Consider the following 57671-nt stretch of genomic DNA (forward strand, 5'->3'; position numbering starts at 1 on the left):
CGGCGGGACCAGCGAGGAACGGCCCGGTGTGCACGTCTACCTGCCCGACGGCGCCGGCGCCACCCTCGAGGAGGACGCCCGCGTCAAGCTGTACATGCTCGAGCCCAAGAGCCTGAGCCAGATCCTGCCGTACTTCCACAACCTGGGCCTCGAGGTCCTGGACGAACGCCCGTTCGAGATCGAGACGGCCGGCCACCGCGACTTCTTCCTCTACGACCTTGGCCTGAAGTACCCCGCCGGCGTGGACCCGCTGGGCACCGGCGCCCTGCTCGGCGAATCCTTCGGCGCAGCCGTCTCCGGCGCGGTGGAATCGGACAGCTTCGACCGGCTGGTGCTGCGTGAAGGCATGGCCTGGCGCCAGGTGGTGGTGCTGCGCGCCTACGCCAAGTACATGCGCCAGATGGGCAACACCAACTCCTTCGAATTCATGGCGGACACCCTGCTGGCCAATCCGGATGTGACCCGCGGGCTGACCGCCCTCTTCGCTGCCCGCTTCGACCCCGCACTGCCGGCCGGCGAACGCGAGGACCGCCAGAACAGCGTCCGCGCCAGCCTGGACACCGCCATCGAGCAGGTCGCCACGCTTGACGCCGACCGGGTGCTGCGCACCTTCAAGAACCTCATCCAGGCCACGCTCCGGACCAACTTTTACCAGAACAAGACGCACGTCAGCTTCAAGCTGGACCCCTCCGGCATTGACGGCCTGCCCTTCCCGCGGCCGATGTTCGAGATCTGGGTCTACTCGCCCCGGGTCGAGGGCGTGCACCTGCGCTTCGGTAAGGTGGCCCGCGGCGGCCTGCGCTGGTCCGACCGGCGCGAGGACTTCCGCACCGAAATCCTCGGCCTGGTCAAGGCGCAGACGGTCAAGAACGCCGTGATCGTGCCCACCGGCGCCAAGGGCGGCTTCTACGCCAAACAGCTCCCGGACCCCGCGGCGGACCGCGGCGCCTGGATGGCCGAGGGCGTGGAGAGCTACAAGACGTTCATCCGCGGCCTGCTGGACATCACCGACAACCTCGTCACCACCCCGGAGGGCGAGACCCTGGTGCCGCCCGCCGACGTCGTCCGGCACGACGACGACGATTCCTACCTCGTCGTCGCGGCAGACAAGGGGACGGCCTCGTTCTCCGACATCGCCAACGGCCTCGCCGCCGAATACGGCTTCTGGCTCGGGGATGCGTTCGCCTCCGGCGGCTCCGTGGGCTATGACCACAAGGCCATGGGCATCACCGCCCGCGGCGCGTGGGAATCGGTCAAACGCCACTTCAGCGAGCTGGACCTGGACACGCAGGCGGAGCCGTTCACCGTCGTCGGCGTCGGCGACATGTCCGGGGACGTCTTCGGCAACGGCATGCTGCTCTCCAAGCACATCCGGCTGCTCGCGGCCTTCGACCACCGCCACATCTTCCTCGATCCGAACCCGGACGAGGCCGCGTCCTTCACGGAGCGGCAGCGGCTCTTCGACCTGCCCCGCTCCTCCTGGGACGACTACGACAAGTCGCTGATCAGCGAGGGCGGCGGCGTGTTCGCCCGCCAGGCCAAGTCCATCCCGGTGTCCACGCAAGTCCGGGCCGCGCTCGGGCTGCCGGACGGCACCACCCAGCTCAGCCCGCCGGAGCTGCTCCGCGCGATCCTGCTCGCCCCGGCCGACCTGCTCTACAACGGCGGCATCGGCACCTACGTCAAGGCCTCCACCGAGACCAACGCCGAGGTGGGCGACAAGGCCAACGACGCCATCCGCGTCGACGGCCGCGAACTGCGGGTGAAGGTGGTCGGCGAGGGCGGAAACCTCGGCATGACCCAGCGCGGGCGCATCGAGGCCGCGCTGCAGGGCGTCATCCTCAACACCGACGCCATCGACAACTCCGCCGGCGTGGACTGCTCCGACCACGAGGTCAACATCAAGATCTTCGTGGACCGCATGGTGGCCGCCGGCAAACTCGATCCGGCCGAACGGGCGGGCTTCCTCTCCTCGATGACCGAGGAAGTCGGACGCCTGGTGCTCGAGGACAACATCGACCAGAACATCCTGCTGCTCAACGACCGGATGCGGGTTTCCGAATGGAGCCCCAGCTACGAGCGGCTGATGGACTGGCTGGAGAAATCCGCCGACCTCAAGCGCGAACTCGAGGCCCTGCCCACCACCGAGACGCTGCGTGAGCGGCTCGAACAGGGCCAGGGGCTGACCTCCCCGGAGCTTTCCGTGCTGGCCGCCTACGCCAAGATCGAACTGGCTTCGGCGCTGCGCGACAGCAATCTCGCGGAGGACCCGTGGTTCCGCGAGACCCTCCGCGCCTACTTCCCGAAGCAGCTGCGGGAGCGCTTCGACGCCGAACTGGACAGCCACCCGCTGCGCCGGGAGATTATCGCGACCGTCGTTGCGAACGACATGATCAACATGGGCGGGATCACGTTCGCGTTCCGGGCCATGGAGGAGACCTCGGCCACCGAGGCCGCCGTTGCCAAGGCGTTTGTGGCTCTCCGCGAGGTGTACGAACTCGACATCATGGTCGCCGAGCTCAACGAGCTGCCGGCGTCGTTCCCGACCGAGCACTGGAGCACGGTCCACCTGGACATCCGCCGGCTCCTGGACCGTGCCGTGCGGTGGATCCTCAGCCAGGGCAACGCCGCGCGCCCGATCGCCGAGATCGTGGCCGAATTCAAGCCGCTGATGGACCCGATGCGGGCGCGGCTGCTGGACTACCTGCGCGGCGATGACCGCGAGCGGGTGGCGCAGTGGCTGGAAAAGGCCCGGAGCTGGGAACTGCCCGAGGACCTGGCACACCGCTGGGCGGAGCTGTTCGAGAGCTTCGTGCTCCTGGACATCGCCAAGATCGTGCACGTCAGCCCCGAGCCGGTGGAAAACATAGCGCACGTCTACTACACGGTCTTCAACCGCTTCCACGCCGATTCGCTGCTCGAGCGCATCACCAAGCTGCCGAGGAAGGACCGCTGGCAGGCCCTCGCCCGCGCGGCCCTGCGCGATGACCTGTACTCCACCGTCTCGGACATGACGACGGCGGTGCTGGAGGCAACGCCGTCGGACCTGCCGGCGGAGGACCGCCTGGTGGTCTGGGAGAGCCAGAATGTGGAGCAGCTGGGGCGTGCCAAGAGCATGTTCGACGAGGTGAACGCGCTCGAGGCCGATGACATGGCCTCACTCTCGGTAGCATTGAGGCTCTTGAGGTCAATCGTCCGACGCTAGGGCCTGCCGGCCCCCGCGTCGCAAATGGAGGTGCTGTGGCAATCTTTACGGACCCTATCAGGGAGCATGCTGATTTCGGGCCGGGGGATGCCGAGTGGCTGCATCTGCTCGTGGGGGACTGGCAGATGGTCGCCGACCTCGCGTTTGCCGACCTCGCCCTGTGGTTCCCGCACCCGGAACTCGGCTATGTGGCACTGGCGCACGTCCGCCCCTCCACCACGCACACGGTGTTCCACGCCGACTTCGTGGGCGAGGGGATCCGCTCGGACCTGAAGCGCCTCGTCGACAAGGCGTGGGAGAGCCGCACGATCGAACGCTCCAACGAAACCAACTGGAGCAGCGACACGGCCATGCGGGTCGAGGCCGTGCCGATGGTGCGCAACGGCCGGACCCTGGCGATCGTGACCTCGCACATGGACCTCTCCAGCTCCCGGATGCCGTCCCGGCTGGAACTGACCTACCGGCAGTGCGCCTACGACCTGCTGCGGATGGGCACGCTCGGCCTCTGGCCGGACTTCGCCTCGCCCACCGGATCGCGCCGCGGCGCGCCGCGCGTCGGGGACGGCCTGATCCGGCTCGACGCCGAAGGCATCGTGCAATACGCGAGCCCCAACGGTGTATCCGCGTTCCGCCGGCTCGGCGACGGCGAGTCCCTTGAGGGCCGGTCACTGGCCGAGGTCACCGCCGGACTGCTGCGGGACCGGCGGATGGTGGACGAGACCCTGCCGCTCGTAGTCACCGGCCGGATGCCCTGGCGCAGCGAGATCGAGTCCCGCGGGGTGAGCCTGTCCCTGCGGGCGATCCCGCTGCGCGACGAACAACAGCGCTTCGGGGCGCTTGTGCTGTGCCGCGACGTCTCGGAACTTCGCCGCCGCGAGATGGAACTTGTCACCAAGGACGCCACCATCCGCGAGATCCACCACCGGGTCAAGAACAACCTGCAGACCGTCGCCGCGCTGTTGCGCATGCAGTCCCGCCGGATGGTCAGCGACGAGGCCAAGCAGGGGCTCGAACAGGCCATGCGCAGGGTCGCCACCATTGCCCTGGTCCACGAAACCCTTTCGCAGGGCCTGACCCAGAGCGTCGACTTCGACGAACTCATCGGACGCCAGTTCCGCCTGTCCGCCGAGGTCGCCTCGCCCTCGCAGCAGGTGAAGACCCAGCGGTCCGGGCTGTTCGGGGAACTCCCGAGCGACTTCGCCACACCGCTGGCCCTGGTGATCAACGAACTCGTGACGAACGCCGTCGAACACGGGCTCGAAGGCAGGGCCGGAACCGTCTGGCTGCTCGCCGACCGTTCCGAAAGCGAGGACGGGGACGAACTGCTGACCGTCACCGTCGCGGACGACGGCGTCGGACTCCCGGCCGGGTCCTACACGGAAGGCCTGGGACTGCAGATCGTGCGGACCCTCGTCACCAGCGAACTCGGCGGAAGCATCCAGTGGAAACCCCGGGACGGCGGCGGCACCGCAGTGCAGGTGGTCCTGAGCCTCGCCCCGCGCTAGGGCCGGACGGAGCAACCGCGCCCACGGCCGCGCTTAACGCACGATGGCCCCGGACCGCTGGGTCCGGGGCCATCGCGCGCCGGTCGACCGGCGAAAAATCAGGAGGCGCGGCGGGCGCGGGCCGCGCGCCGCTTCAGGGCACGGCGTTCGTCCTCGCTCATGCCGCCCCAGACGCCGGCGTCCTGGCCGGACTCGAGGGCCCACTGGAGACAGGTGTCCACCACGGGGCAGCGCCGGCAGACGCTCTTGGCTTCCTCGATCTGCAGGAGGGCAGGGCCGGTGTTTCCGACGGGGAAGAACAGCTCCGGGTCCTTGTCAAGGCACGCTGCGCGGTTACGCCAATCCATGCTGATCAGTAACTCCATTCCTGGGAATTCGTTAAATGCCCCTTGTGAAATTATTCACTTGAGGCCTCATAAGAAAAGGGCCCTGTGGGCCCCCTCGGTCATCTGGATTAAGCGTGTCATGTTAACGCTGTGTAAACAAGGGGTATTTGCGGTACAAATGCCGCCAAATCGTGAGCGATGCATCACATTGACTGGCGGAGCCCCCACTTCTGTTCGACTATGTCCGGTAGTGTGCCAGTGTGTCAAGACCCCCTGAGAACCCCGCCGATCCCGCCGAGAACCAGGCCGAGAACCAGGCCGGCGGACCCGTGCCCGGCCCGGTGGCCAGGCCCGCCGGAATCACCGTCATCGCGGTCGTCGCCGCCCTGGAGGCCACAGCGCTGCTGGTGGCCGCCGGCTGGTACGGATTCCAGCTGCTGACCGGGGCGCCCGTGCTGTCCTTTTGGGGTGCGGTCTTTACCCTGGGCCTGCTCCTTGCTTTTTCGGCCTGGCTGTTCGCCGTGGGCCATTTCCTGTTCCGCGGGTACCGCTGGCCGCGCGCCGGAGCCCTCGTGGCCCAGCTGTTTATGCTCACCATCGGCTTTCCCACCCTGACCGGAGGCTACCCCCTCGCAGGTCTGGCGATGCTGCTGCCGGCCGCCGTCGCGATCGTGCTTCTGTTCGACAAGCGCGTCATCGCTTTCGCGTCCAGGGCAGGCGGGGCGCCACCGGCCCTGTAGGCAGGCCAGCGCCCGGACGCCTGCACGGGGACTGCATGGCGGCGGTTCCAGGCGGCTGGTCACGGCGGCTGCCGCGGATTTACCGCCAATTGCACGGCAGCGGCCCGTCCTCCCGTGATCACCACACCGCGCCCGGCTGGCGGGTGGAGCTCCGGTTCGAAGCGGACTCCGAAGAGGTCCCCGTCCATCGGGCTCCGGGGGCAGAGCAGGATCCCGCTGCCGTGGCTCCGGGCCTGGAACGCCAGCGGTACACGCTGCTGCGGAGCCGGGCCGAATCCGGCCGTGAAGACCACCGTCCAGCCCCGGCCGTTGAGCTCGAGCAGCACGGCATTCATCTCCGGGCCGCCCAGGTCCGCGTCATCGGCGAGGATGATGGCGGCCCGGTCGAGCCCGCCGGCGTCGGCCAGGGCCTGGACGCCGGGCCAGTAGCCCTCCCGCCCGGCTTCGGCCGCGGGCTGCAGCCAGATCCGGGACGGGTTCAGCTGTGGCAGGGCGTGCAGCAGGGAGCTCTTGCCCGACCCGGGGCCGCCGAGGACGGCGACCACGCTGCCGGGCGGGACCGGCACGCCTGCGGGCTGCAGCTCGTCGCCGCCCACCCCGATCCAGAGCCGCGCCCCCGCGTTCGGGGCCGGGGCTGGACCCAGCCGGGACAGGACTTCGTCCACGGTCACCACGGCCGGAAGCGCCTCCACGCGGAACGGCCTGCTCCGCACGTTGCGCTCCTGCCTGCCGCTGAGGGGCTGCGCAGCGCCCGGCTTGTCCGCGGGCTGCCGGTACAGCTGGGCCGCCCGGGGCACCTCCCCGGCGGGGCTGCCGGGCCGTCCGCCGTCGTCGACGAATTCCCCGGAGACGACCACGCGGCCGGGGGCGGCGGGCAGCCGCGGAAGCCGCGGCCAGGCCAGCCTGCCCTCCTCCGTCGAACCGGACGGAAAGTAGATCCGGTTGGGGATCGCCGCGAAGAACCGTGCGGTCACCAGCTCGCGCTCGCCGGAAAGGATCACGGTGATGTCTGCCTTGGGACCGTCCCGGACGAGGTCCGCCGCCACGTCCTCGGCCCACGCCAGCGGACCGGAGCGGAACGTTGAAACCCACGACCCCCAGTTGTGCAGCACCAGCACCAGCGGGGGAGACTTCCGGTCGCGCGCAGTAAGCCGCGCGGTCATGTCCTGCGCGACGCGTGACAGCACCCGGGCCGCCCGTCGGGGCTCCTGCGGGCCGGCCCAGGCGCCCACCCGGGGGGAGCCGGCCGCGCCGGCGAGGGCACCGTCGCCGTCGAGCAGGTAGAGATGCGATTCGGCCTCGGAAAACAGCAACTGCTCCAGGGCCATCAGCAGAACTTCGGCGCTCCCGCCGTGCACCCCGCCCTGCGTGCCCCCTACCAGGGCAAGGTGGCCGTGGAGGTCCGGGCTCCAGCTGAATCGGCGGACCTCTTGCTGTTCCGGCAGGTCCACCAGGCCCAGCAGCACCGCGCGGCCGGTACTCTTTCCGGCGCCGGTGTCCGGGCCTGCATGGGAGCGTGCAGCGGGGCGGGGGAGCGCCGGGGCCGGTGGAAGCGGCTCCGCAACGGGCCTGTGCGCCGGGGTGCCGCCCTGGACCCGCCACAACGTCGCCAACTGTGCAGCGAAATTCTTCGCCCCGTCCGACGGCGCCGCCCCTGGGCCGGGCGGCTCCGAAGGACCGGCCGGCGGCTGCCCGGGCAATGTCAACGCCTCCGGCATCACGTCGAGCAGCGCCTCAGCCGGGTGCGCGGCCACGGTGCCGCCCGACGGCGAGGACGATGGCGGGCCGAGCGTGGCTGTCTGGAACTCCTCAGCCGGGCCGCCGCCGCGGACCAGGTAGGCGCGGCCCGGACGCCCGATCGGGATGGCGGCGGCAAGCCCGGACTTGATGATGTCCGCTGATTCGAGTTCGGACTGGACCCGCAACACAACGCAACTGGTGACATTGGCCCGGATATCCGCGGTCAGCGCCCCCTGCGGCCGCTGGGTCGCCATGACCAGGTGGATGCCGAGGGAGCGGCCGATCACCGCGATGCGCATCAGTTCCGCCAGCGCCGCCGGGGCGTCCTCCACCAGCATCCGGAATTCGTCGATGACCAGGACCAGGCGGGGGAGCGCCGGGAACCCAGGGGCGGGCGCGGGGTAGGACGAAAGGTCGGGGACGCCGGCTGCTGCCAGCAGTTCCTCGCGGCGGCGGACCTCGGCCCGAAGCGAGGCCAGTGTCCGGTCCACCTCGTAGCCGTCCAGGTCGGTGAGGAGCCCGACACAGTGCGGCAGCCCGGTCAAGGGCTGCAGGCCGGAGCCGCCCTTGAAGTCCACAAACAGCAGGTTGATCCGGTCCGGCGGGTAGCACGCGGCGAGCGATGCCACGAGGGTGCGCAGGAACTCCGACTTGCCTGCCCCGGTTGTTCCCGCCACCAGCAGATGCGGCCCGTCTGCCAGCAGGTCGATCTGCAGGGTCCCCGGCGCTCCGCGGCCGACCGGGACGGGCAACCCAGGAGACCGGCCTGGAGGATTGCGGTCCGCAGCCCAGCGGCGCGCCACCTGGGCCTCGGACAGCCCCAGGATCTCCTCCAGCGAACAGGACAACGGCACGGAGGACGGCTCCGGCGCCGTGCTGGGCACACCCCCGAGGTGCCGGCAGAAACGGTCAAAGACCCGCTCCGGCACCAGGTCGGGCACAAACTCGGTCTGGTTACTCCCACGCGTGAGGCGGCCGCTGCCCCCGCCAAGGGCGACAGCCTGGCCCGGGCGGGGATCGTCGGCGGCCTCGGAACAAACAATCACCTGCCAGCCCAGCCGCTGCGCCTCGGCCGCCACCGCGTCCGCGTCCGGAGCCCCGGGTGCGGCCCTGGGCAGCAGGATCAGCACGCCCCGCTCGCAGCCCGGCCCGGGACCGGCCGCGACCCGCGCGGCGGTGACCTCCGCACTGGAGGAGAGTGAAACCCGCGGCAGGAAGCGGGCGGCGAGCGGGAGCGACGGGGCCGGGCCATGAACGTGGACCCGGGTGCGGAAGGCGCGGGGATAGCCGCCGAGCTGCATAAGGATGTAACGGACCAGCCCGGCGACAGCCGGAGCCGGCCCGGACAGGCGGGCGGGCGCCGAGGGGTCCAGGACCAGCGGCAGGGAAGCGGCCGGCGGGGCGCGGAAACCGGGCCGGGCCGGTTCAAGCCGGATGTTCGCGCTCAGCCCGGCCAGCCCGAGCCGGAGCCACACCGGACCGGTCTCGGCGCCAGCGGATCCGCCCGCTCCGGCTTCGGCCCCCGCCAGACCCACGCCGGCCGCGCCGAGCACCAGTTCGGCTGCCGACGGCGCGGCCCGCCGTCGTCGATCACTGTCCCGGACGACTGCGGCAGCCACGTCGGCCTCCAGCTCGCGGCGTTGCCGTCGGCCGGCCACAACCGGCAGCAGGACCGGAACGGCCGAGACGGCGGTGAACGCCAGGAACATCCACATCCCGGTGGCAATGGCAAGGGCGACTCCCGCCGCGAGGGGCACGAGGGCCGCCAGCAGCAGGAGCGCCCGCGGTCCGACGAAGCCGGGGGCCGGAACGCTCAGCGGCTCCGTGGTGTCCTCGCCGGCGCCCGCGAGTCCTGGCGCGCCCGGACCCCCGCCCGCCAACCCCGGCCCGGAGGGCCCCGGCAACCCGGGCCCGGCGCCGCGGAAGAGGACGGCCAGCGTCGAGTTCCCGCAGCCGATGACACTGTCGGTGGACACCGGTGCGGAGTGCACCTTCCGGCCGCCGATCCGGGTCCCGTTGGCGCTGCCCAGGTCAGTCACGGTGATCCCCGCGTCCGTGACGTCCAGCCGCGCGTGATCCCGGGACAGGTCGGCGTCCGGGATCGCCACTTCCGTTCCGCTCCGGCCGATCCGGTAGCGGCCGCGGCGCAGCGGCAGTACGGTCCCGGCGCCTGGCCCGCTCAGGACGGCGAGCAGCAGCGGCGCACCCGGCTGGCCCCGGGACCGGCTGCGGGGCGGTCCGGCCAGGCAGCCGTCAACGAGCACGGCCCCGTTCACCAGCGGGGCGGTGCCGGCCGTGAGGGAAGCCAGTGGGCGTCCCGCCACGCTCAGCCGGTCCGTGCCGAACCTTTCGGACATCGCGTCCTGGAGGACGGCACCGGGACAGCCGGAGGGAGCCGCGACGGACAGCTCCACCGGCTCCGCCACGGCCGAGCCCGGCTGCCCGACCAGGGTGCAGTGCAGCAGCATCGCCGGATCCTTTCTCGCGGGCGATGCAGTCAACCGTAGGCCGCGCAAGCCGGCCCCGGCCTGCGGGAATCCCTCCATGTGGACAACTTCGGCGGCCCTGCCCAGCGTGCTGAGACGGCCCCCGATTCGCCGGATCACACCCTCTCTCGGGTAGGCTGGATCAGCAGACAATGCACGACGTTGGGCTGCCCACATTCGAACCAGGAGATTTTGTGACCGCTGACCTTGTCATCGTAGGGTCGGGCTTTTTCGGCCTGACAATCGCAGAGCAGGCCGCCACAGAGCTGGGCTTGAAGGTCGTCGTCATCGACCGCCGCCACCACATCGGCGGGAATGCCTACAGCGAAAAGGACGAACAGACCGGCATTGAAGTGCACCGTTACGGCGCGCACCTTTTCCACACCTCGAACGACCGCGTGTGGGAGTACGTCAACCGCTTCACGACGTTCACCAACTACGTGCACAAGGTTTACGGCGTCCACAAGGGCGAGGTCTACTCCCTGCCCATCAACCTGGCCACCATCAACCAGTTCTTCCGCGCAAACCTGACCCCCGGCCAGGCCCAGGACCTCATCAAGGAACAGGCCGGCGAACTGGCGGGCACCGACCCGCAGAACCTCAACGACAAGGGCATCCAGCTCATCGGCCGGCCGCTCTACGAGGCGTTCATCAAGCACTACACCGGCAAGCAGTGGCAGACGGATCCTAAGGACCTGCCCGCCGGCATCATCTCCCGGCTCCCGGTGCGCTACAACTACGACAACCGCTACTTCAACGACAAGTACGAGGGTCTGCCGACCAACGGCTACACCGCGTGGATCGAGAAGATGGCCGAGCACCCGAACATCGAGGTCCGGCTGAACACCGACTTCTTCGACGAGTCGCACGAGTACAGCAAGAACAAGGTCGTCGGCACCATCCCCGTTGTCTACACCGGACCGGTGGACCGCTACTTCGACTACGCCGAAGGTGACCTCTCCTGGCGCACCATCGACTTCGAGGAAGAAGTGCTCGACGTCGGAGATTTCCAGGGCACCTCCGTGGTCAACTACAACGACGACGACGTCGCCTACACGCGCATCATCGAGCCGCGCCACTTCCACCCCGAGCGCGACTACCAGACCGAGAAGACCGTCATCATGCGCGAGTTCTCCCGCGCAGCCGAGAAGGGCGACGAGCCCTACTACCCGATCAACACCCCCGCGGACCGCGAACGCCTGCTCAAGTACCGTGACCTGGCGGCGGCCGAAAAGGACGTCCTGTTCGGCGGACGCCTGGGCACGTACAAGTACCTGGACATGCACATGGCCATCGGGTCGGCACTGACCATGTTCGACAACCAGATCCGGCCACATTTCGAAGGCGGGGCCGAAATTGAAAGCGGAGGAGTCGACGCGTGAGCGGAGAATTGCTGGCTGCGCCGGATAAGGGCGGCGGGCTGTTTGATGTATTCCGGCACCGTGACCTGCTGCGACTGATCGTCCGCAAAGAGCTCAAGGTTCGGTACCGCAGTTCAGTGCTTGGCCTGCTGTGGTCCTACGTCAAACCGGGGGTACAATTCGTTGTTTTCTATTTCGCCCTAGGGGTTTTCCTGGGGCTGAACAAACAACCGAATTTTGTTGTCTACATGTTTTCTGGAATCATCCTCATTAACTTCTTTTCTGAGGCGTTCGGCCAGGCAACGCGATCCGTCGTCGCTAACGGTGCGCTGGTTAAGAAGATCTATTTGCCGCGAGAACTTTTTCCCGTGTCGTCGATATGGGTTGCAATAGTTCATTTCCTACCGCAGTTGTTGATCTTGCTGGTGGCCTGCTTCTTCTTCGGCTGGAGTCCTTCTTTTGTTCAACTGGCGGGTGCGGTGGCCGCTTTCGTCATGGTGATCATGCTGTCGCTCGGCTTGGGACTTCTCTTCGCCGCAGCCAATGTCATGTTCCGAGACTCGGAGAACATCGTGGATCTCATGCTCATGATGGCAACATGGCTGTCCCCGGTGCTTTACCCGTGGTACTTGGTGAAGGAGACGCTGGGCGAAACGTTTTACTTCTTCTATCAGCTGAATCCCATGACGATCGCGGTCGAGATTTTCCATGCCGCTTTCTGGGCGCCCACGGCGGCGGTTCAAGCTGCGCCGGAAGGGGCGAGGCTTCCAGAGCATCTGCTTTCGCTGTGGCTTCCAATTGGTTTGTTGATTTCTCTGGTCATCTTGATTTTGGGACAAACCGTATTTCGACGCCTTGAGGGCAGATTTGCGCAGGAGTTGTGATGGGTAAAGAGGCAATAATTGTTGAAAACGTCTCAAAGCGATTCAACCTCCGCCATACACGCTCCCTGAAAGAGACCGTCGTCTGGCTGTTCAAGGGGCGCCGTGGAGATCTCTCGTCCACGTTCATGGCTTTGAACGGCGTCGACCTGAGCGTCAACGCCGGCGAGTCGGTGGCGTTGCTCGGCTTCAACGGCTCGGGAAAGTCCACCCTGCTGAAACTGATCTCGGGCGTCATGAGTTCGGACACCGGCAGCATTCGCACCCGCGGCAAGGTTGCCGGGCTGATCGAGGTCGGTGCAGGATTCCATCCGGATCTGACGGGGCGAGAAAACGTCTACCTCAACGGCGTGATCCTGGGGATGACGGAGCAGGAAACAACTGAACGCTTTGACGAGATCGTTGAGTTCTCGGAAATCGGCAAATTTATCGACACTGAGGTGAAGTTCTACTCCTCCGGCATGTTCCTGCGTCTAGCATTTTCAGTCGCAGTGCATACCAAGCCTGATGTCTTCCTGATCGACGAAATTCTATCGGTCGGAGACGAACCATTTCAGAAGAAGTGCCTTGCGCGCATCCAGGAACTTCGCGAGTCAGGGTGCACGCTCGTTGTCGTCAGCCACGACCTCGACATGGTGAGCAAGGTCTGCGACCGGGGAATAGTACTTCGCCAGGGTTCCAAGATCGCTGACGGTCCAATCATCGAAGCTGTCCGTCTACTGCGGGAAAACTAAGGGAGCCACTAAACAGATGGATACGATAACACCGAAAGAACCCATGAATAGGGCCCGTATGTTGTTCGAGATCGTCGACGGCGGGGGCAGCGGCCTGGCTGACGGCGAGGGCGTTCTGTCCCAGCGTGAAGTCGGGTTGCTTATCGGAGCCTTAAATTACCACTCGCTGGTCCAACCGGGGCGTGAGTTCAAGGCAGTTGTCCTGCGCGCGCCCGAGGGCGAGTTCCCAAGCCTGACCGGTGAGGCCTGCCACTTCCTGGAGTGGAAGGCCGACAGGACGGCAGTCTGCTCCGTTGCTGTTCGCAGTACCGTGGCAGCCGACGTTCCTGGAAAGGCTACCGTTGTTCCACTCGTTATCGACTTGGGCGGAGAACGATCTGAGGGGGGTACGAGCTTCTATGATCGTGCGGGGCTGAAGGGCAAGGTCTTCAAGCATGCAAGGTTCGGGGCTCCGGTTGTCTTCGACGCCTTGCGGCAGCAACTCACGGATGTCTACGAAAAGCGGGTGGTCCCTAAACGCCTGGCGCAGCCAATAGCCGCGCCCCGCGTGATGGCGGCCGCCACCGAGGCACCGGACCCGGCGCGGCCGCAGGCCATCATTTTCGGGCTGCACTGGCTCGAAATGGGCGGCGCGGAGCGGTGGGCGCTGGAGTCTATTGCCTTGGCCAAAGAGGCGGGATTCCTGCCTATCGTGCTGACCGACAAGGACTCCTCCCATCCGTGGATTGGGCGGCCGGAACTCGCTGGGGCCCTGGTGCTGCCGCTGACCTTCCCGCTCCCGCCGGGCGAGGAAGCGGATCTGCTACTGGCTCTGCTATCGGAGTTTTCCATCCGCGGAATTCACGTACATCATAACGGGTGGCTCTACCACCGCCTCGCTTGGTTCAAAGCCATGGACCCGTCCATCCGGGTTGTTGATACCCTGCACATTCTCGAATGGCGTACCGGAGGTTTCGTCGAAGTCTCGGTCAAGCTCTCCAACGTGATCGACGTCCACCACGTCATCTCCCCGCAGCTCCGCGATTACCTGACACTCCGGCGGGATGTGCCGAAGAGCCGTGTTGCTCTGGCGCCCCTGTACGGGCTGTCGGACGAATCCTTGACGCCTGCCGGCGATGCTGGACCTGGCCGGCCGTTTACCATCTCGTTCATCGGGCGACTGAGCCAGCAGAAGCGCCCCTACCTCTTCCTGCGGTACGCAGCCGCCCTTAAGAAGGCCGCGGGGAACAACGTCAAGTTCATCGTGCACGGAGACGGTGCCCTTTCGGATGAGACGGCCAGCCTCGTCGGACGTTACGGGCTCGATGGCAGCGTTGAACTCCGCCGCCCGCCGCGGCCAGTGGACGACACGTTGGCTGACTCGGACCTCCTGGTGATCTCCTCGGACAACGAGGGGCTGACCCTGACGACTTTCGAGGCGACGGCCATGAACGTCGCGGTGCTGTCCACCGATGTCGGCTCCCAGGCATCGCTCGTCTCGGGTAAAGCGCTGCTGCCCCGCCAGCCGTTCGCGTTTGTCGCCGAAGCCGTAAGGCTGACACAGTCTGTGATGTCGTCGGAAGTGCTCCGCAAGGAAATCATCGCCGAGCAGCAGGAAAAGATCACGGCCTTGAAGGAACTCCCCGATGCTCGCGGGTGGACCAAGGCTCTCTATGAAGGATGGAAAGCATGACCGACAAAGTCGCGGCAGTCGTCGTCACTTACAACAGGGTGGACAAGCTCGGACGGGTGCTGGACTCGATCCTGGCGCAGTCTCGTGGCGTCGACCAGCTGATCGTGATCGACAACGCCAGCACCGATTCAACGCAGCAGCTGCTGGCCGTCTACCAAGACGACCCCCGAGTAGAGGTCGTCCGTCTGGAGAACAACACCGGCGGCGCCGGAGGCTTTGCGGCCGGTATGGAGCGTGCCTACGAGCGCGGTGCGGACTGGGTCTGGATCATGGACGACGACTGCTACACGGGGGAAACGGCCCTCGAGAACCTCTTGGCCGGCCACGCCTCGGCCGAGAACGAGCTGGGCCGGCCGGTCCCTTACAGCTGCTCCCTGGTGCGCTACACCGACGGCTCGATTTGCGAGATGAACAATCCTGGTACGGCGTGGGACTGGGGCCGGCTCATCGCCAAGGGGCAGAATACGGTGGTCATCACCAACTGCTCGTTCGTATCCGTTCTGATCCCGCGCCGGTCGATCGCCAAGTACGGCCTGCCGTTGGTGGAATACTTCATTTGGTTTGACGACATGGAATATACCCTCCGCATCAGTGCCGAAGGTCCTGGGGTCCAGGTCTTGGACAGCATCGTCACCCACGATATGCCGGACAACCGCGGCGTGAACTTCGGTGACCTGAACCGCAGTAATGCGTGGAAGTTCTATTACGGCGCCCGCAACGAGTCCTCCTACCGCTGGCATCACGACAACAAGCTCGACTGGCTCAGGTTTGTAGTGAGCACCTATGTCTGGATGCGCCGCGGCCGTGTGGGGCGCCGGCTCCAGCTCGGGGTGTCCAAGCGAATCCTCGAAGGCATCAAGTTCAACCCTGCGCCGAAGCATGTCCGCAGCGTCCTCTGAACTTTTTGACTGAAATAGCGGCCGTACCAGCTCCGAACATCGGAGGCAGGTACGGCCGCTATGTGGTTGACTTTGACGTGGGATCAGCGCGGGGGATACAGGGACAGCGCTTCCGTGCGTTTCCGGGTGGCCAGGTTGAGGGCCATGGCTGCAAAGCCTGCGTCACCGGTCGGTTCCGGGAGCGCGCCGTCGGCCCTTGCCGACGCATACGTCCAACCGGTCCCCAGATCCAGGAGAGACTGGTGCTTGACGTCATAGTAGTCATCCATAATTCCGATGGCCACGCCGGTTGCCCCGGATGCTGCGGCCACCATGTGCGGGTGGAACCGTGACGTGTACCAGGACTGGCCGGGGCGCACCGGCAAACCGTCGTTCCATACATGGACGAACGGCACGAAGTTCTCTTCGGGGATCAGGCCGCCCAAGGCATCAAACATCCGGCGGTCGGATCCGGGGATTGCCTCGACGTAGCCCACCGACATCCCCATGCCGACTGCTGCCTCAACGACTACCCGAAGCTTCTGGCTCAGCTTCTTGAACGTTTCTTCGTCGGTCATGTCGCTTTGGATGCAGAGCATGACGTCCTTGGCTCGGGCCTGGACGATTGGGGAGCGGCTGCGCGCCAGCTCACTAGGCAGACCAAGGAAGACATCGTCCAGACCGGGCTCGACGCCAATCGCCGCAGCACTGCCGGCGTCCCGTACGCTCAGACTGTCAAAAGTGGAGAAAGCGTCTTTCAGCTGGGTGGCGTTGTCCGGAAGGGGCAGGAGGCCGAGCCCTGTGCCGAGCAGTCTGCAGCCGTTGAGCCGCGCGGCCGCGAGCATTCCGGAGACCAGCCCGACGTGGTCCGGCCAGACGCCGTTGACGTAGCCGCCGCCAAGGAGGTGAATGGTCTCGGATTCACCCAAAACCATAAGGGCCGCATCGTACATCGGCGTCCCCCCGAGCGATACGACGCGGTCTACGTGCTCCCAGACACCCTGGGCCGACTGCTCCGGGGCTTCGGCGCAGGAGCGCCAGAGGGCGTTCGTGAGGTGGAGCTTGGGATGAATTCCAGCAAAAAGTGCGCCTGCCGTCCCGGGTTGGGGGCAATCTAGCCATACAGACACGTCGGGGCGCACTCGGGCTAGAAACCGCAGCCAGGACGCTACGATCAGCTCGTCGCCATAGTTTGGATTTCCGCCCGAAGCCACCAGATAGATGATTTCGGTCATCGGCCAAGGTTAACACTTTCTGAGCCCGGGCCGACGCGCTCCACGCCTCCCATGGGATCACCGTGCTCCGCGTTATGACCCATAACGGCTCCTGCTATCGGTCACGCTGCTTCAATGACGCACTAGGGCGGGCCACCCACGAATACACCCGCCTACCGGCCACAGACGGACGGCAAGATTGAGCGGTTCCACCGCACCCTGGCAGCCGATCGGGCCTACACCCGCCCACCTCTGACCAGGCCAGGGAAGGCACCTACCAGGCATGGATTTACAACTGCTATCACCACAAACGCCATACCGGCATAGGCGGCAATTCACCCATCAATCGCATTCACAACGTCAGTGGGGTGAACACCTAGGCAACTCCGCGTCGGCCTGTTGTCCGCGAGGAGGAGACGCCCGCAAATCCCACGATGGGGTAGAATCGTCAAATCTATGACTACGACCATTCACTCTTCGACGACCCACGAGCAATCCGACCGCTCTGCACAGCGCGCCACCAGACGCATCGGATTCCGAACCGACGTCCAGGCGCTCAGGGCCCTCGCTGTGGCATTGGTCGTCACCAACCACTTGTGGCCGAACCGGTTGGCTGGAGGCTATGTTGGCGTCGACGTTTTCTTTGTCATCTCTGGCTTTCTGATCACGTCCCACTTGACCAAGGAGCTCATCCAAACGGGGGGAATCAAATTAGGGGCCTTCTACGCCCGTCGAGTGCGGCGCTTACTTCCTGCGGCCCTCACCGTGTTGGCTGTCTCGCTCACCGGTGTCTGGCTTTTCCTTCCTTACACGCGCTGGGCGGCGTCCGTCCAGGAGGTCCTAGGAAGCGTCTTCTACGTCGAAAATTGGGTTCTGGCGGCCAGATCGGTTGACTATTCGGCGATGAACCAAGCGGCGACTGTCGCCCAGCACTACTGGTCGTTGTCTGTTGAGGAACAGTTCTATGCAGTATGGCCCTTGGGGCTCATTTTGCTGGCCATGCTCTCTAAGCGGCGCGAGTGGGGAACGAAGTCAGTGTTGATTGCCGGAGTGCTGACTGCAACTGGGCTCAGCCTAGCCTTCAGTATTTATTTTACGAGCGTTGCACACAACCAGGCATACTTCGTCACTCCTGGCCGGGTCTGGGAGTTCGGTTTCGGGGCCCTGGTGGCATTGTTATGTGTTCCGAAATCACTAACACCCGTCGGGCGGAACATACTTTCACTAACAGGTTTCGCAATGATTATAGGATCGGCCCTGATCTACAATCATTCGACCCCATTTCCCGGTTGGACGGCCCTCGTACCCGCAGTCGGCACCGCATTGGTCATTCTTGCAGGGACCCAGGGGGCACCAGGGGCTGGGTTGTGGCACGACAAGGTTTCGGGCCTTGCTCCTATACAGTTCTTGGGGAACGTCTCCTATTCGGTCTACCTTTGGCACTGGCCGCTCATTGTCTTGGCGCCCTTCATGTTTGGGTCGGAACTTTCGTCGCCGATGAAACTCGGCATTTTGGCGCTTGCCATCGCCCTGGCGTGGATTACGAAGGTGGCGGTAGAAGACCGGTGGCTCCAAAAACCGGGCAGCGCCCCGAAAGGCGGTCGGGTTTTCACAGCTACCCTCGCTGCCATGCTCGTCGTCAGCCTGGCCGGGGTCGGGCTGATCGCCCTCGCTGACGACAAAGCTGACGAAGCCAAGGCAACGGCGGCCGAACAGGCATCGGGCCCCTGCCACGGCCCATCCGCCGTTGATACTGAAGGTTGCAGTTCGCCCTTTGAGGAGGCCGTTGCGCTGCCGAATATGGGTTCCTCCAACGAGTACTTTACGAGGCCCGCCGATTGTCCCCAGGATGGCAACACCCTCCATGACGATCCGAGCGGCAGTCCCACAGTGTGTGATTTCTCCGCAGGCGCTGCCGACGCCGAAACAGTGTGGCTGGTAGGGGACTCACATGCGCAACAGTGGCAAGCCGCAATCTTTGAACTTGGACGACGGAATCACTGGATAGTCAAATGGAGTTACTTCGGCGCCTGCCCGATCGTCGACGCTAAGTACGTCGGATACCGGGGCCAGCCGGCGGACTCCGGGACCGCGGAAGCATGCATGCGGTGGAGTCGGGCGACGATGAATGCCATTGAAAGGGACCGACCGGCAAGAATCTTCATCTCCATGTTTGGTGCGGGAGAACAGATCGACGACGGCACAGGCCGTGGCCAGCTTGAACAGTTTCGGGACGGTCTGATGCGAGACTGGACTCGACTTTCGGCTTTAGGTATCCGGGTTTTTCCCATCTACGATCCGCCGCTAAATGAGGCCGTACGCAGTGTCGACTGTTTGGCGGTCCACTCTGACTATCCAGTTCAGTGTGCTGCGGACGTCTCGTTAGCCCTGCCCGCCGACCCAATGAAGGCCGCAGTTCAGGCCCTAAAACTCCCCTCGGTGAGCGGACTAGACATGAGCAGATACTTCTGCGACGGCGAGCGGTGTCACGCTGCCGTGGGAGGCATTTCGATCTACTTCGACAAGGACCACCTCAATAGAGAAGTCGTAGAACTGCTGGTGCCGAAGTTCGAAGCCCAACTTAGGGACGCATCCTAGAAATATCCAGGATCACCTCTTGTGTCCATGCCGATTTTCATGCCTCCTCAATAATTCGAAAGGTATTACGTGTCCTGGTGGTCAATTCTCCCGACCGTGCTCATTGCTTTGGCGATCTTGATCGTGCCTGGGGCCATCGTGGCCTTTTTTGCTCGGGCTCGCGGCTTTGTCCTAATTGCGGTTTCCCCCGTTATATCGATATCTCTGATATCCATAGCCGCTGTAGTGGCCCCGTGGGCCGGAGTCGATTGGTCAGTGGCAGTCGTCATTGTCGTCACGGTCCTTGGGGCTGGGCTCGTTCATTTCCTGACGCGTCTAATTCCTCGCCGGGAGCCGACTCGACTGTCAAACGGAAGTCATCGGTGGCAGATCGCAGCTGAAGGAGGAGCGGTGGTGCTAGCCGCCGTACTCATTGGTCGACGGCTCGTAAGCGTATTTGGTCGACCAGACGCTATATCCCAAACGTTTGACAATGTGTTCCACCTAAACGCAGTTCGTTACATTCTCGATACCGGCAATGCATCGTCATTGACCGTGGGGGCAATGACCGGCGGAGCCTTCTATCCGGCGGCATGGCATGACGCAGTTTCGCTTCTTCTGCAACTCACTGGAGCGCACATTCCCTCGGCTGTGGTAGCAATAAATGTATGTATAGGGGCTGTAGTTTGGCCGCTTGGGTGCATACTACTCGTACAGCGCACAGTGGGCAGGCAGGTGTTGCCCACCTTGATTGCCGGAGTCCTTGCTGCCGGTTTCGGTGCTTTCCCAATTCTCATGATGGACTACGGAGTCCTTTACCCGTATGCATTGGGAATCAGCTTGCTTCCGGCGACTATAGCGACCGCCGTGGGTGCACTCGCGGCCGGAGTCGAGGATGGGTCGCCACGGTCCACTAGTTGGATTCTCCTAGCGGCATCGCTCCCAGGCTTGACGCTGTCCCACCCCAGTATCTTGATGACGTTGCTGGCAGTGTTAGTGCCGGTGGTCCTCGGCCTAAGCTGGCGCACTGCTGTGAAGTCCAAGGCTCGGGGGGTGCCAACAACTGCGGTGATAGCTGGCCACGTGCTCGTCGTCGGGGCCGCTGCCGCTATCGCTTATGTCCTATGGACAACAGTTCGACCTGCAGCCGAAGCTTCAGGTTGGCCGCCCGTTGAAACGACAGGCCGGGCAATCGGAGAACTAATATCGGGATCGCAAATCGGACAGCCCCTCTCGCTGGTGATGTCTGTCCTCGCAATAACGGGGCTGGTAGTCTCCATTGCCCGCCGCCAGCGACTATGGCTGGTCGGCATGTACGCGGTCCTGGGTCTATTTTTCGTTGTCGCGGCGTCCTTCCCCGTAGGTGAGGTGAGGTCATTTTTCACGGGCGTTTGGTACAACGACTCTCCCCGACTTGCGGCACTCCTTCCCACGGCCACACTCCCGCTCGCCGTCGTCGGCTGCATGTTTTTAGTCAGCGCCGCCAGGAAAAGGTTGAAGACCGTAGCTCCGAATTTATTGGACGGCGAAAACGCTAATTTGAAAGGGCAGTTCTGGATACGTGGTGCCAGCGTGGGCGTCCTTATCGTGCTGCTCGTGCTCGCAACGCAACAAGCCAATGTCAAGGCAGCAGCCCGCAATGCGGCTGGGGGATACAGAATCTCGTCGAGTTCGACGTTATTGTCCTTAGACGAGTTGACGCTAATTCATCGGCTTCGCGACCACGTGCCGGCCAATGTGGCGATTGCTGCAAATCCTTGGAATGGAAGCTCGCTTGCTTTTGCCCTGGCTGATCGAAAGACGCTTCAACTCCACCTCTTCAGTGACATCTCCTTAGACGCTAGGAAGATTAACCAGCATCTAAGAGATGCCAACAGCGATCCGGATGTTTGCTCGTCGGTGCATGCTCTTGGTGTGGGCTATGTTCTGGACTTTGGGCACAAAGAGGTCCACGGCGCCGATCACGGGTACTACGGACTCGACAATCTTGAAGCCACCGGCGTGGGGAAGCTGATAGACGCCCAGGGCGACGCTAAGTTGTATAAAATTGAGGCTTGCAACTTATTAAGCAATCGCTGATTCGTACAAACCATTGAAGCAAGTCCCCGTGAATAACTTTTAGACGTCCCATACGGTGGTTAGTTATGTCACTTGCAGCAATCGGAATTTCCTGGGACACGTCTTCTACGTAGCGAATTTGTTGATTGTCGACGACGGAATCGAGTACCCAACTGGGCTGATTCTTGGGACAATGGGGACGGTCGTGACTTCAAAGTCATTCTTGAGGGAATAAGCATACTTGTATTCGCCCACCTGTAATTCCCACATACGTTTGCTAGTGGTGGTCTCCTCGAAGTCGCGGTTCATCGTGGACCGGATGATCCCCTCCCGGATGATCGTGGATCTGTTAGCCGGGATGTGGGAGCGCTCGGGTTCCTGCGCCCGGTTCCGCGGCGGCTGATCCGGGTCAACGAGACCGTCATCGGGCGGTGGGATAGCGACGCCGCCGGAGCGGAGGCCTTCGCGGGGGGCCTTGTCACCCGGATCGTACAGGTCAGGGCCCTACGACCCGGAGAGCAAGGGAGTCGTGGAGCGGGCCAAACAGTTCCTTGAGAGCTCCTTCCTGCCGGACGGACCTTCGCGCCGCCGAAGGATTTCGACGCCCAGCTCATGGACTGGCTGCCCGTGGCGAATGCCCGGCTGGTCCGGCGCACAGTAGCGCCCTGCCCGCTCAGGACAATGACCTCCATGCTGCCGTTGCCGCCTGTTCCGCCCGTCAGGGGATTCGCCGCGAAGGTCCAGCTTCCGCGGGACCACTGCGCCCGGAGGGGATCCAACCACTACTCCGTCCACCCGCAGTCGACGTCACCGCGGATCTGGAAACAGTCACGATCAGCCTCGACGGCCGGTGGGTCGGAAGCCACCGAAGGCATGACGGGTCCGGGAAGCAGCAGCCAGCTTCGCCGACCAGGCCCGCGAGGCTGGCTGGACCAGGGGTGCCTGGTAGCGGTACTCTCGCGGGAGGTGCCCCCAGGAAGCCCCCGGAAACGAATTCCGTGCCAGGGCCGCGGGCGTCCCCGCCCACAAGTCGCTGGATGACTTCAACTTTGACCACGAGCCCCGCCTCAATACGCGACTCGCCAGCGCGTTCATTAGCGAAGTGTCCAACATCGTCCTGCTCGGGCCGTCCGGAACTGGCAAACACATCTCGAGACCGGTCTGGGGCTGCGCGTCACCCAGCTGGGCCACCTCGTCCTATTCGCGACCGCCATCGACTGGGCCGCCCACCAGAGCGGTCGTCTGCCCCAAGAGCTGGTCCGGCTCCACCACTACGATCTGATCATCGTCGATGCAGTCGGCTAACACCCGGTCGAACAGGACGCTACGAATATGTTCTTCCAACTCGTCTCATCACGCTGCCAGCACGTATCGTTGATTTTGACCTCGAACCTGCCGTTCGCCCGATGGCGAGATGTGTTCGGAGACCAGATCGTCGCCTCGGCTATGATCGCCGTATCGTCCACCACAGCGAAGTCGTCACACTCGAGGGTTCGCGCCACCGTCGCAAACTCACGCTGACGGACTTCCTGCCTCGACACGACCGGAATTTAGGGCAGAATCACCAAGTCAACGCGGCTCACTTTTCAACCCACGAAACGGCTTAGTTTTCAAGCATCTCTGACACAACCAGTGGACAGAACTGGATCAGTCTCCACGGGACCGCATCTTGGGATCCGAGCATCACACACATCCGGGCCAGCTGGTCCCCCGTCCTCCGGGGACGGGATGATTCGGGCTCTTATGAATCGCAAACGCGAGCACACCATCACCAGCGCCTACAGCATTCTGGGCTTCCCGTTCCCGATGCGTATCCGCACCTCCGGGAACAGGTCGCAGTCCGCCCGGTTCGTAACTGATTCCGTCGGCGGGATCGGCAGGGCCATACTCCGCCCGGATCCTGCTTACTCTTCTCGGAACCAAGGGAAGACCCGTGCCAGCCCACACGTTCGGCGAGCACTGTCGCCGGCATCCGCAGATTCTCCTCGAGCAGGGCCCTGACCGCCGGCTCCACCGCCTCGATCCCGGAATCCAGAGGGGCCCTCGCATACGTCGCCGAAATATCCGCCCCGACCAACTTCGAAACCGAGTTCCGGGAAATGCCCAGCCGTGCCGCTATCGACCTCATCTATTCTCCCTCGGTAAGATGCAACCGCCGGATTAGCTCAATCCTCCACTTTGATCACCCGTCCGATCGTTTGGAACAGGTGGTTCAGCCGTCAACCGGACGGATTTCAGCGGTCGTTGCAACGGTATGTGGTTCCTCCGCGGGTAAAGCTAGTCTACCCAGGTGCTCCATGGGACTCTGCCGACCCAGAACCTCGCGTGGTCGCTGGCCCTGTTCCCATATCAGGGAACGGCGCTGGCGGGGCGGGAGAGGGCGCTTCGATTCAGCCAGCCGATCGCGTAGACTCTCAGCGCCGTGGTTCCCCGCCAGATGCACGAGGACGATGAAGCGCGTGGACCGTTTGTTGGGAAGGGAGCGGTGCCCTCATCGACGCTGCATTATCGAGCCCCGGCCAACGCCCTAGCATCTGGGATTTCCCGCCGACCGTCAACACGACCCCCAAGGGAGCGAGACTAGGGATAAGCAACCATAGTCCAACAGTCGGGGCTCAATGCGCCGGGTTAGATTAGCAGGGTCCTAGACGGGTGCCAAAAGCACGCCGGCCGTGTCTTAAGTGTTAGGGAGGGCATCTATGACCCTCAAATATTCGGCGGCACGCCGCTTCCAATCGAACGAAGCCAAGAGAGCTGGGCTTGGCGGAACAGCGGGGGAGTCTAAAGCCTGCCGGACTTCGTCGATCCAGGCATCAGTATCGTCGGCTTGAGCGAGCCTGACGTCTGCCCCGGCTTCCAGGAGATGGAGTGCCGCGCCCACCGGTGTGCTGACGACGGCGGCTCCGGCCGCCACCGCCTCAAGTAGGGTGGTCTGGAAACCCTCAGACAGCGTCGTTGGGTTCAGGAAGACGCTGCCGCGCAGGAGCTCCGCAATCCGTGCTGGCGGCTGCTGGCCGTGGATCACGAGACGGTCCGCCAGCGGCGAGGCTGCGGCCCTCGCCGCCAGCGTCCCCCTATCCGGTCCGTCACCAACGAAATGCAACTTGATCGCCGGGTGATCGGCGGCGAGCCGCTCCGCTGTTGCCAAGGCAACGTCCCAGCCCTTGCCCTGCACTAGGCGCCCTACGTAGACCAGCTTCTTGCGTCCGGCAGGTGCGTCCTGCGCCTCTGTGCTTTGGTCTGAACAGTGCGAGAACGACTCGGTGTCGATGGCGTTATGGAAAACTTGGCCGTTCACTCCGGCGAGTTCGCGGACGAAGTCTCGCGCTCCCTCTGAGATGCAAAGGACTTTTGTGGCTCTACGGAGCACGAGTCTGCCCATGGTCTTGTCGATTAGGTTGCTGGCGAGGGCCACTAGCGGCGAGACGCCCTTCACTGACGCGGAGCCGTGTTCCGTATGGACGCTCGGAATGCCGAGACGGTGTGCAAGCCTGACGCCGATCAGAGACATTGGGAAGAATCGGGTGTGTGTGGAAATTGCCGTGACGGATTCTCCAACGAGCATTCGACGGATTTTGCGGGTCGTGCCGGGCCAGGGCCAGGCAAGGACGCCGCCGACGGCTGGCGAGCACTGGAATCTGACAATTCTTGGGTTGGAGGACAGATCCGATGGCGTTCCGTTGTTCAGCGCGAAGATGCTGACCCGCACGCCAAGGCTGGCGAGCTGACTAGCGAGTGCGGCCACGTGGAATTCGACGCCGCCGACGTTGGGCAGGTAGTTGTTCACGATGAACGCAATATGGCGGGCGGAGTCCGGAGCCGGACGAACGGGGGCGGTCAAAGTTACAGGCAACTTTCTATCGGGGATGCACATCGCTGTCGTCTGAACTTAGCGACGGCCCGATGCGCCGGGTCTAAGTGCAAACAAGCATACCCTTTGGGCTTGACAGGGGAAGTGGACCGCTTTCGTATGGAATACTAGACTCTTGTGAGTCGCACTTGGTTCGTTATTCCTATGTACAACGAGGCTTCCGTCGTAGGCGGGGTCGTGGAGGATCTTCGGAAGGAGTTTCCCAACGTTGTCTGCGTTGACGACGGTAGCTCAGACGGGTCTCAGGATGTAGCCAAGGCGGCGGGGGCGGTGGTTGTCCAGCACCCAGTCAACCTCGGTCAGGGGGCTGCCTTGCAAACCGGATTCGACTACGCCCTCCAAGACCCCGAACTTGATTGCATAGTGACGTTTGACGCCGATGGCCAACACCGCGTTGAGGATGCCAAGGCAATGGTGGAACGGATCCGCAGCGGTGAGGCCGACATCGTTCTGGGTTCACGTTTCCTGGACAAACGGACGAGACTTTCCCGCGCCAAACGCGTGGTGCTAAAGACCGCCGCCATCCAGTCACGGCTTGCCACTGGCATGGACCTGACCGACGCGCACAACGGACTTCGCGCGGTAAGCCCTTCCGTGGCCAGCCGCATTCATCTAACCCAGAACCGCATGGCCCATGCCTCCGAACTGGTTCACCAATTGGCGAAGATCAAGCCTCGCTATGTGGAGCATCCCGTGGAGATCATCTATACGGATTACTCCAAAGCAAAGGGGCAGTCGCTGCTGAACGCCGTCAATATTGTCTTCGAACTTTTCTTCAAGTAGCAAAGGCCCACTGACATGTTGATCTTCGTGCAGATAGCGCTAGTCCTAGCTGTCATCATCGTCTCCGTGGCGCTGATGCGCGGGGGATCGAACGCCCGACACCTTGCCATCCGCCGGATGATGCTAGTTCTGTTCGCCCTCGTGGCCGTTCTCTCGATCTTCTTTCCGAGCCTGCTCTCGAGCGTCGCGAGCTTCTTCGGCGTAGGCCGTGGAACGGACTTGGTGCTCTACGGCACCATCGTTTCAGTGTTGGTGTTCATGTCCACCACCTACCAGCGGTTTCGCCAAATGGAGATTTCCATGACGAAGCTCGCCCGCCGGATTGCCATCGACGAAGTGCCGAAGCCTGGCATGCACGTCGCCAGCGAATCGCCCACTTGTCCGAGCAACGCCTGAGCATTTCTGGGCCCCAAGTGTACTCAGTCATACTGGGGTGACACTCGGGTCATGAGTATAGTCGCGATTCCCGTGTGGACTAGTTCATTGTTGTAGTGCCGGAGCCTGGAGTTGCGGTTGGCGAAAGAATTGCCGGAGATAACGGGTCCGACCGATTGATGAAGTGCTCCGCGAATTAGCCCGCGGCGTTGGTGAGGAATTCGGGAGCGGTGGAGTCTCCTTCGTCCGGGAGGATTCAGGCTTAGTAGATGCGGATGTGGTCATCGATGGCAACAAGGACATGGTTTAACTGATCCCGGGCCCTTTCGCCGGCTCCGAACGGCCATGGGCATGCCAGCCCCAAGCTTCCGGGATATGTCCAAGCTTGTTCACGTCCAGCTGGACCAGTTCCCCGGGGATTGCACGCTCGTACAGGTTCGCCCTAGTCTGGCCGCTTGTTGCGGATCCCGGTCGGAGGTTCACACTCCGAGAGTCGTGGACCCGTTACATTTATTGGGTGCCCGATCGCCGGGGACATGGTCGCCGGACCAGGTGTGACTTTCCTGCGCTGTCATTGATGATCCGGCGGGTGTTGTCGCCGGGTTCGGAGGCACTTGTTGACCGCTGATAGGGACAAGGCCGGACCAACGGGTTCAGGTCTCTTCGTAATGTGGGTGCCGGCAGCGGGCGTCGTGACTGCGGCCAAATAGTGGTGCAAAGGAGCGCCAGTATGGATCAGGGATTCGATGTTTACTGCGGACGTGATGTCGGCAAGAGCGAACACCACGCCACTGCGCTGGGCCGCGCCGGCGAACGCCTTTTTGATAAGCCGCTGCCACAGGACGAGGCCCGGCTTCGGGAGCTTTTCACGACTTTGCAGCAGCATGGGAACGTGCTGATGGTCGTGGACCAGCCCAACACCATCGGGGCGTTGCCCGTGGCGGTGGCCGGGGATTGCGGCTGCGAGGGCGCTTATCTGCCGGGTCTGGTGATGCGCAAAGCGGCGGATTTGTATCCCGGCAACTCGAAAACCGATGCCCGGGATGCGTTCATCATCGCCGAGACGGCCAGGGCGATGCCTCACACGCTGCGGACCGTTGACCGGGGCAGCGAGGTCCTCTCGGCGCTGAAGGTTGTCTCCGGGTTTGACGCCGATCTGACCCGCGAATGCACCCGGGCGATCAACCGGCTGCGGTCCCTGCTGCTGTAGATCTTCCCGGCTCTGGAACGCGCCTTTCCCGGCACGGTCCTGACCCGGCCGCTGGTCCTGGACTTGCTGATGAAATACGCCGGTCCCACGGGCCTGCGCGCCGCCAGCCGGCCGAACGTGCTGCGCTGGACCCGCAACCACAGCCGGAAGGACCCGGCCAAACTCATCGACGCCATCTCTACCGCGCTCGGAGAACAGACCGTGACCGTCGCGTGAACCGAAGCCGTCGAGCTCGTCATCCCGCGCGTTGCCACCCAGATTCAGGAGCTCAAACACCAGCGCACTATCGTCGCCGCCGAAGTCGAAAAACTTCTCGATGACTTCCCTCTTTCCCGGGTCTTGATGTTCATGCCGGGAGTCGGCATCAAGACCGCAGCGACGATACTCCTTACCATCGGCGACGCGAGCAGTTTCAAAACCGCCGGGCACCTCGCGGCCTACGCCGGCATCGCGCCGGTCACCCGCCGGTCCGGCACCTCCATCCGCGGCGAATTCACTGCCGCTCCGGCAACAAACAACTCAAGAACGCCCTGTTCAGATCAGCCTGGATAGCGTCCTGCCACGACCCGCTCTCCAAGGCCTACTACGACCGGAAACGCGCCCAAGGAAAGAAACACAACGCGGCCGTCATCTGCCTGACCCGGCGCCGCTGCGACGTCATCTTCGCCAGCTCAAGAACGGAACTCTCTACGAGGCAGAGACTCCCCAGGCCGCTTGACCAAAAGTATAGGGACACCCCCGATGCAGGATCCGGGGCGCCGTCCTTAACGTGACGCCGGTGTCGGCTTCGAGCAGCAGCGGACTGAACCGGGAGGACCTCCTGGCCTCGAGGACGGCTTTTTCGGCGTTCCTGCGCCTCGGCTAAGACCCTGGGCGGCATCAGCTGCCCTACAGCCCGGTGGCCCCTCAGCCCGGAAGCTCTTGACGCGCCGATGGGCGATCCTTCGGGATACTCCCAGCTCCGAAGCGACGTGAGTCCGACCCGCCGCCACAAGTTTAACGTTCAGGTGTCCCCGTGGAGCGTCAAACGGGCCTTGACGTGGCACACCATAACTCTCCTAGTGCCAGCCTCACGTATCAAAAAACGTCATGACTCAGTTCCCTAAGGCACCAGTTGTGGGACTCGCTTCCTGTGGCCCACCGCCAAAGCTGCCAAGGAGAGGACGCCTCGGCTCGCCAAAGCCGCGAAGCTGACCCAGAGCGCACCTGGTACCCCGCCTCCCGGGATGAGCAGAAACGCTACTGCGCTGGCCAACGCAACCGCCACGATGCTTGTAGTTAGAGCCTTTACGTAGCTGTTGGCAACGTTGAGCGCCATTGCGGAGAAGAATACGAGCGGAAGCACCACTAGCGATCCGAACAGCGGGATGATCTCGTCCCAGTCGATTCGGTAGGTGGAGCCGAAGATTATCGGCAGCATAACGTATGCGGCGGCACAAACCGCGGCCGACAATGGAACGAACGCGGCGGTCCAAACGATGGCTGTTTTGACTACGGCGACGAAGAATGAGGGAGCATCGGCAAGCAACTTCTTTGCCCTGGGGATCCATGACTGGCTGACGGCGTTCAAGAATATCTCGACGACGACGACGACATAGAGAATGATGGCGAAATAGCCGACTTCAACCTGGGAATAATAGGCGGCTAGGAAGTACTGCGGAATCGAGGACAGCAGCGACAAGAGCCCCCACGAGATACCAGTGGGCAGGCCGGCTTTGACAACGGATACATGGTCTTCCCACCGTGGCCTGGCGCCAGCGTTTGCCGACTTCATTTTGGGGAGCAGGTCATCGGTGGGTCGTTTCATGAGCAGTAAAGTCGTGGCGCCTGAAACTGCGATTAGCGCGGCGATGACATAATAGAGGTTATGGAAAGCGGCCAGTACGGCGATTCCGACCCCTATGGTGAGGGCGGCGTTAGTGCTAAAAGCCCGCAGTATGGTCGGCAATTCGCCGTGACGCTGGAGGGGCGCAGAGTATAGCTCGCCCATCGAATCCGCTGCCCGGAGCAGGCTGACGAGCAGAAGGATCCCGCTCATTTCAGGCAAGAATATTGAACCGATAGCCGCCGTCAAAATCATTGCCAGGCTGAGGGTTGCCAGCCGGACGTGGAGGTACGCACTGAAGGGCTGGTTACCGCGATGTGTCAGGTAGACCGTGCGGAGGCCGAACTCACAGAAAACAAAAATGGGAGCGGTTACAGCCAGCGCCAGCGAATAGTTGCCCAGGGTCTCGGGTGACCCGAACCTGGCGAAAACGATCAGCAGCCCTGCCTGTCCGAGACTTCTCGTTGCCAACGCCATGGTGAGCCAGACTGTGCTCCGAATCATTTGCCTCGCACCTTCGTCGTGAGGCTTCGAAGGGGAGTACGGACATAAAATCGGACGTATTGGACGCTAATCCAAGTGACGTCCTTCGCGAAAGCCACTACAGCGGACGTGCCCAGAATTTTTCTCAAATTTCGACGAGCGATGAGCACTTTAGAGATGTGGCTGCCGTAGGGCTTGGCCCCGCGGCTTAGCTGAGCCCCATGGACTCGATACTGGGCGAGGATCTGCGGAAGAATTGCGATCTTTCCACGCTGAGCGAGCCGAAGCCAAAGCAGATAGTCTTCCATTTGCCTCAACGGCTCGTAGCCGCCAACTAGTCGATAGTCACTGAGCCGGAACATCACCGCGGATTGGACGACCACGTTTTGAAGGAGTAGTCGGGTGCGGACGTCCGCACCCGCTTTAAAGGGCATCCTGCCGGTGACCGCACCGGTGTCGTCGATCAGCTCCGTCTGCGACGTTACGGCCACAGTGTCGGGGTGGTCACGAAGATACATGGCCTGCTGGATCAGCCGTCCCGGCTTGGCGATGTCATCCGCGTCAAGCCTGGCAATGAACTCGCCGCGCGCCTGGGCCATTGCCCGGCGGAGTGTCGCCCCGACTCCAAGCCGCGTCGGGTTTCGTAGGATCGTCACTCTGGACTCATCCATCCAACGGCGGTGTCCATCCTCCTCGACGCCGTCAAGAATGACGATGAGTTGCAGGTCTACCTCTTCTTGGCGAAGTACCGAATCTAAAGCTTGATCGAGCCAAGAATCAAGCCTGATCGCGGGAACCACGACCGACACGTATGGATTCTGTTCCGTAGTCATTTGCGACGTTCCTTGTCATGGTCGACGAGAGTCGCCCCCGGAGTGATGAGTTTCGCGTAGACGACAGCGGACGCCAAACCGTGCAGGCGTCGTCCGCTACAACGTTACTGGAAGTCAATCAACCGAGAGAAACCGCGCCTGTGTCGCTGACGTTGCCGTGCTGAAACCTTTGAACGCAAGCTGCGCTGACGGCGTCGCAGCGGGGATTTTCAACGGGGTAGCCGAGTTTGCCGTTTTCGTAGCCGAGGGTGCCCCAGGTGGTGCGGATTCTGCCCCATGTGGCGTAGGCGCCGATGCCGGGGACGTAGTGGATGGTGCCGTTCTGGTAGCCCTGGTAGCAGCCGCCGTTGACGAGTCCGCAGATTTCGTTGGTGACGGGGTAGCCGAGTTTGCCGTTTTCGTAGCCGAGGGTGCCCCAGGTGGCCCGGATGGGTCCTGAGGTGGCGTAGGCGCCGATGCCGGGGGCGTAGTGGATGGTGCCGTTCTGGTAGCCCTGGTAGCAGCCGCCGTTGACGAGTCCGCAGATTTCGTTGGTGACGGGGTAGCCGAGTTTGCCGTTTTCGTAGCCGAGAGTGCCCCAGGTGGTGCGGATGCCGCCCCAAGTGGCGTGGGCGCCGATGCCGGGGGCGTAATGGATAGCGCCGCCCTGGAAGTCTTGTGAACAGCCGCCGTTGACGAGCCCGCAGACTTCGACGCCCGTCGGGTAGCCGAGTTTACCTTTTTCGTATCCGAGGGTGCCCCAGGTGGCCCGGATGGGTCCTGAGGTGGCGTAGGCGCCGATGCCGGGGGCGTAGTGGATGGTTCCGTTCTGGAAGCCCTGGTAGCAGCCGCCGTTGACGAGCCCGCAGATTTCGTTGGTGACGGGGTAGCCGAGTTTGCCCTTTTCGTAGCCGAGGGTGCCCCAGGTGGCCCGGATGGGTCCTGAGGTGGCGTAGGCGCCGATGCCGGGGGCGTAGTGGATGGTGCCGTTCTGGAAGCCCTGGTAGCAGCCGCCGTTGACGAGCCCGCAGATTTCGTTGGTGACGGGGTAGCCGAGCTTGCCGTTCTCGTAGCCGAGAGCGCCCCAGGTGGCCCGGATCCCGCCCCAGGTGGCGTAGGCGCCGATGCCGGGGGCGTAGTGGATCGTTCCGTTCTGGAAGCCCTGGTAGCAGCCGCCGTTGACGAGCCCGCAGATTTCGTTGGTGACGGGGTAGCCGAGCTTGCCGTTCTCGTAGCCGAGAGCGCCCCAGGTGGCCCGGATCCCGCCCCAGGTGGCGTAGGCGCCGATGCCGGGGGCGTAGTGGATGGTGCCGCCCTGGAAGCCCTGGTAGCAGCCGCCGTTGGCGAGCCCGCAGATTTCGTTGGTGACGGGATAGCCGAGCTTGCCATTCTCGTAGCCGAGAGCGCCCCAGCTGGTGCGGATTCCGCCCCAGGTGGCGTAGGCGCCGATGCCGGGGGCGTAGTGGATGGTGCCGCCCTGGAAGCCCTGGTAGCAGCCGCCGTTGGCGAGCCCGCAGATTTCGTTGGTGACGGGGTAGCCGAGCTTGCCGTTCTCGTAGCCGAGAGCGCCCCAGGTGGCGCGGATCCCGCCCCAGGTGGCGTAAGCGCCGACGCCGGGTACCCAGTGGACCGTACCGCCCTCAAACGCCTGGTAGCAGCCGCCGTCGCGCAGGCCGCAAAGAACACCGGAGGTGGCATTTCCTAGGGATGCGGTGGCGGACGCGACAGGTGCGATGGCCCTCGCAGCTACTCCGGCAACTGACTCGATTGTCACGCCGGCAGCGGTGGACGAGAGCCAGTCGATGGACACCCGTGTTCCCGCGTGGGTGGTAAACGTTTGCCCCGGCTGCCAGGCCTGATTCTTCCCGTAATAGCCCGGAAATCCGAGCGTGCTGGGCTGCAGGGCAATGGAGCCGGCGCCGAGCGCCTGGACGACCTTAACGCCTCGGTTGCCGTTCACGGCGACAGCCGAGTCGTAGCCGACTGGCAGACGGAGCTCAATGTAGTAGACCTCGCCGCTCACCGGGTCTGTGAACTTGAGAGCACGGTTGGCTTCCGTACCGGCCCAAGGCTTGAGAGTGAAACTCATTCGAGTGCCGGCCGAACCGGCATCAAGGATTTCGTCGCCGCGTCCGAAGCCACCGAACTCCCACATCGGTGAGCTGATTACGGGCTGGCTCGGCTGGGACGCACCCATCAGGTCCAGAGTGTCCTTGTAGTCTTGGATGCTGCAGCTAGCATTGGCAAAAGTGCCGTCCGGATTGGTGCGAACGTCTTGGGCTCCGTCCGAGCACTGGAGGGCATTGGCGTGCATCAGTCCTAGCACGTGGCCGAATTCGTGTGTCAATACGCTGCTTGTCATCTGGTTCGGACCGGGAAGAGGCATGATCACCCGGCCGCTCGTGCCGTTGTAACTCCAGCCGGCCCCGTAGGCTCCGTCGGACAGCGTCGGGGTCGACACGAAAACAACAAGGGCAGTCCAAGGGCTTGGGCTGGCCGGCCAACCGAGCTCGGCCGAAATCGTGTTCATCATGGCCGAGTAGCTCTGGGTTGACGTTGCCTTGCTCGTCCAATTTTCCGGGGTCCCCAGATTCATCCGGATCCTCGGGCCGTTCGGACCTGTGGTCATGGCCTGCCAATAGTTGTTGGCGGTGGATACGGCACCGATGACATCCGTGTCGTAAATGTCGGCCTTCCGGTCGGCCAATTGGACCTTGACGATTCGCACGTTGATGGAGCCGGACCTATCCAGTGAATAGGCTTCAGTAGTCAGTTTCCTTGGAGCGGCGCCCTTTAGCCCGTCTGCAGGCGGAGTTTGGAAAGTGTGCTCGGCGGGTAACGTCCCCTGTGTGGGGGCAAGAGCGGAGGAGCTTGGAGCCGGGTTTTCAACTGCGGTGGGTTCCGGAACGGTTGGTTCGCCCACGATCGCCGTCTGCGAAGAGGCCGATGTCGCCTTAGATTCACTGGTGGCTGTGGGCGTAGCCGATGCCGTCGGAGCAGGCTCGGCCCAGGCGGGTGCGGTTGTGACGACGGGTATGGACGACAGAGAAAGTACCAGCGTGGCAACGAGCACGGCCGACTTCCGAATTGAATTCACTTATTGACCTTCGTGAGACCGCCGCCCCGCCAATGCTCAGCGGTGCGGCCGCGGGAGACCGGGAAACGTGGCAAGTCTACGGATGCCAAGGCAAAAGGCGAGGCGACTTGCGCAAAACCTGCCGTACCAATGACCAATCGTTGTAATTACTGCGCAAATCCTCAGCGATAGGCGCTATTGCCGCCGCGTCAGTTCCAGGCACTTCTTCCTCAATTTGGGGCCACAGATTTGCTGCTGGTTGGCGCAGGACAGGGACTTGGACTGTGTAGATACATTTCAACCACTCTATTCGGCAAGGGTCGAGCACCTAGGGGAGGACGACGCTTCCGTCTGTGGGTGACCACGTGATGCCGCCGTGTTGGAACCTCTGGCTGATGCCCCCGTTGGGTAGTCCGCTGATCTCGTTGGTGACGGGGTAGCCGAGTTTGCCGTTTTCGTAGCCGAGGGTGCCCCAGGTGGCCCGGATGGGTCCTGAGGTGGCGTAGGCGCCGATGCCGGGGGCGTAGTGGATGGTGCCGTTCTGGTAGCCCTGGTAGCAGCCGCCGTTGACGAGTCCGCAGATTTCGTTGGTGACGGGGTAGCCGAGTTTGCCGTTTTCGTAGCCGAGAGTGCCCCAGGTGGTGCGGATGCCGCCCCAAGTGGCGTGGGCGCCGATGCCGGGGGCGTAATGGATAGCGCCGCCCTGGAAGTCTTGTGAACAGCCGCCGTTGACGAGCCCGCAGACTTCGACGCCCGTCGGGTAGCCGAGTTTACCTTTTTCGTATCCGAGGGTGCCCCAGGTGGCCCGGATGGGTCCTGAGGTGGCGTAGGCGCCGATGCCGGGGGCGTAGTGGATGGTTCCGTTCTGGAAGCCCTGGTAGCAGCCGCCGTTGACGAGCCCGCAGATTTCGTTGGTGACGGGGTAGCCGAGTTTGCCCTTTTCGTAGCCGAGGGTGCCCCAGGTGGCCCGGATGGGTCCTGAGGTGGCGTAGGCGCCGATGCCGGGGGCGTAGTGGATGGTGCCGTTCTGGAAGCCCTGGTAGCAGCCGCCGTTGACGAGCCCGCAGATTTCGTTGGTGACGGGGTAGCCGAGCTTGCCGTTCTCGTAGCCGAGAGCGCCCCAGGTGGCCCGGATCCCGCCCCAGGTGGCGTAGGCGCCGATGCCGGGGGCGTAGTGGATGGTGCCGCCCTGGAAGCCCTGGTAGCAGCCGCCGTTGGCGAGCCCGCAGATTTCGTTGGTGACGGGGTAGCCGAGCTTGCCGTTCTCGTAGCCGAGAGCGCCCCAGGTGGCCCGGATCCCGCCCCAGGTGGCGTAGGCGCCGATGCCGGGGGCGTAGTGGATGGTGCCGCCCTGGAAGCCCTGGTAGCAGCCGCCGTTGGCGAGCCCGCAGATTTCGTTGGTGACGGGGTAGCCGAGCTTGCCGTTCTCGTAGCCGAGAGCGCCCCAGCTGGTGCGGATTCCGCCCCAGGTGGCGTGGGCGCCGACGCCGGGGGCGTAGTGGATGGTGCCGCCCTGGAAGCCCTGGTAGCAGCCGCCGTTGGCGAGCCCGCAGATTTCGTTGGTGACGGGGTAGCCGAGCTTGCCGTTCTCGTAGCCGAGAGCGCCCCAGGTGGCGCGGATCCCGCCCCAGGTGGCGTAGGCGCCGACGCCGGGGGCGTAGTGGATGGTGCCGTTCTGGAAGCCCTGGTAGCAGCCGCCGTTGACGAGCCCGCAGATTTCGCTGGTGACGGGGTAGCCGAGCTTGCCGTTCCCTCCTCCCAGTGCTGTCCAAGTCATCCCGATGGACCCCAGGGGGTTCACCGTGAACCCGGACGCAAAACGCTGCAGCGAGGCGTAGTCCCCGTTCCAGACATTAGAATCTCCAGCGAAAGGTCCGGTGCTGCTGTACTGCCAGAGGCTGAAGCCACTCCAGCCCGCCGGGATCGGGCCGGCGTTGTTGGTTGGGCCGTCCGGGTAGTTCGCAACCCAGAGCGGGTAGTTGCCAAGTCCGGACACATTTCCCAAGCACTGGTTCCACCATGACGTGTTGGTGTAGATCACAGGCAACCGACCTGTCAGCGAAAGCATGGTGTTGCCAAATTCGCGGACCCAGGATGCGAGGTTGACCGCGGACATTCCATAGCACGTATCGCCGAAGTAGAAGCCGCTGATGGTGCGGCCGGCGTAGGGGTTGAATTCGAAATCGAGAACAGGGGGCAGCGTGTAGCCATCTGCGCTCCAGCCGCCTCCGTTCTGGACGAAGTAGCGTGCCTGGTCCGCCCCTGAGGACCAGTTAGGGATCGCGAAATGGTAGGCGCCGCGGATCATTCCGACGTTCCGCGCCCCTGCGTACTGGGCGTCGAAAGTTTGCTTGTAAACCGGATTGTCCATCTCCGTGGGGTAGTAGTTGCCCTCCGTTGCCTTTACATAGGCAAACCGGGCCCCCATGTTCCACTGTTGCTGCCAATCCACCGTCGGCTGATGGCTGCTGACATCGAGCCCTGCCACACCGAATGTCGGACTCCACGTTCCCTCAGTTGTTAGGGACTCGGGTGTCAACGTTTTTATGCCGGAACCCTGCGATCCCGTGCTGGAGCGCATGACGCGTGCTGAACGTTGGCCCATCTCGGCCCCGGCACCAATCGCGGCGGCCAGGCCCGTGCGATCCGGCCTCGCAAGTGGAACCGGAGCGGACGCCGGCAGGCTTTTCACAGCACGGCCGTCGGGAGTCGGCGTCGGAGCAGGGCCGGGTGCCGGAAGCGCAGTGGGATTGCCACTCGGCGCCGGGGTGGGGGACGCGAGGGCGGGCAATGGCATGGCGAGGCCCACGCTTGTCATCAGCAGTACCACGGCCAAGATAAAGTTGACTTGGGGGCTGATGTTGTTGGTGCGGGAAATTGGGATCCGCTTCATGGTGTGCTCCGGAACGCTGGAGCGCTTCTTTAGCGCTGCATGGCAAGGTGTCGCGTCACTCCGAAGGACTTTAGATGACAAGCGACACTGGGATTCGCTGACTTATCGCGCCTACCCTAACACCCCGGAACAGGTGTCACCAGTGTGATTGATGTGAATCATGTGACTGGAGTTGTGCTGCGGGGTAAGGCGGCCTGTTAGCTGTGACCCTAGGTCCCTCCTACACTGGAGCGCATGAAGGTATTGGTTACCGGCGGGGCCGGCTACATCGGATCGCACACGACGCTTTGTCTGCTTGAGGAGGGGCACGAGGTTGTAGTTCTCGACAACCTGATGAACTCCAACCCCGAATCCCTGCGCCGGGTGGAGCGGCTCACCGGCAAGAGCGCGGACTTCCGCGAGGTCGACCTGCTTGACGCGGCCGCCGTCGACGCTGTCTTCGCCGAGGGCGGCTTCGAGGCCGTCATCCATTTCGCCGGCCTGAAGGCCGTGGGGGAGTCGGTGGATAAGCCGCTTTGGTACTACCAGAACAACGTGGTGGGCACCCTAAACCTGCTGCACAGCATGGACGCCGCCGGCGTGCGCCGCCTGGTCTTCAGCTCCTCCGCGACGGTGTACGGCGCCTCCGAGGAGGTTCCGCTCATCGAGAAGGCGCCGCTGGACGCCACCAACCCCTACGGCCGCACCAAGGAACAGATCGAGGACATCCTCTCCGACCTCGGTGCCGCCGACCCGCGCTGGAGCATCGCGCTGCTGCGTTACTTCAACCCGGTGGGCGCCCACGAATCCGGCCTGATCGGCGAGGACCCGAGCGGTATCCCCAACAACCTGTTGCCCTTCGTGGCCCAGGTGGCTGTGGGCCGCCGCGAGAAGGTTATGGTGTTCGGCAACGACTACCCGACGCCGGACGGCACCGGGGTGCGTGACTACATCCACGTGATGGACCTCGCGGCCGGGCACCTGGCCGCGCTGGGCTACCTCGGCGACAGGGAGGGCGTGTTCCGCTGGAACCTCGGCACCGGCCGCGGCTCCTCCGTGCTGGAGGTCATCGAGGCGTTCGGCAAGGCCGCGGGACACCCGGTACCCTACGAATTCGCGCCGCGCCGCCCCGGCGACGCCGCGGTCAGCTACGCAGACCCCTCGGCCGCACTCGCCGACCTGGGCTGGGCCGCGCGCCGGGACCTCGCGCAGATGTGCGAGGACCACTGGCGCTGGCAGAGCAACAACCCGCACGGCTACGCCGCGGTGGCCGAGGCCACCGGCGCCAAAACCGAGTAGGGAGCCCGCCGGCCACTTATCCACAAAGGGTGGCCGGCACCCTTGCCCGAACTCCACTGCTCCTTTAGCTTTAACCCCAGTTGCACTGCCCCAGGGGGAGGGGTAGCGGTCAGGTTGGGGGCACCGTGGAAGCTGTGCGCATCGTCGAGGACGAGGTCCGTGAACTGATCCGCCGCCGCGGGCTGGATCCGCTGCGGCAGGCCGGCGAAGTCCGGCGCCTGGTGGAGGAAGCCATCACCGACTACGACGAACGGGCGCTGCTGGCGCCGCTGCCTCCTATCGGATCCCTCGAAACGGCCCGCCGGTTTGTGTTCGACGCCGTCGCCGGTTTCGGACCGCTGCAGCCGCTGCTGGACGACCCCGCGATCGAGGAGATTTGGCTCAACGCCCCCGATGAGATTTTCGTGGCCCGCAACGGTGAGTCGGAGCTGACGTCCATCGCCCTGACCGAGCAGCACGTCCGCGACCTCGTGGAGCGGATGCTCAAAAGCTCGGGCCGCCGGCTGGACATGTCCTCGCCGTTCGTCGACGCCGCGCTGCCCGACGGCTCCCGCCTGCACGTGGTGATCCCCGACGTCACCCGGCGGCACTGGGCCATCAACATCCGCAAGTTCGTGGTCAAGGCCAGCCGGCTCGAGCACCTCGTTGAGCTGGGAACGCTCACCCCGCAGTCGGCCCGGTTCCTCGGCGCGGCGGTGGCCAGCGGGCTGAACATTCTCGTTTCGGGCGCCACCCAGGCAGGCAAAACAACCATGCTGAACTGCCTCGCCGCCAGCATCGGCACCCGCGAGCGGGTGGTCACCGTGGAGGAGATCTTTGAACTGCAGTTCCCGCTCCGTGACGTCGTCGGCTTGCAGTGCCGGCAGCCGAACCTCGAGGGGGAGGGCGAAATTCCGCTCCGACGCCTCGTGAAGGAGGCCCTGCGGATGCGGCCGGACCGTCTGGTGGTCGGCGAAGTCCGGGAAGCCGAGAGCCTGGACATGCTCATCGCCCTGAATTCCGGTCTGCCGGGCATGTGCACGGTCCATGCGAACTCGGCCCACGACGCCGTCACCAAGATCTGCACGCTGCCGCTGCTCGCGGGAGAGAACATTTCCAGTGCCTTCGTTGTCCCCACGGTGGCCTCCTGCATCGACCTGGTGGTCCACTGCAGCCGCCTGCCGAACGGGCGGCGGCAGGTCACCGAGATCCTCTCGCTGGGCCGCAGGGTGGAAAACGGCATCATCGAATCGTCCATGATTTTCGACCTCTCCGACGGCCGGCTGCGGCCCAGGGCCAACTCGATGCCTGCGGCCGAGAAATTTGCCCGCGCCGGGTACGACGTCGCGGCGTTGCTGGAGCCGCGCTGATGGCGCCGCTGCTGGGGGTGCTCGGGGGTGCCGGACTGCTGCTGATCTGGTGGTCCGCCTGGGAACAGCCGCGGCCGGCCCGCCGCCGGGAAAGAACCAGCCGGCTGGAGGACCTGCTGCAGGCGGCCGGCATTGAAAAGGTCAGCCGGCTCGGCCTGCTGGCGACGTGCTTCGGCGTGGGCGCTTTCGTCACCTTGGTGTTCTTCGCAGGCACCCGGTCCTGGCCGATCTCCGGCTGCTTCGGCCTGTTCGGGGGCTGGCTGCCGCTGGGGCTGGTGAAATGGCGGGCCCGGAAGCGTTCGGCCGTGCTCCGTGAGCTGTGGCCCGACGTCGTCGACCACCTCCGCTCCGCGATCAGGGCAGGACTGTCGCTGCCGGAAGCGCTGATCCAGCTGGGCGAAAAGGGCCCCTCCGAGCTGCGTCCGTTGTTCCGCGACTTCGGCGCCGACTACCGCTCCGGCGGGCAGTTCGACCCGGCCCTTAGCCGGCTGAAGGAACGGCTCGCGGACCCGGTGGCCGACCGCATCGTCGAGGCGCTCCGGCTGACCCGGGAGGTGGGCGGCTCAGACCTCGGCCGGTTGCTGGGGACCCTCGCGGAGTTCCTGCGCGAGAACGCGCGGACCCGCAGCGAACTGGAGGCCCGGCAGTCGTGGACGGTCAACGCCGCGCGGCTCGCCGTCGCTGCCCCGTGGATCGTCCTGGTGCTCCTGGCGAGCCGGCCCGAAGCGGTGGCAGCCTACAACTCGCCCGTCGGGACCGCCGTGTTGATCGGCGGACTCCTGGTGTCCGGTTTTTCCTACGCCGTGATGCTCCGGATCGGCGCCCTGCCGCAGGACGAACGGGTCCTCCGGTGAGCGGCCTGATGGCGGGGGCGGTGGCCTGCGGCGTCGTTCTGGGCGGCGGGCTCTGGCTGTTCCTGGTACGGCTGCCGTTCCTGCGGCCAGTCAGCTTCACCGAGCGCATCGGCCCGCAGCTGAGGTCCCAGAACGTGGAATCCCGGCTGCTGCGCGCCACGCACGGCAACGTCACTCCGTTCGGCCCGCTGGCACGGATCCTCCGGCCGGTCATCCGCGACTGGATCCGTGCCCTGGGCCGGCTGAACCCGGGTTCGTCGGCACTGAACCGCAGGCTTGCCCGGGCCGGAAGCAGCAAGTCCTCAGTGGACTTCCGCGCGGAGCAGCTGCTCTGGGCGGCTGGAGGATTTGTGGCTGCCGCGGGGATCGTGCTGCTGGGCGGAGTGGCCGGCCGCTTCAACCCGCTGTTCGCGGTGCTGATCGTCGCCGGCACCGGCCTCGCCGGATTCCTGCTCCGCGACTATGTGCTGGGCGCCCAGGTCAAGAAGCGCGAAACCCGCATGATGGCGGAGTTCCCCAGCGTGGCCGAACTGATGGCCCTGGCCGTCAGCGCCGGCGAAAGCGCCACCGGCGCCCTGGACCGGGTGTGCCGCAGAACCCAAGGGGAGCTGTCGAAGGAGTTCACCCGCGTGCTTGCCGATACCCGGGCCGGCAAGCCACTGGCGGAGGCCCTGCAGGAGTTCTCCACCCGCACCGAGCTGGGGCCGCTGGTCCGCTTCGTTGACGGGCTGATCGTGGCGGTCGAACGCGGGACACCGCTGGCGGATGTCCTCCGCGCCCAGGCCCAGGACGTGCGGGACACCGCCAAGCGCGAGCTGATGGAGTCCGCCGGGCGGAAGGAAATCGGCATGATGGTGCCGCTCGTCTTCGGCGTGCTGCCGCTGACGGTGGTGTTCGCCGTCTTCCCGGGTCTGGCGGCCATCAGCCTGGGGCTTTGAGCGGGGCGCAGTGACCAACCAAGAGACAAAGGAGTAGCAATGAAGACGACTGGTATTCGCACGATGTTGTTGGTCCGCCTTGCGGGCCTGCTGTTGTGGAGCCCCGGCTCCGCCGGGACGCCTGGCCGGACGCACGCTGCCAGAGCGGGGAGCGTGGACCCGCGCGAACGCGGGGACGTGCCCGGTTGGGTGATGATCACCCTGATGTCGGCCGTGCTCGTCGCCGCCCTGCTGGCGCTCGCGGGGCCGGCGCTGGAGGGGCTCTTCAACCAGGCGATGCAAAAAGTCGGGCAGTAGGCGGTGGAGGCAGCCGCCGAACGCGGTGCCGCTGGGACCACCGGCGGCGAACGCGGCTCCGCTGTGGTCGACTTCGTCCTGGTCGGCAGCCTGCTCACGCTGTTCTTCCTCGCCATCATCCAGTTGGCCCTTGTCCTGCACGTCCGGAACACGCTGATCGACGCCGCCGCCTCGGGGGCCCGGTACGGCACCCTGGCCGACCGCACCGCCGCCGACGCGCGGGACCGCGCCACCCAGCTGATCGGCGTCGCCCTCACCCCGGAGTTTGCCCAGGACGTCAGCACCGCGGAGACCAGCTACGCCGGCGTCCGCACCCTGGAGGTGACTATCCGGGCGCCGCTGCCCGTGATCGGCCTGATCGGCCCCCGCGAACTGCTGGAGGTGAAGGGCCATGCCGCCATCCAGCCCTGACAACGTCGACGCCGAGCGGGGGAGCGCGGTGGTCGAGTTCACTTTCCTCTGCCTCCTGCTGATGGTGCCGGTGGTCTACTTCATCATCACGGTGGGCCAGCTTCAGGGCGGTTCCTTCGCCGTGGTGGGCGCCGCGGACCAGGCGGCGAAGGTCTTTGTGGCCCAGCCCGACGCGGCGAGTGGACGGGCCGCCGCCGAGCAGGCCGTGCAGCTGGCGCTCGCCGACTACGGCCACCCGGCCGACAATGCCAGCGTGGAAACCAGCTGCGACCCGGCTGGCTGCACGGCACCCGGCTCCGCGGTCACCGTCACCGTCCGACTCACCGTGCCGCTGCCCTTCGTGCCGTTCAGCGATGTGCTCAAGCTCGACGCCGGGCAGGTGAGCGCCTCCGCCACCCAGCTCGTCGGGCGGTTCCGATGACCGCCGGATCCGCCGCCCGGGCCCGCAGGGAAAACCGCCGCGGCGAGGACGGCCAGCTGATGGTGCTGATCATCGGCTACGTGCTGCTGGCCCTGCTCGTCACCGCCGCGGTCGCGGGCGCCTCCAGCGTCTACATCGAACACAAGAAGCTGCTCTCCCTGGCGGACGGGGCCTCCGTGGCCGCCGCGGACAGCTTCACCCTGGGCCAGTTGGAGGACTCCACCGGCGGTCCCACCGCTGTTCTCAGCGCGGGCCGGGTCCGCAGCGCCGCCGCCGATTACCTGAACCGCACCGGGGCCTTTGGCCGGTTCAGCGGCCTCGAAGTCGCCCCGGCCACGGGCAGTCCGGACGGGTCCACCGCCGTCGTGGTCCTCAGCGCCGCCGTGCACCCGCCGATCGTCAACTTCCTGGTTCCGGACGGGCTCCGGATCGAGGCGGCGTCGACGGCGCGGTCCCGGCTGACGCGCTGACGTGCAACCGGGGTAGGCTTGAAAAACCATGGCAAACATTGATTTTCCCGCAGAAATCCGCGCGCTGCGCGCCACCTACGCCTCCATCGAGAACGTTTCGAATGTCGAGGCGCTGAAGGAAGACATCGCCGAACTGAGCGAGCGCGCCGGCGAACCGAACCTCTGGGACGACCCCGCAGCCGCGCAGGTCATCACCTCCAAGCTCTCGCACAAACAGTCGGAACTGGAACGGCTGAACAAGCTGGCCGCCCGGATCGATGACCTGGAAGTCCTCGTGGAACTCGGCCAGGACGAGGACGACGCCGACTCCATGGCGGACGCCGCCGCGGAACTCGAATCCATCCGCAAGGCGCTGACGGACCTCGAGGTTGTCACGCTGCTCTCCGGAGAGTTCGACGAGCGCGAAGCCGTGGTCACCATTCGCGCCGGCGCCGGCGGCGTGGACGCGGCGGACTTCGCCGAGATGCTGCTGCGGATGTACCTGCGCTGGGCCGAACGCCACGGCTACCCGACCACCATCATGGACACCTCCTACGCCGAAGAGGCCGGCCTGAAGTCCGCGACCTTTGAGGTCAAGGCCCCCTACGCCTTCGGCACGCTCAGCGTCGAGGCCGGCACCCACCGGCTGGTCCGGATCAGCCCGTTCGACAACCAGGGCCGGCGCCAGACCTCCTTCGCCGCCGTCGAGGTTATCCCGCTGATCGAGCAGACCGACTCCATTGAGATCCCGGACAACGAGATCCGCGTCGACGTCTTCCGCTCCTCCGGCCCGGGCGGCCAGTCGGTCAACACCACAGACTCCGCCGTACGCCTGACCCACCTCCCCACCGGCACCGTGGTCTCGATGCAGAACGAAAAGTCCCAGCTGCAGAACCGGGCCGCCGCCATGCGCGTGCTGCAGTCCCGCCTGCTGCTGCTACAGAAGGAGCAGGAGGACGCGGAGAAGAAGGCGTTCGCCGGCGACGTCAAAGCGTCCTGGGGCGACCAGATGCGCTCCTACGTGCTCAATCCGTACCAGATGGTCAAGGACCTCCGCACCGAACACGAGGTGGGCAACACCTCCGCCGTGTTCGACGGCGAGATCGACGATTTCATCGACGCGGGCATCCGCTGGCGGACCGACAACCGCAACGCCGAGAAGTAGCCCCGGACAGCGCAGCCAAAATCCCGCGACACACCCCGGCCTTCCGGCCCCGGCGCCGTTACCCGTGCGTATAGTCGAGGGGCCGGTGCCCTACTTCCCCCAAAAGAAAGCCCGCGCCCCGGCAGCAGAACTGGTCTGAAAAATGCCCGGCTCCTGCAGGGCATTTAGGGCCATGATCCGTTTCGAAAATGTCACCAAGGTCTACGACCAGAAGGCGCGCCCGGCGCTGGATTCGATCAACCTTGAGATTGACCGCGGCGAATTCGCCTTCCTCGTGGGAGCCTCCGGCTCGGGCAAGTCGACCTTCCTGCGCCTCGTGCTCAAGGAGGACCGCGCCTCCTCCGGCGCCGTGTACGTCGCCGGCCAGAACGTGGCCAAGATTTCCAGCTGGCGGGTGCCGCGGCTGCGCCGGGGAATCGGCGTCGTCTTCCAGGACTTCCGCCTGCTGCCGCAGAAAACCGTGTTCGCCAACGTCGCCTTCGCCATGCAGGTCATCGGCCGCAGCCGCAGCGTCATCCGCGAGACCGTCCCCGAAGTCCTCAAGACCGTGGGCCTGGAAGGCAAGGAGAACCGGCTGCCGCACGAACTCTCCGGCGGCGAGCAGCAGCGCGTGGCGATCGCCCGCGCCGTCGTCAACCGTCCCGGCATCCTGCTGGCCGACGAACCCACCGGCAACCTGGACCCCACCACCTCGATGGGCATCATGGGTGTCCTCGACAAGATCAACCAGAACGGCACCACCGTGGTGATGGCTACGCACGACGACGACATCGTCAACGAGATGCGCAAGCGCGTGGTGGAACTGCGCAACGGCGTGGTGATCCGTGACGAGGCCCGCGCCCTGTACACCTCGATGGTGCCGGTGGTCGGCGCGTCCCGCCGGCTGCGGGACGCGAGCGGGGAGGACCGGCTGTGAGGCTCGCGTTCGTCCTGGCCGAGATCGGCAGCGGCCTGCGCCGCAACCTGTCCATGGTGGTCTCCGTCATTCTGGTCACCTTCGTCTCCCTGACCTTCGTTGGCGCGGCCGGCATGCTGCAGCTGCAGATCAACCAGATGAAGGGCTACTGGTACGACAAGGTCCAGGTCGCCGTTTTCCTCTGCAGTGACGGTTCGACGGCGCCCGGCTGCGCCACCGGCCCGGCGACCCCGGAGCAGCAGGACACCCTGCGCAAGCTGCTGCAGTCCCCGTCCGTGGCCCAGTACGTCAACGACTTCCAGTACGAGTCCAAAGACGACGCCTACCGGCACTTCAAGGAGCAGTTCTCCAACTCGCCGATCGTGGACTCGGTCACCCCGGACCAGCTCCCGGCCTCCTTCCGGATCAACCTGAAGGACCCGGAGAAGTACCAGGTGATCAGCGAAAACTTCTCCTCCCAGCCCGGCGTGGAGTCCGTCATCGACCAGCGCCAGCTGCTGGAACGGCTCTTCTCCGCGATGAACGCCGCCTCCCTCGTGGCGGTCAGCGTCGCCGGCGTAATGATCGTCTGCGCCATCCTGCTGATCGCGACCACCATCCGGCTCTCCGCGTTCAGCCGCCGCCGGGAAACCGGGATCATGCGCCTGGTGGGCGCGTCCAAGACCGTGATCCAGCTGCCCTTCATCCTGGAAGGCGTGATCGCGGCCGTGATCGGCGCCGCCCTCGCGTCCGGCACACTCTGGGCTGTGGCGCACTTCTTCCTGGGCGAATACCTGTCCAAGCAATACCCGGACACGGCGTTCATCTCCCCGGCTCAGACGCTGATCCTGGCTCCGGCCCTGATCGGCCTGGGCGTCCTGCTTGCCGGGATATCATCACTCCTGACCCTCCGCCGCTACTTGAGGGTTTAGCTTTGCGCAACGAAGAGGGAATGCCCATGACACCGAAGGCCCGACGCACCGCCCCGGCCGGCCGCGCCGTCCGCCGCAGCCGCCTGATCAGTGCCGCGGTGGTGCTGGTCCTCGCCGCCAACCTGGGTGCCTCGACCCCGGTGGCCTTCGCCGACACCCTGGAGGACCAGCAGTCGGCCCTCAACGCCGAGGCCGCGCGGGTCCAGCAGTCCCTCGAATTCGTCGACGCGAAAATCGCCAAGGCCGCCGGCGACCTGGTGATCTACCAGGGCCAGCTGCCGGGCGCCCAGCAGTTGCTGCTCGAGGCCCAGGGCCGGGTTGCCGGGGCCGTCAAGGAGGTGGAGGCCCTGGCTGCGCGGGTGGACCTCGCCCAGCAGAACAAAGCCAAGATCACCCAGCAGCTGGAGAACGACAAGCAGAAGATCGCCGATACCAGGAAGCTGATCGGACAGATCGCCACGCAGGCCTACAAGTCAGGCGGCGTGCCGTCCAACCTCTCGCTCTTCTTCGGCTCGAACAAGAGCGGAAGCCTCACCGACACCATCGACCTGGCTGACCAGGCGCTGCGCAGCCAGAACTCCGCGATGGACAAACTCACCCAGCAGAACGCCACCAACGTGAACTCGCAGGCCCGCCTGCAGGCGGTCGAGGCCGAGATCAAGGACCTCAAGGCCAAGGCCGACGCCGCGCTGGCCCGCGAGAAGGCCGCCCGCGACGAAGCCGAAGCCAAAAAGGCCGAGGTGGACAAGCTGATTGCCGACACCACGCGCCTCAACAGCGAACTGCAGGCGGCCAAGCCGGGTATCCAGAGCCAGCTTGCCCAGGTCAAGGCGCAGCAGGACGCCGTCGCCGCGGAAATCGTCGAACGCGACCGTAAGCTGCGCGAGGCCTGGGAAGCCGAGCAGCGGCGCATCGCCGAGGCAGCCGCGGCCGCCGCCCGCGCGGCGGGCCAGGCCACCCGGCCCTACGTTCCCGCGCCCCCGGGCCCGCTGTCGTCCTTCGGCCTGCGCAGCCCGTTCAACGGCGTCCCGATCACCTCGGGCTTCGGCTGGCGCGCGACGCCCCCGGGCACCATCGACTTCTACGGCCAGGGCGGCTACATGCACACCGGCATCGACTTCGGCGCCGCCTGCGGCACCCCGGTCTTCGCGCCGGCGGCCGGCACGGTTTACTCGGCGGGGTGGGGGAACGACGGCGGCGGTAACCACGTGAAGATCTCCCACGGCGTGGTGCAGGGCAACTCGCTGACCACGATTTTCTACCACAACACCTCCGTGGTGGTCTCCTCGGGCCAGCAGGTCAGCCAGGGCCAGCTGATCGCCTACTCCGGTACGACCGGCAACTCCACCGGCTGCCATTCGCACTTCGAGACCTGGGTCAACGGCCGGGCGGTCGACCCGATGGGCCTGCTCTAAACTGGAAGTGACCCGTCCCAACGACTGAGGAGTTTTACCGTGCCTAAAGAAAGTGGCCGGAAGGTAGTGGCCACCAACCGCAAGGCCCGGCACGACTACCACATCATGGATACCTATGAGGCTGGCATCGCGCTCATGGGCACCGAAGTGAAGTCCCTGCGCGAGGGCCACGCCTCCATGGTGGACGGCTTCTGCACCTTCTACAACGACGAGCTGTGGATGGAGGGCATCCATATCCCCGAGTACCACCAGGGGAGCTGGACCAACCATGCCGCCCGCCGGCGTCGGAAGCTGCTCCTGCACCGCGACGAGCTGACCAAAATCTCGCACAAGATCCGCGAATCGGGCTTCACCATCGTGCCGCTGCAGCTGTACTTTGTGGACGGCCGGGCGAAGGTGGAGATCGGCGTCGCCCGCGGCAAGAAGGAATACGACAAGCGCCAGACGCTGCGCGAGCAGCAGGACAAGCGCGAGGCCCTGCGCGTGATGCGGGAGCGGAACCGGGCCTGACGCCCGGTCCGGCCAGCAGCGGTGCCGGGAATGAATCCGGCGGACGGTGCGTTATGATGGGTAGTCCGGGAAGGATCCGTTGGATCCCGACGGGATTGAAGAAGATTGTTTGATAACAAAATACGGGGATGATCGGTTTCGACGATGTTAGTCGCGACAGGTGAAGCGGGCCGAGGATGCAGAATTATCTCGTAAACGCTGTCTGCAAACCAATAAGTGCCGAATCAAAACGCACTGACTTCGCTCTCGCTGCCTAAGCAGTAAGACAGTCCGTCAGCCCGAGGTTGCTATTGCCCCGGATCCTGGCGTCATTTAGATAGCCACTGCTGTTTACCCTCGTCATCGGGGTGAACGGGACTCTTTGATGACTGGGCCCGGATCAGCCAGCTGTTTGCAGCATGGCTGGGGCCGAGAAAATCCGACGCAAACTGCGCCCGGAGAAGCCCTGACAACACGACATCGGACGGGGGTTCAATTCCCCCCATCTCCACAGCAGGAGCCCCGGCAACGGAGCTCCACCCCGTAGCAAAAGGCCGGAAGCATCAGCTTCCGGCCTTTTTGTTGTGCTGGGACGGTGTTGTCCGTCGCGCGGGACGTCCGCGGTCAGCGCTTCTTAATGTGCGCCACCGGATCGGTGTGCTCGTCCACGATGTGCTTGGCCTTCTTCTCGGCCCGTTTTTCCTTGATGGTTTTGACCGGCTTCTTGGTGAGGTGCCGGTGCGGCGACTTGTCAGGCATTTTGCGCGCTCCCTAAAAGGTGGGGGCCCGGGATGAGCCCGTGCTTTTAAGGCTACGCCTCGGGTACTGAGACGTCCACGATGCCGACGAACCGGCTCCCGACGCCCTCGTACTCGCTGCGGACCAGGCCGGACTCGAGCGGGGGCAGCTCGTACGGCGCGTGATCGGCGCAGCAGACGTAGCTGAACTCCGGCCACCACTTCTTTGGCCGGGCCGTTTCGGCGAACCCGCAGACGGCGCAGGTCAGGTGGACCCAGACGGGCCGCTTGCCGGTCCGGTTGGCCCGGGACTGGAGCAGCCAGGCCGGCGGGCTGTCCAGCAGTTCGCCGAGTTCGGCCTCGGACAGGCGGGACGGAATGCCGTGACGGTGGGCCATTTCCAGCGGAATATCAAGGACCTGGGCAGCTTCACGTCTCGTAACCATCCTGCAATTTTACCGGACCCCGGGACACCGGCCGGCGCCGGGCGGCCGGTGCTAGGCTCAGTCCAAAGCCGGTGCCCGCTCCCAGGCGGGCAGTGAGGAAGGCAGCAGCCATGTCCGGCACCCCCGCCGCAGCCATGTCCAGTGTCGAGAAGCGCGTGCTGTACGTGGCGATTGTCGCGTCCTTCATCGCCTTTCTGGACGGCTCTGTGGTGAACCTTGCCCTGCCGGCCATCGGGCGCGAGCTCGGCGGCGGGCTGGTGGTGCAGCAGTGGGTGGTGGACGCCTACCTGCTCACTCTGGGCGCGCTCATCCTGGTCGCCGGGTCCCTCTCGGACCAGTTCGGCCGGGTACGGGTCCTGCAATGGGGCCTCGCGGGTTTCACCGCCACCTCTGTGCTGTGCGGCCTGGCCTGGAGCGGGGAGTCACTGATCGTGGCCCGCGGCCTGCAGGGTGTGGCCGGGGCCCTGCTGGTGCCCAGCTCGCTGGCCCTGATTGTGACCGTGTTCAGCGGTCCGGCGCAGTCCGCGGCGATCGGCAAGTGGTCGGCCTGGACGTCCGGGGCCATCGTGGCCGCCCCGCTGCTCGGGGGCATCTCCGTGGACGTGTTCACCTGGCGGCTGATCTTCTTCCTCAACATCGTCCCCGCGGTGGCGGTCTGGCCGGCGTTGAGCCGGCTGCGCGAACTGGACCTGGGCCGTCTGCCCGGCAGCACCATCGACGTCAGGGGGACCGTGCTTGCGGTGATCGGCCTCGGCGGCATCGTGTACGCCTTCATTGAGCGCGGCAGCCTCGGCTGGGGCGCCCCGCAGGTCTGGCTCCCGCTGGTGATCGGCCTCGCCGGCCTGGCCGGGTTCCTGCTGCACGAACGGAGCACCCCGGCGCCGATGATGCCGCTGCGGCTCTTCGCCATCCGCAACTTCGGCTGGGGCAACATCGCCACCACGGTGATCTACGGCGCGCTGAACCTGGGCTTCTTTGTCCTGGGGCTCTTCCTGCAGCAGGTCGCCGGGCTCGGTGCCACCGCCGCCGGGTTCGCCCTGCTGCCCTCCACGCTGATTCTGCTCCTGCTCTCCGCACGGGTCGGGGCGCTCTCGGGGCGTTTCGGCCCGCGCTGGTTCATGACGGCGGGGCCGCTGCTGTGCGCTGCGGGGTTTGTGATGCTGTTGGGCGTCGGCCTGCCGCTGGACTACTTTGGCCAGGTCTTCCCCGGGATGGTGGTCTTTGGGATTGGACTGGCCGTGACCGTGGCGCCGCTGACCGCGGCGATCCTGGGCGCGGTGGATCCGGAGGAGGCCGGGATCGGCTCGGCCGTGAACAACGCTGTGGCCCGTATCGCGGGCCTGGTGACCATTGCGTTCGCCGGGCTGATCACCGGGCCGGTGATTACGACGGCGGGCCTGCACGGCACGGCGATGGTCACCGCCGGGCTCTTCATCGCCGGCGCCGTGGCGTCCGCCGTCGGGATCCGGAACCCGCCACGGGAAGCCGTGGACAGTACGGGCGCCGGCGCGGCCTAGGCGGCCAGGACGACGCCGAGGGCGGCAGCGGCGAGCCCGGCGGCCAGGTTGGCGGCGATGTTGAGCAAGGCCGCCCGGTACCGAGCCTCGCTGACCAGCCGGATGGTGGCCGTGGTCCAGGAGCTGAAGGTGGTCAGGCCGCCGGCCAGGCCGCTGGCGAGGGCTGCCTGCCACTCGGGGCCAAGGCCCAGCCGCGGCGTGACCCCGAGGGAGAGCCCGATGATGAAGGATCCGGCGACGTTCACCGCCAGGGTCGCCCACGGCCAGTGCGGATGCGGGCCGGTCCGGTGGGCGAACCAGGAGTCGACGGCGAATCTCAACAGGGCCCCGGCCACCCCGAAGGCCCCCACGAGCAGCGCCGCGGTCATTGCGCCCCGCCGCTCAGGTCCGCCAGCGCCTTGCCGGCTTTCCACCCGGCGGCGGCCGCGCCCAGTCCGAGGACCAGCGACAGCGCGAGGTAGGCCAGCCACACGGCGTGGAAACCGCCGCGGATCAGCTGGTCAACGGCGAGGGCCAGCGCCGAGAACGTGGTGAAGGACCCCAGCAGGCCCGGGCCGAGGCCCGCCCTGAGCCAGAACGCCGTCCGGGGCCGGGCGATCCACAGCGTGGTCAGTGCAGCGAGGACGAAGCTCCCGGCGACGTTGATCGCCAGGGTGGTCCAGGGCACGGCGCCCGCCGCCTCGGGGAAGGCCAGGCCCGCGCCGTAGCGCAGCTCGGTTCCGATCAGGCCGCCGACAGCGACCGCCGCCCACGCCCGCCAGCCGGGGACCGCGGCGACGGTGGCCGGCCGTTCCCCGGGCAGCGCCTTCACGCAGCACCCATTCAGCGTCCCGCCATGCTGCAACCGGCGTGGGCCGCGTCGCTGTGCACCCAGAGCGCCGCGGCCACCTCGTCGGCGAGGTCGACCTCGCGGGCCCCGCCGCGCCCGCCGATCCTGACCACCAGCGGGCCGCCGAAAGGCTTCCGGCCGCGGACCTCCACCTCGGCGTCAAGGTCGATTTGTTCGGCGGCGAGGTAGCGCAGCAGCTCGGGGTTCTCGTCGCTGATCCGGGTGATCCGGCCGGTGTGGCCGTCGTCGAGCTCGCTCATCCGGTGCGCCGGCGGCATCAGGACCGAGCCGTCGGCGGCCGGGATCGGGTCACCGTGCGGGTCCCGGACCGGATTCCCCAGCTTGGCCGCCATCCGCTCGATGAAGGTGTCGGAGACGGCATGTTCCAGGAGTTCTGCCTCGTCGTGCACCTCGTCCCAACGGTAGCCGAGCTCCTGGACGAGGAAAGTCTCAATCAGCCGGTGCCTGCGGACCATCGAGAGGGCCAGTCGGACGCCGTCCCCGGTCAGGGTGACGGCGCTGTAGGGCTTGTGGTCCACCAGGCCCTGGTCCTTGAGCTTGCGGACCATTTCGGAAACCGAGGAATTGGCGACGCCGAGGCGCTGGGCCAGCTGCGTGGAGGTGATGGGCTTGTCCTGCCACTCCGTGAAGGAGTAGATGACCTTGACGTAGTCCTCGATCGAGGAGGAGGGCGGACTGGTCTTCACAGCCCCAAGCCTACCGTCCGGCGGCGCCGGTGAAGGTGAGCCACAGCAGCACCAGGTTCAGCGCCACCACAAGGACCACGCTGACGATGGCGGCCACACGCAGCGCCATCCCGTCGGCGAATTGTCCCATCAGGGTTTTGCTGCTGGTCAGGACAACGAGCGGGACCAGGACGAACGGGATCCCGAAGCTGAGCACCACCTGGCTGAGCACCAGGCCCCAGGTGGGGTCAAAGCTGACACTCAGCAGCACAACCGCCGGGATCAGGGTGAGCACGCGGCGGGTCATCAGCGGAATCCGGATCTTGAGCAGACCCTGCATGATGGACCCGCCGGCGTAGCAGCCCACCGAGGTGGAGGCCAAACCGGAGGCGAGCAGGCCGACGGCGAAGACCACACCGACCACCGGGCCGAGGTTGGCGGTGATGGCGGCGTGGGCGCCCTCGATCGTGTCCGTCCCGTCCTCGCCGCCGAGGGTCGACGCGGCCAGCAGCAGCATGCCGATGTTGACGATGCCGGCGACGGCCAGCGCCGCGACGACGTCCCAGCGGGTGGCCTTGACCAGCCGCGCGACGGCGTGGGGTGGGACATGGAGGTGCGGGTTGGGGCGGTGCCGGTCGCGGGAGAGCGCCGAGTGCACGTAGATGGCGTGCGGCATGACGGTGGCGCCGAGCATGCTGGCGGCCAGCAGCACGGTGTCGGGACCCTGGAAGCCGGGCACCAGCCCGGCCACCACGCCGCCGGGGTCGGGCGGGCTGACGACGAGGCCGGCCAGGAATCCCACGGTAATGATGCCGAGGAGGAAGATGATCACGAATTCAAAAGGCCGCTGCTGGTTGCGGCTTTGCACGGCGAGCAGGGCCATCGACATGCCGCCCACAATCACCGCGCCGAGGGGGAGCGGGAGGCCAAAGAGCAGGTACAGCGCGATCGCGCCGCCCACCACTTCGGCGAGATCGGTGGCCGCCGCCACGATTTCGGCCTGGACCCAAAAGGCGCGGCGCCAGAGCGGCCGGAGCCGTTCGCCCAGGACTTCCGGCAGGCTTTTGCCCGTGACGATGCCGAGTTTGGCGGACTGGTACTGGACCAGCACGGCCATAACGTTGGCGGCGACGAGGACCCAGACCAGGAGGTAGCCGTACTGCGCGCCGGCGGTGAGGTTGGCGGCCACGTTGCCGGGATCGACGTAGGCGATGGCCGCCACGAAGGCCGGGCCCAGCAGGCCGAGCAGAGCGCGGCGCCCGCCTCTGACCTTGCGGGCAGGCGGCGGAGCCCCGGGGCGGGGGTTGGCTCCGGTGACGTCCAGCACTGCGCGCTCCCTTGAAGTTCTGCTCGACGAAGTTATTGGTACCTGCACTTAAAAGTTAGGCTCACCGAAATCATAGGCGGGGGTGGGCGTGCGGTGCAATGCGGCGTCAGGCTTTGGTGGCGCGCCAGCTTTGGGTCAGATACGGGAGCCGCAGGACCTCGCCGTCGGTGTGCCCGAGGTGTTCGTGGAGGTACCAGTCGAGGTTGCCGAGCACTTTGGCCCGGGTGGCCCCGCCGGCCCGCAGGTAGTAGCTGCGGGACTTGGCCAGTTCCATGATGTCCTGCGTACCCACCGGATCCTCCCAGCGGGTGAGGTGGCTCTCCAGCCCGGTGAATTCGGGCCCCAGGGGCGGCGTGAAGTCGGGTTTGTGGACGTCCCCGGCGTGCATGATCCGGGAGAGCCGGTGCACCCAGGGCACGGAGGTGTCGAGCTGGTTCCAGATCAGGCCCAGCACCCCGTGCGGGCGCAGGATCCGCGCCGCCTCGGTGCTGGCCAGCAGTGGATCGCACCAGTGCCAGGCCTGGGCGACCGTGACCAGGTCAAAGGCCTCCGGTGCCAGGGACGTGTGTTCTGCCGCCCCCTCGACGGCGGTGACGTCCGGCAAGGCCCGGCGCAGCTGTTCGAGCATGTCCGGGGACGGATCCACGGCCACGGTCTGGAGCCCCCGTTCGACCAGCAGCGCGGTGAATTTGCCGGTCCCTGCGCCCAGGTCCGCCGCGTCGCGGGCGCCGGCGGGGATCAGCCAGTCGGCGGAATCCGCCGGGTAGCCGGGCCGGACCCGGTCGTAGTGCTCGCCGCCGTCCTGGAAGCTCTGGCCGAGCTCCTGCCGCCGGTGGTGCTGCAGTTTGGGGCCCCCGCGTGCCACGTACGATCTCCTTCGGCAGCTGTGGTGTGTACCTACCGAATTTACCGCACGGGGCCGCGGCGGGCCTCCCGGCTGGCCCTCGATGACGAACCGGACGCTAGTCCAGGGTGCAGGGGGCGGCGCCGGCGGTGCCCGGCGTGTTGGGCGCCCAGTGCGGGTAGCTGCGGGTGTCGTTGGCCGGGACCCAGCGGCCGGCGTCCACAACGTAGTCCCAGCCCAGGCCGCTGCGCCGCAGTTTCTGGAGTCCGGCGAGCAGCCGCTGCGCGTCGTCGAGCCGGGAGCCGAGGCCGAAGCTGGCGCGGAGCGAGCCGGCGGGCAGGCCGAGGCGCTTCAGCAGCGGGTGCGCGCAGAAGCGGCCGTCGCGCAGGCCGATGCCGTGCTCGGCGGACAGGTACGCGGCGACCAGGCCGGCGTCGTAGCCCGCAACCGAGAAGTTCACGACGCCGATCGTGCCCGGACCCTCGCCGCGGGCCGTGTCCTCGAAGATGTGGTGGACGCTCACGCCGTCGATCCGCTCAAGTCCTTCGACGAGGAAGGACCGGATGGCGTCCTCGTGGGCATGCCACTGCTGCTCGTCGAGGGCGGCGATGACTTCGGTGGCGCGGGCCAGCGCGGCGGCGCCCAAGACGTTGGGGGAACCGCCCTCGTGGCGGGCCGGGCCGGTGGTCCAGCTGACCGCGTCGAGCCGGGCGTCCCGCACGGCGCCGCCCCCGGCGAGGTGCGGTGTGCCGGCGTCGAGCCAGTCAGGGCGGCCGACCAGCACGCCGGCACCGAAGGGGGCGTAGAGCTTGTGCCCGGAGAAGGCGAGGTAGTCGACGTCGTCCGCGGTGATGTCGATGCGGCGGTGCGGGGCCAGCTGGGCGGCGTCGACGGCGATCCGGGCGCCGTATTCGTGCGCTAGTGCGGTGAGTTCACGGATCGGCAGGATTTCGCCGGTGACGTTGGAGGCGCCGGTGACGGCGAGCAGGCTCACGCCGCCGTGGGCGAGTTCCTCCCGCAGCCGCGCCAGCGTGCCGGCCAGGGTGCGGGCGGCGACGACGCTGCGGTGCGGGACGTTTTGCCAGGGCAGCAGGTTGGCGTGGTGCTCGATGTCGAGGTACAGCACCTCGCCGGTGTGCCGGCCCCTGGCGACGGGTAGGCAGCCGGCGAGCAGGTTCAGCGAGTCGGTGGTGTTCCGGGTGAAGATCACCGAGTCGTCCGGGCGGCCGCCGACGAAGCCGCGGACGATGTTCCGGGCGTTTTCGTAGACCGAGGTGCTGAGCTGGGAGGCGTAGCCGGCGCCGCGGTGGACGCTGGCGTAGTAGGGCAGGATCTCGTTCAGGTAGGCGGAGACCACGGACAGCGCCGGGGCGGAGGCGCCGTAGTCCAGGTTGGCGTAGCGGACGTGGCCGCCCTGGATCAGCGGGGCAAGGATTTCGGCGCCGGAGACCGCGGACAGCGGCCGGCGGGCAGCAACGGCGGGACGGGCAGGGGTGGTGGCAGTCGTCATGGGACCTCGCTCGGAAAGGACCCCGCTCACAGGGGATCCGCGCTTGCCGGGTCCGCTCCGGACCGGCCAGGTCGTCACCCGGGGCACCCCGCCGCGAATGGAGGGTTGCCGGCCAGCAAACCGGGGTTTCGCGCTGGCACTCGTGACCTGCTTCGAGCCTAGGACATGGCCCTCCGCACCGAAAAGGGAGGCCGGAATATGAAGCGCAGTGTTACGGCCGGCCTGGAGCGGGAGCGCCTAGAGCAGGTCGTCGAGGTCCGGGTTGAGGCGCTTGAGGACTTCCGAGTGCAGGATCGAGTTGGTGGCCAGGGCGTTGCCGCCGAAGGGGCCGTCCTCGCCCTCCAGCGAGGTGAAGCGGCCGCCGGCTTCGGTGACGATCGGCACCAGCGCTGCCATGTCGTAGAGGTTGAGTTCCGGCTCGCAGGCGATGTCGACGGCGCCTTCGGCCACCAGGCAGTAGGACCAGAAGTCGCCGTAGGCGCGCGTGCGCCAGACTTCCTCGGTGAGGCCGAGGAACTCGTCCAGGTTGCCACGCTGCTTCCAGCCGCCCAGGGAAGAGTAGGACAGGGACGCGTCCGAGAGCTGGGAGACGTTGGAGACTTTCAGCCGGGTGGCCGCGGCCAGGGAACGGCCCGTGTAGGCCCCGGCGCCCTTGGCCGCCCACCAGCGCTTGCCCAGGGCGGGGGCGCTGACGACGCCGACCACGGGCTCGCCCTCGTCGACGAGGGCGATCAGGGTGGCCCAGACGGGGACGCCGCGGACGAAGTTCTTGGTGCCGTCGATCGGATCGATGATCCAGCGGCGGGAGCCGTGGCCGGTGCTGCCGAATTCCTCGCCGAGGACGGCATCGCGCGGGCGGGAACGGGACAGCTGGCCGCGGATGGATTCCTCGGCGGCCTTGTCGGCGTCGGTGACGGGGGTCAGGTCCGGCTTCGTCTCGATCCGAAGGTCGAGCGCCTTGAAGCGGCTCATGGTCTGGGAATCTACGGAATCTGCCAGTACATGGGCAAGGCGCAGGTCATCGTTGTAGCTCGAAGCGGGTTGGCTCATGGTTCCAAGCTACCGGCAAAACCCGCCGGAGACCGGGAGGCCACGTCGCCGCCCGCCGAGGAGGCCCTGTCAGGAGGCCCGCTAGGAGACGCTGCCGAGTTCCTTGGTTTCCTGCGCCTCAAGCCGGGGGTCGGTGCCGAGCAGCCGGCGCAGCGACGCGAGCCGGGCCGGGCCGGACGGGCCGGCGTGGCCGCCCTGCACCCAGGCGTCCACCCCGCAGTTGACGGCGGCGGAGTCATGTTTGCAGCCGCGGTCGCAGTCTTCGGTGCCGGGCGCCAGGTCGGGGAAGGACCGCAGGATCCGGTCCGGGTCCACGTGGGCCAGGCCGAACGACCGGATTCCGGGGGTGTCGATGATCCAGCTGCCGGCGGGCGCGCCGTTGACTTTCAGCGCCAGCGCGGAGGAGGAGGTGTGGCGGCCGCGGCCGGTGACGGCGTTGACCCCGCCGGTGGCGCGTTCGGCCCCGGTCAGGGCGTTGACCATGGTGGATTTTCCGACGCCGGAGTGGCCGAGCATCACGGTGACTTTGCCGTCGAGGTGGGCGCGGAGCTCGGAGACAGCGGCCTTGTCCAGCCGGGCGGAGAGCCCGTCATCGGACCGGGCGTCGATGCCGGAGGCCGCCGAATCCGCGGTCTTGGAGATGATCACCGGGAAGTCAAGGTGCTGGTAGTTGGCGAGGAGCTCGGCGGGATCCTTGACGTCGGCCTTGGTGACGAGCAGCAGCGGCTCGATGCCGGCGTCGTACGCGGCCACGAGCGCGCGGTCGATGAACCCGGTGCGCGGTTCAGGGTTGGCGGCGGCCACGACGACGACGAGCTGGTCGGCGTTGGCGACGACGGCGCGTTCGATCGGGTCGGTGTCGTCGGCGCTGCGGCGCAGCAGCGTCCGGCGGTCCTGGATCTTGACCAGTCGCGCGAGGGTGTCGGGTTCGCCGCTGACGTTGCCGACCAGGGAGACGAAGTCGCCGGCCACCACGGGGTTGCGGCGCAGTTCCCGGGCCCGCGCCGCGATGATCTTGCGTTCGTCCACGGTGCCTTCGCCGACGACGGCGGTGTACCGCCCGCGGTCAACGGTGATGATCCGGCCGGTGACGGCGTCGTCGTGGCTGGGCCGGTCCTTGGTGCGGG

46 protein-coding genes, 1 other RNA gene, 2 pseudogenes and 1 riboswitch (2 of these 50 running past the window's edge) are annotated in these 57671 nt (G+C 65.6%); of the genes and pseudogenes, 30 read left to right on the plus strand and 19 right to left on the minus strand.

All coding sequences use genetic code 11. The features are described 5' to 3' along the window. A protein-coding gene (locus E7Y32_RS10705; protein ID WP_146337097.1) for an NAD-glutamate dehydrogenase crosses the window boundary here: on the plus strand, positions 1-3205 show its 3' portion. 1661 nt of this gene lie to the left of the window's left edge; the window shows 3205 of its 4866 coding nt (coding positions 1662-4866); its start codon lies beyond the left edge, outside the window; its stop codon occupies positions 3203-3205. Positions 3206-3240: 35 nt separating this feature from the next. Beyond that, positions 3241-4710, plus strand: coding sequence for a sensor histidine kinase (locus E7Y32_RS10710; RefSeq protein ID WP_146337098.1), 1470 nt, complete (start codon positions 3241-3243; stop codon positions 4708-4710). Between the two features lie 98 nt (positions 4711-4808). On the opposite strand, the gene E7Y32_RS10715 is transcribed toward E7Y32_RS10710, so the two are convergent. Further along, the gene (locus tag E7Y32_RS10715; protein ID WP_003804966.1) at positions 4809-5057 is read right to left on the minus strand and encodes a WhiB family transcriptional regulator; all 249 of its coding nucleotides are present in this window, start codon (positions 5055-5057) and stop codon (positions 4809-4811) included. A gap of 239 nt (positions 5058-5296) precedes the next feature. Here E7Y32_RS10715 and E7Y32_RS10720 point away from each other — a divergent pair, with 239 nt between their 5' ends. After that, the gene (locus tag E7Y32_RS10720; protein WP_395940418.1) at positions 5297-5776 is read left to right on the plus strand and encodes a hypothetical protein; all 480 of its coding nucleotides are present in this window, start codon (positions 5297-5299) and stop codon (positions 5774-5776) included. A gap of 59 nt (positions 5777-5835) precedes the next feature. Here E7Y32_RS10720 and E7Y32_RS10725 read toward each other — a convergent pair whose 3' ends face one another. Next, positions 5836-9984: an FtsK/SpoIIIE domain-containing protein gene (locus E7Y32_RS10725; RefSeq protein WP_261382413.1), complete on the minus strand. Its 4149-nt coding sequence runs from the start codon at positions 9982-9984 to the stop codon at positions 5836-5838. Between the two features lie 212 nt (positions 9985-10196). On the opposite strand from E7Y32_RS10725, the gene glf reads away from it, so the two are divergent. From glf to E7Y32_RS10750, 5 genes are read left to right on the plus strand one after another with little or no spacing between them, the layout of a single operon-like run. Then, entirely contained in the window at positions 10197-11384 is a 1188-nt protein-coding gene (gene glf, locus E7Y32_RS10730; RefSeq protein ID WP_146337099.1) for a UDP-galactopyranose mutase, read from the plus strand. Then, complete coding sequence (locus E7Y32_RS10735) at positions 11381-12247, plus strand: ABC transporter permease (protein ID WP_146337100.1); 867 nt, start codon at positions 11381-11383, stop codon at positions 12245-12247. The genes glf and E7Y32_RS10735 overlap by 4 nt, the downstream gene beginning before the upstream one ends. Beyond that, positions 12247-12978 (plus strand): ABC transporter ATP-binding protein, encoded by a 732-nt coding sequence (locus tag E7Y32_RS10740; RefSeq protein ID WP_146337101.1) that lies wholly within the window; start codon positions 12247-12249, stop codon positions 12976-12978. The genes E7Y32_RS10735 and E7Y32_RS10740 overlap by 1 nt, the downstream gene beginning before the upstream one ends. Positions 12979-13036: 58 nt before the next feature. Further along, a complete protein-coding gene (locus E7Y32_RS10745; protein ID WP_222433443.1) occupies positions 13037-14650 on the plus strand; it encodes a glycosyltransferase in 1614 nt (537 codons plus the stop codon). Beyond that, the gene (locus tag E7Y32_RS10750; RefSeq protein ID WP_222433444.1) at positions 14647-15549 is read left to right on the plus strand and encodes a glycosyltransferase; all 903 of its coding nucleotides are present in this window, start codon (positions 14647-14649) and stop codon (positions 15547-15549) included. Before E7Y32_RS10745 ends, E7Y32_RS10750 begins: the two co-directional genes overlap by 4 nt. 83 nt (positions 15550-15632) lie before the next feature. Here E7Y32_RS10750 and E7Y32_RS10755 read toward each other — a convergent pair whose 3' ends face one another. Further along, a complete protein-coding gene (locus tag E7Y32_RS10755) occupies positions 15633-16763 on the minus strand; it encodes a polysaccharide pyruvyl transferase family protein (protein WP_146337103.1) in 1131 nt (376 codons plus the stop codon). A 435-nt stretch (positions 16764-17198) separates the two neighbouring features. Here E7Y32_RS10755 and E7Y32_RS10760 point away from each other — a divergent pair, with 435 nt between their 5' ends. The 4 genes from E7Y32_RS10760 (at position 17199) to E7Y32_RS16435 (ending at position 22898) form a co-directional block, all read left to right on the plus strand. Continuing rightward, positions 17199-19340 carry an acyltransferase family protein gene (locus E7Y32_RS10760; RefSeq protein ID WP_146337104.1) on the plus strand — a complete coding sequence of 714 codons (2142 nt, stop codon included), beginning with the start codon at positions 17199-17201 and terminating at the stop codon, positions 19338-19340. A 138-nt stretch (positions 19341-19478) separates the two neighbouring features. Next, complete coding sequence (locus E7Y32_RS16530) at positions 19479-21398, plus strand: DUF6541 family protein (RefSeq protein WP_315897998.1); 1920 nt, start codon at positions 19479-19481, stop codon at positions 21396-21398. Between the two features lie 1012 nt (positions 21399-22410). Continuing rightward, positions 22411-22659 carry a hypothetical protein gene (locus E7Y32_RS16430; RefSeq protein ID WP_261382623.1) on the plus strand — a complete coding sequence of 83 codons (249 nt, stop codon included), beginning with the start codon at positions 22411-22413 and terminating at the stop codon, positions 22657-22659. A gap of 50 nt (positions 22660-22709) precedes the next feature. Beyond that, positions 22710-22898 carry an ATP-binding protein gene (locus E7Y32_RS16435; RefSeq protein ID WP_261382414.1) on the plus strand — a complete coding sequence of 63 codons (189 nt, stop codon included), beginning with the start codon at positions 22710-22712 and terminating at the stop codon, positions 22896-22898. A gap of 1156 nt (positions 22899-24054) precedes the next feature. Here the strand turns inward: E7Y32_RS16435 and E7Y32_RS10780 are convergent. After that, entirely contained in the window at positions 24055-25218 is a 1164-nt protein-coding gene (locus E7Y32_RS10780) for a glycosyltransferase family 4 protein (protein ID WP_186466974.1), read from the minus strand. A 174-nt stretch (positions 25219-25392) separates the two neighbouring features. Between E7Y32_RS10780 and E7Y32_RS10785 the strand changes: the two genes are divergently transcribed. The 3 genes and pseudogenes from E7Y32_RS10785 (at position 25393) to E7Y32_RS10795 (ending at position 28334) form a co-directional block, all read left to right on the plus strand. Continuing rightward, entirely contained in the window at positions 25393-26031 is a 639-nt protein-coding gene (locus E7Y32_RS10785; protein WP_146337107.1) for a glycosyltransferase family 2 protein, read from the plus strand. Positions 26032-26046: 15 nt separating this feature from the next. Further along, positions 26047-26427 carry a DUF2304 domain-containing protein gene (locus tag E7Y32_RS10790; protein ID WP_146337108.1) on the plus strand — a complete coding sequence of 127 codons (381 nt, stop codon included), beginning with the start codon at positions 26047-26049 and terminating at the stop codon, positions 26425-26427. A 709-nt stretch (positions 26428-27136) separates the two neighbouring features. Next, a pseudogene (locus tag E7Y32_RS10795) lies at positions 27137-28334 on the plus strand (IS110 family transposase). 384 nt (positions 28335-28718) lie between these two features. On the opposite strand, the gene E7Y32_RS10805 reads toward E7Y32_RS10795, so the two are convergent. From E7Y32_RS10805 to E7Y32_RS10820, 5 genes and pseudogenes are all read right to left on the minus strand, one after another. Beyond that, positions 28719-29918, minus strand: a complete 1200-nt coding sequence (locus E7Y32_RS10805) for a lipopolysaccharide biosynthesis protein (protein ID WP_146337110.1) — start codon at positions 29916-29918, stop codon at positions 28719-28721. A 23-nt stretch (positions 29919-29941) separates the two neighbouring features. Then, on the minus strand, positions 29942-30757 hold the full coding sequence (locus E7Y32_RS10810) for a glycosyltransferase (protein WP_146337111.1): 816 nt from the start codon (positions 30755-30757) through the stop codon (positions 29942-29944). Between the two features lie 118 nt (positions 30758-30875). Continuing rightward, a complete protein-coding gene (locus tag E7Y32_RS10815; RefSeq protein ID WP_261382415.1) occupies positions 30876-32933 on the minus strand; it encodes a hypothetical protein in 2058 nt (685 codons plus the stop codon). A gap of 81 nt (positions 32934-33014) precedes the next feature. Beyond that, a pseudogene (locus E7Y32_RS16545) lies at positions 33015-33365 on the minus strand (M43 family zinc metalloprotease); the annotation flags it as partial. A 775-nt stretch (positions 33366-34140) separates the two neighbouring features. After that, complete coding sequence (locus E7Y32_RS10820) at positions 34141-36705, minus strand: GH25 family lysozyme (protein WP_146337113.1); 2565 nt, start codon at positions 36703-36705, stop codon at positions 34141-34143. A 234-nt stretch (positions 36706-36939) separates the two neighbouring features. Here E7Y32_RS10820 and galE point away from each other — a divergent pair, with 234 nt between their 5' ends. The 14 genes from galE to ssrA all read left to right on the plus strand — a co-directional run bounded on the left by galE (position 36940) and on the right by ssrA (position 48112). Next, positions 36940-37983, plus strand: a complete 1044-nt coding sequence (gene galE, locus E7Y32_RS10825) for a UDP-glucose 4-epimerase GalE (protein WP_146337114.1) — start codon at positions 36940-36942, stop codon at positions 37981-37983. Between the two features lie 125 nt (positions 37984-38108). Continuing rightward, entirely contained in the window at positions 38109-39332 is a 1224-nt protein-coding gene (locus E7Y32_RS10830; protein ID WP_146337115.1) for a CpaF family protein, read from the plus strand. Then, positions 39332-40186 (plus strand): type II secretion system F family protein, encoded by an 855-nt coding sequence (locus E7Y32_RS10835; protein WP_146337116.1) that lies wholly within the window; start codon positions 39332-39334, stop codon positions 40184-40186. Before E7Y32_RS10830 ends, E7Y32_RS10835 begins: the two co-directional genes overlap by 1 nt. Positions 40187-40194: 8 nt before the next feature. Then, positions 40195-41124 (plus strand): type II secretion system F family protein, encoded by a 930-nt coding sequence (locus E7Y32_RS10840; protein WP_146338524.1) that lies wholly within the window; start codon positions 40195-40197, stop codon positions 41122-41124. Positions 41125-41163: 39 nt separating this feature from the next. Continuing rightward, positions 41164-41421, plus strand: a complete 258-nt coding sequence (locus E7Y32_RS10845) for a hypothetical protein (protein ID WP_146337117.1) — start codon at positions 41164-41166, stop codon at positions 41419-41421. A gap of 3 nt (positions 41422-41424) precedes the next feature. After that, a complete protein-coding gene (locus tag E7Y32_RS10850; protein WP_146337118.1) occupies positions 41425-41832 on the plus strand; it encodes a TadE/TadG family type IV pilus assembly protein in 408 nt (135 codons plus the stop codon). Continuing rightward, positions 41813-42253, plus strand: coding sequence for a hypothetical protein (locus E7Y32_RS10855; protein ID WP_146337119.1), 441 nt, complete (start codon positions 41813-41815; stop codon positions 42251-42253). Before E7Y32_RS10850 ends, E7Y32_RS10855 begins: the two co-directional genes overlap by 20 nt. After that, positions 42250-42723 (plus strand): pilus assembly protein TadG-related protein, encoded by a 474-nt coding sequence (locus E7Y32_RS10860; protein ID WP_261382417.1) that lies wholly within the window; start codon positions 42250-42252, stop codon positions 42721-42723. Before E7Y32_RS10855 ends, E7Y32_RS10860 begins: the two co-directional genes overlap by 4 nt. A gap of 28 nt (positions 42724-42751) precedes the next feature. Further along, a complete protein-coding gene (prfB, locus tag E7Y32_RS10865) occupies positions 42752-43867 on the plus strand; it encodes a peptide chain release factor 2 (RefSeq protein WP_146337120.1) in 1116 nt (371 codons plus the stop codon). 172 nt (positions 43868-44039) lie between these two features. After that, positions 44040-44783 carry a cell division ATP-binding protein FtsE gene (gene ftsE / locus E7Y32_RS10870; RefSeq protein WP_146337121.1) on the plus strand — a complete coding sequence of 248 codons (744 nt, stop codon included), beginning with the start codon at positions 44040-44042 and terminating at the stop codon, positions 44781-44783. Beyond that, positions 44780-45694 carry a permease-like cell division protein FtsX gene (ftsX, locus tag E7Y32_RS10875; RefSeq protein ID WP_146337122.1) on the plus strand — a complete coding sequence of 305 codons (915 nt, stop codon included), beginning with the start codon at positions 44780-44782 and terminating at the stop codon, positions 45692-45694. Before ftsE ends, ftsX begins: the two co-directional genes overlap by 4 nt. A 26-nt stretch (positions 45695-45720) precedes the next feature. Continuing rightward, a complete protein-coding gene (locus tag E7Y32_RS10880; protein WP_146337123.1) occupies positions 45721-47109 on the plus strand; it encodes a M23 family metallopeptidase in 1389 nt (462 codons plus the stop codon). A gap of 39 nt (positions 47110-47148) precedes the next feature. Then, complete coding sequence (gene smpB, locus E7Y32_RS10885; protein ID WP_138768848.1) at positions 47149-47619, plus strand: SsrA-binding protein SmpB; 471 nt, start codon at positions 47149-47151, stop codon at positions 47617-47619. Between the two features lie 124 nt (positions 47620-47743). Next, positions 47744-48112, plus strand: a transfer-messenger RNA (tmRNA) gene (ssrA, locus tag E7Y32_RS10890). 110 nt (positions 48113-48222) lie between these two features. On the opposite strand, the gene E7Y32_RS16445 is transcribed toward ssrA, so the two are convergent. Further along, positions 48223-48357 (minus strand): hypothetical protein, encoded by a 135-nt coding sequence (locus E7Y32_RS16445; protein ID WP_261375082.1) that lies wholly within the window; start codon positions 48355-48357, stop codon positions 48223-48225. A gap of 52 nt (positions 48358-48409) precedes the next feature. Further along, positions 48410-48781, minus strand: coding sequence for a hypothetical protein (locus E7Y32_RS10895; RefSeq protein WP_146337124.1), 372 nt, complete (start codon positions 48779-48781; stop codon positions 48410-48412). Between the two features lie 110 nt (positions 48782-48891). Between E7Y32_RS10895 and E7Y32_RS10900 the strand changes: the two genes are divergently transcribed. Then, on the plus strand, positions 48892-50298 hold the full coding sequence (locus E7Y32_RS10900; protein WP_146337125.1) for an MFS transporter: 1407 nt from the start codon (positions 48892-48894) through the stop codon (positions 50296-50298). Here E7Y32_RS10900 and E7Y32_RS10905 read toward each other — a convergent pair. The 8 genes from E7Y32_RS10905 to E7Y32_RS10940 form a co-directional block, all read right to left on the minus strand. Beyond that, positions 50295-50666, minus strand: a complete 372-nt coding sequence (locus E7Y32_RS10905) for a CrcB family protein (protein ID WP_146337126.1) — start codon at positions 50664-50666, stop codon at positions 50295-50297. The two genes, E7Y32_RS10900 and E7Y32_RS10905, sit on opposite strands and share 4 nt — an antisense overlap. After that, entirely contained in the window at positions 50663-51109 is a 447-nt protein-coding gene (locus E7Y32_RS10910) for a CrcB family protein (RefSeq protein ID WP_261382418.1), read from the minus strand. The genes E7Y32_RS10905 and E7Y32_RS10910 overlap by 4 nt, the downstream gene beginning before the upstream one ends. 11 nt (positions 51110-51120) lie before the next feature. Continuing rightward, positions 51121-51834, minus strand: coding sequence for a metal-dependent transcriptional regulator (locus tag E7Y32_RS10915; protein ID WP_146337127.1), 714 nt, complete (start codon positions 51832-51834; stop codon positions 51121-51123). Between the two features lie 10 nt (positions 51835-51844). After that, positions 51845-53140, minus strand: a complete 1296-nt coding sequence (locus E7Y32_RS10920; protein WP_395940419.1) for an Nramp family divalent metal transporter — start codon at positions 53138-53140, stop codon at positions 51845-51847. Positions 53141-53246: 106 nt separating this feature from the next. Continuing rightward, positions 53247-54005 carry a class I SAM-dependent methyltransferase gene (locus E7Y32_RS10925; protein ID WP_146337128.1) on the minus strand — a complete coding sequence of 253 codons (759 nt, stop codon included), beginning with the start codon at positions 54003-54005 and terminating at the stop codon, positions 53247-53249. A gap of 97 nt (positions 54006-54102) precedes the next feature. Then, positions 54103-55494: an aminotransferase class V-fold PLP-dependent enzyme gene (locus tag E7Y32_RS10930; RefSeq protein WP_146337129.1), complete on the minus strand. Its 1392-nt coding sequence runs from the start codon at positions 55492-55494 to the stop codon at positions 54103-54105. Positions 55495-55528: 34 nt separating this feature from the next. Next, positions 55529-55642: riboswitch (SAM riboswitch) on the minus strand. Positions 55643-55731: 89 nt separating this feature from the next. Next, entirely contained in the window at positions 55732-56544 is an 813-nt protein-coding gene (gene hisN, locus E7Y32_RS10935; protein WP_146337130.1) for a histidinol-phosphatase, read from the minus strand. A gap of 81 nt (positions 56545-56625) precedes the next feature. Beyond that, a protein-coding gene (locus E7Y32_RS10940) for a ribosome small subunit-dependent GTPase A (RefSeq protein ID WP_146337131.1) crosses the window boundary here: on the minus strand, positions 56626-57671 show its 3' portion. Its footprint extends 70 nt past the window's final position; the window shows 1046 of its 1116 coding nt (coding positions 71-1116); its start codon lies off the right edge, out of view; its stop codon occupies positions 56626-56628.

The organism is Arthrobacter sp. UKPF54-2 (assembly GCF_007858535.1).
In the GTDB taxonomy this organism is placed as follows: Bacteria; Actinomycetota; Actinomycetes; order Actinomycetales; family Micrococcaceae; genus Arthrobacter.

Coding starts and splice junctions, on each gene's coding strand:
- E7Y32_RS10715 (WP_003804966.1), bottom strand. CDS start 5,057: ATGGATTGGCGTAACCGCGCAGCGTGCCTTGACAAGGACCCGGAGCTG.
- E7Y32_RS10725 (WP_261382413.1), bottom strand. CDS start 9,984: ATGCTGCTGCACTGCACCCTGGTCGGGCAGCCGGGCTCGGCCGTGGCG.
- E7Y32_RS10740 (WP_146337101.1), top strand. CDS start 12,247: ATGGGTAAAGAGGCAATAATTGTTGAAAACGTCTCAAAGCGATTCAAC.
- E7Y32_RS10745 (WP_222433443.1), top strand. CDS start 13,037: ATGTTGTTCGAGATCGTCGACGGCGGGGGCAGCGGCCTGGCTGACGGC.
- E7Y32_RS10750 (WP_222433444.1), top strand. CDS start 14,647: ATGACCGACAAAGTCGCGGCAGTCGTCGTCACTTACAACAGGGTGGAC.
- E7Y32_RS10755 (WP_146337103.1), bottom strand. CDS start 16,763: ATGACCGAAATCATCTATCTGGTGGCTTCGGGCGGAAATCCAAACTAT.
- E7Y32_RS10760 (WP_146337104.1), top strand. CDS start 17,199: ATGACTACGACCATTCACTCTTCGACGACCCACGAGCAATCCGACCGC.
- E7Y32_RS16435 (WP_261382414.1), top strand. CDS start 22,710: ATGTTCTTCCAACTCGTCTCATCACGCTGCCAGCACGTATCGTTGATT.
- E7Y32_RS10785 (WP_146337107.1), top strand. CDS start 25,393: ATGTACAACGAGGCTTCCGTCGTAGGCGGGGTCGTGGAGGATCTTCGG.
- E7Y32_RS10790 (WP_146337108.1), top strand. CDS start 26,047: ATGTTGATCTTCGTGCAGATAGCGCTAGTCCTAGCTGTCATCATCGTC.
- E7Y32_RS10805 (WP_146337110.1), bottom strand. CDS start 29,918: ATGGCGTTGGCAACGAGAAGTCTCGGACAGGCAGGGCTGCTGATCGTT.
- E7Y32_RS10810 (WP_146337111.1), bottom strand. CDS start 30,757: ATGACTACGGAACAGAATCCATACGTGTCGGTCGTGGTTCCCGCGATC.
- E7Y32_RS10815 (WP_261382415.1), bottom strand. CDS start 32,933: ATGGGTGCGTCCCAGCCGAGCCAGCCCGTAATCAGCTCACCGATGTGG.
- E7Y32_RS10820 (WP_146337113.1), bottom strand. CDS start 36,705: ATGAAGCGGATCCCAATTTCCCGCACCAACAACATCAGCCCCCAAGTC.
- galE (WP_146337114.1), top strand. CDS start 36,940: ATGAAGGTATTGGTTACCGGCGGGGCCGGCTACATCGGATCGCACACG.
- E7Y32_RS10835 (WP_146337116.1), top strand. CDS start 39,332: ATGGCGCCGCTGCTGGGGGTGCTCGGGGGTGCCGGACTGCTGCTGATC.
- E7Y32_RS10840 (WP_146338524.1), top strand. CDS start 40,195: ATGGCGGGGGCGGTGGCCTGCGGCGTCGTTCTGGGCGGCGGGCTCTGG.
- E7Y32_RS10845 (WP_146337117.1), top strand. CDS start 41,164: ATGAAGACGACTGGTATTCGCACGATGTTGTTGGTCCGCCTTGCGGGC.
- E7Y32_RS10855 (WP_146337119.1), top strand. CDS start 41,813: ATGCCGCCATCCAGCCCTGACAACGTCGACGCCGAGCGGGGGAGCGCG.
- E7Y32_RS10860 (WP_261382417.1), top strand. CDS start 42,250: ATGACCGCCGGATCCGCCGCCCGGGCCCGCAGGGAAAACCGCCGCGGC.
- prfB (WP_146337120.1), top strand. CDS start 42,752: ATGGCAAACATTGATTTTCCCGCAGAAATCCGCGCGCTGCGCGCCACC.
- ftsE (WP_146337121.1), top strand. CDS start 44,040: ATGATCCGTTTCGAAAATGTCACCAAGGTCTACGACCAGAAGGCGCGC.
- E7Y32_RS10880 (WP_146337123.1), top strand. CDS start 45,721: ATGACACCGAAGGCCCGACGCACCGCCCCGGCCGGCCGCGCCGTCCGC.
- E7Y32_RS16445 (WP_261375082.1), bottom strand. CDS start 48,357: ATGCCTGACAAGTCGCCGCACCGGCACCTCACCAAGAAGCCGGTCAAA.
- E7Y32_RS10895 (WP_146337124.1), bottom strand. CDS start 48,781: ATGGTTACGAGACGTGAAGCTGCCCAGGTCCTTGATATTCCGCTGGAA.
- E7Y32_RS10900 (WP_146337125.1), top strand. CDS start 48,892: ATGTCCGGCACCCCCGCCGCAGCCATGTCCAGTGTCGAGAAGCGCGTG.
- E7Y32_RS10905 (WP_146337126.1), bottom strand. CDS start 50,666: ATGACCGCGGCGCTGCTCGTGGGGGCCTTCGGGGTGGCCGGGGCCCTG.
- E7Y32_RS10930 (WP_146337129.1), bottom strand. CDS start 55,494: ATGACGACTGCCACCACCCCTGCCCGTCCCGCCGTTGCTGCCCGCCGG.
- hisN (WP_146337130.1), bottom strand. CDS start 56,544: ATGAGCCAACCCGCTTCGAGCTACAACGATGACCTGCGCCTTGCCCAT.